The organism is Pseudoalteromonas sp. SWN29 (assembly GCF_015864465.1).
In the GTDB taxonomy this organism is placed as follows: Bacteria; Pseudomonadota; Gammaproteobacteria; order Enterobacterales; family Alteromonadaceae; genus Pseudoalteromonas.
Genome location: NZ_JADYXE010000024.1, coordinates 1 through 57,671, shown reverse-complemented (window position 1 = coordinate 57,671; position 57,671 = coordinate 1). Strand labels below are relative to the sequence as shown.

At 38.9% G+C, this 57,671-nt stretch carries 52 protein-coding genes (1 of these 52 running past the window's edge); 22 read left to right on the top strand and 30 right to left on the bottom strand.

Annotation, left to right across the window (positions count from 1 at the left end; all coding sequences use genetic code 11):
• Positions 1-936: the beginning of a 2Fe-2S iron-sulfur cluster-binding protein gene (locus tag I6F53_RS10965; RefSeq protein ID WP_197239561.1), read on the bottom strand. 1,215 nt of this gene lie to the left of the window's left edge; the window shows 936 of its 2,151 coding nt (coding positions 1-936); it begins with the start codon at positions 934-936; its stop codon lies beyond the left edge, outside the window.
• 404 nt (positions 937-1,340) lie between these two features.
• Here I6F53_RS10965 and nirB point away from each other — a divergent pair, with 404 nt between their 5' ends.
• The 6 genes from nirB (at position 1,341) to I6F53_RS10935 (ending at position 9,896) form a co-directional block, all read left to right on the top strand.
• Entirely contained in the window at positions 1,341-3,914 is a 2,574-nt protein-coding gene (nirB, locus tag I6F53_RS10960) for a nitrite reductase large subunit NirB (RefSeq protein ID WP_197239560.1), read from the top strand.
• On the top strand, positions 3,901-4,254 hold the full coding sequence (gene nirD, locus I6F53_RS10955) for a nitrite reductase small subunit NirD (RefSeq protein ID WP_002959861.1): 354 nt from the start codon (positions 3,901-3,903) through the stop codon (positions 4,252-4,254). Before nirB ends, nirD begins: the two co-directional genes overlap by 14 nt.
• Positions 4,255-4,263: 9 nt before the next feature.
• Positions 4,264-5,127 carry a uroporphyrinogen-III C-methyltransferase gene (cobA, locus tag I6F53_RS10950; protein ID WP_197239558.1) on the top strand — a complete coding sequence of 288 codons (864 nt, stop codon included), beginning with the start codon at positions 4,264-4,266 and terminating at the stop codon, positions 5,125-5,127.
• 274 nt (positions 5,128-5,401) lie between these two features.
• Positions 5,402-6,664, top strand: a complete 1,263-nt coding sequence (locus tag I6F53_RS10945) for a nitrate- and nitrite sensing domain-containing protein (RefSeq protein ID WP_197239557.1) — start codon at positions 5,402-5,404, stop codon at positions 6,662-6,664.
• 270 nt (positions 6,665-6,934) lie between these two features.
• A complete protein-coding gene (locus I6F53_RS10940; RefSeq protein WP_197239556.1) occupies positions 6,935-8,125 on the top strand; it encodes a sensor histidine kinase in 1,191 nt (396 codons plus the stop codon).
• 55 nt (positions 8,126-8,180) lie between these two features.
• Positions 8,181-9,896 (top strand): two-component system response regulator, encoded by a 1,716-nt coding sequence (locus I6F53_RS10935; RefSeq protein ID WP_197239554.1) that lies wholly within the window; start codon positions 8,181-8,183, stop codon positions 9,894-9,896.
• 76 nt (positions 9,897-9,972) lie between these two features.
• Here I6F53_RS10935 and I6F53_RS10930 read toward each other — a convergent pair whose 3' ends face one another.
• The 3 genes from I6F53_RS10930 to I6F53_RS10920 form a co-directional block, all read right to left on the bottom strand.
• Positions 9,973-10,422, bottom strand: coding sequence for a response regulator (locus I6F53_RS10930; protein ID WP_197239553.1), 450 nt, complete (start codon positions 10,420-10,422; stop codon positions 9,973-9,975).
• Positions 10,419-11,873: a sensor histidine kinase gene (locus I6F53_RS10925; protein ID WP_197239552.1), complete on the bottom strand. Its 1,455-nt coding sequence runs from the start codon at positions 11,871-11,873 to the stop codon at positions 10,419-10,421. The genes I6F53_RS10930 and I6F53_RS10925 overlap by 4 nt, the downstream gene beginning before the upstream one ends.
• Positions 11,874-12,224: 351 nt before the next feature.
• Complete coding sequence (locus I6F53_RS10920) at positions 12,225-12,662, bottom strand: PACE efflux transporter (RefSeq protein ID WP_197239551.1); 438 nt, start codon at positions 12,660-12,662, stop codon at positions 12,225-12,227.
• A 126-nt stretch (positions 12,663-12,788) separates the two neighbouring features.
• Between I6F53_RS10920 and I6F53_RS10915 the strand changes: the two genes are divergently transcribed.
• Complete coding sequence (locus I6F53_RS10915) at positions 12,789-13,694, top strand: LysR family transcriptional regulator (RefSeq protein ID WP_197239550.1); 906 nt, start codon at positions 12,789-12,791, stop codon at positions 13,692-13,694.
• Positions 13,695-13,710: 16 nt separating this feature from the next.
• Here I6F53_RS10915 and I6F53_RS10910 read toward each other — a convergent pair whose 3' ends face one another.
• The 14 genes from I6F53_RS10910 to I6F53_RS10845 form a co-directional block, all read right to left on the bottom strand.
• On the bottom strand, positions 13,711-14,355 hold the full coding sequence (locus I6F53_RS10910) for an MOSC domain-containing protein (RefSeq protein WP_197239549.1): 645 nt from the start codon (positions 14,353-14,355) through the stop codon (positions 13,711-13,713).
• A 71-nt stretch (positions 14,356-14,426) separates the two neighbouring features.
• A complete protein-coding gene (locus tag I6F53_RS10905) occupies positions 14,427-15,110 on the bottom strand; it encodes a hypothetical protein (RefSeq protein WP_197239548.1) in 684 nt (227 codons plus the stop codon).
• Between the two features lie 31 nt (positions 15,111-15,141).
• Positions 15,142-15,510, bottom strand: a complete 369-nt coding sequence (locus I6F53_RS10900; protein WP_166420737.1) for a hypothetical protein — start codon at positions 15,508-15,510, stop codon at positions 15,142-15,144.
• 25 nt (positions 15,511-15,535) lie between these two features.
• A complete protein-coding gene (moaE, locus tag I6F53_RS10895) occupies positions 15,536-15,994 on the bottom strand; it encodes a molybdopterin synthase catalytic subunit MoaE (RefSeq protein WP_182779952.1) in 459 nt (152 codons plus the stop codon).
• The gene (locus tag I6F53_RS10890) at positions 15,994-16,293 is read right to left on the bottom strand and encodes a MoaD/ThiS family protein (RefSeq protein ID WP_197140211.1); all 300 of its coding nucleotides are present in this window, start codon (positions 16,291-16,293) and stop codon (positions 15,994-15,996) included. Before I6F53_RS10890 ends, moaE begins: the two co-directional genes overlap by 1 nt.
• Entirely contained in the window at positions 16,271-16,741 is a 471-nt protein-coding gene (moaC, locus tag I6F53_RS10885) for a cyclic pyranopterin monophosphate synthase MoaC (RefSeq protein ID WP_024593775.1), read from the bottom strand. The genes I6F53_RS10890 and moaC overlap by 23 nt, the downstream gene beginning before the upstream one ends.
• A 1-nt stretch (position 16,742) precedes the next feature.
• Positions 16,743-17,282 carry a molybdenum cofactor biosynthesis protein B gene (moaB, locus tag I6F53_RS10880; protein ID WP_024609783.1) on the bottom strand — a complete coding sequence of 180 codons (540 nt, stop codon included), beginning with the start codon at positions 17,280-17,282 and terminating at the stop codon, positions 16,743-16,745.
• Positions 17,279-18,001 (bottom strand): molybdenum cofactor guanylyltransferase, encoded by a 723-nt coding sequence (locus I6F53_RS10875; protein ID WP_197140209.1) that lies wholly within the window; start codon positions 17,999-18,001, stop codon positions 17,279-17,281. The genes moaB and I6F53_RS10875 overlap by 4 nt, the downstream gene beginning before the upstream one ends.
• Position 18,002: 1 nt before the next feature.
• On the bottom strand, positions 18,003-18,974 hold the full coding sequence (gene moaA / locus I6F53_RS10870) for a GTP 3',8-cyclase MoaA (RefSeq protein ID WP_149602496.1): 972 nt from the start codon (positions 18,972-18,974) through the stop codon (positions 18,003-18,005).
• 16 nt (positions 18,975-18,990) lie between these two features.
• Positions 18,991-21,687, bottom strand: a complete 2,697-nt coding sequence (locus I6F53_RS10865; RefSeq protein ID WP_197239547.1) for a nitrate reductase — start codon at positions 21,685-21,687, stop codon at positions 18,991-18,993.
• A 26-nt stretch (positions 21,688-21,713) separates the two neighbouring features.
• Positions 21,714-23,237, bottom strand: coding sequence for an FAD-dependent oxidoreductase (locus tag I6F53_RS10860; RefSeq protein WP_197209030.1), 1,524 nt, complete (start codon positions 23,235-23,237; stop codon positions 21,714-21,716).
• Between the two features lie 227 nt (positions 23,238-23,464).
• Entirely contained in the window at positions 23,465-24,658 is a 1,194-nt protein-coding gene (locus I6F53_RS10855; protein WP_197209029.1) for an alginate export family protein, read from the bottom strand.
• A 9-nt stretch (positions 24,659-24,667) separates the two neighbouring features.
• Positions 24,668-26,425: a bifunctional protein-serine/threonine kinase/phosphatase gene (locus I6F53_RS10850; protein ID WP_101216445.1), complete on the bottom strand. Its 1,758-nt coding sequence runs from the start codon at positions 26,423-26,425 to the stop codon at positions 24,668-24,670.
• A 13-nt stretch (positions 26,426-26,438) separates the two neighbouring features.
• The gene (locus tag I6F53_RS10845) at positions 26,439-27,908 is read right to left on the bottom strand and encodes a NarK family nitrate/nitrite MFS transporter (RefSeq protein ID WP_007585259.1); all 1,470 of its coding nucleotides are present in this window, start codon (positions 27,906-27,908) and stop codon (positions 26,439-26,441) included.
• Between the two features lie 289 nt (positions 27,909-28,197).
• Between I6F53_RS10845 and moeB the strand changes: the two genes are divergently transcribed.
• Positions 28,198-28,956 (top strand): molybdopterin-synthase adenylyltransferase MoeB, encoded by a 759-nt coding sequence (gene moeB / locus I6F53_RS10840; protein ID WP_197150861.1) that lies wholly within the window; start codon positions 28,198-28,200, stop codon positions 28,954-28,956.
• On the opposite strand, the gene I6F53_RS10835 is transcribed toward moeB, so the two are convergent.
• From I6F53_RS10835 to modA, 3 genes are read right to left on the bottom strand one after another with little or no spacing between them, the layout of a single operon-like run.
• On the bottom strand, positions 28,957-29,985 hold the full coding sequence (locus I6F53_RS10835; RefSeq protein WP_165727750.1) for an ATP-binding cassette domain-containing protein: 1,029 nt from the start codon (positions 29,983-29,985) through the stop codon (positions 28,957-28,959).
• Between the two features lies 1 nt (position 29,986).
• The gene (gene modB / locus I6F53_RS10830) at positions 29,987-30,664 is read right to left on the bottom strand and encodes a molybdate ABC transporter permease subunit (RefSeq protein ID WP_121954690.1); all 678 of its coding nucleotides are present in this window, start codon (positions 30,662-30,664) and stop codon (positions 29,987-29,989) included.
• Positions 30,651-31,403, bottom strand: a complete 753-nt coding sequence (gene modA, locus I6F53_RS10825) for a molybdate ABC transporter substrate-binding protein (RefSeq protein WP_197239546.1) — start codon at positions 31,401-31,403, stop codon at positions 30,651-30,653. The genes modB and modA overlap by 14 nt, the downstream gene beginning before the upstream one ends.
• A gap of 45 nt (positions 31,404-31,448) precedes the next feature.
• On the opposite strand from modA, the gene moeA reads away from it, so the two are divergent.
• Complete coding sequence (gene moeA, locus I6F53_RS10820; RefSeq protein ID WP_197239545.1) at positions 31,449-32,666, top strand: molybdopterin molybdotransferase MoeA; 1,218 nt, start codon at positions 31,449-31,451, stop codon at positions 32,664-32,666.
• A 53-nt stretch (positions 32,667-32,719) separates the two neighbouring features.
• On the opposite strand, the gene I6F53_RS10815 is transcribed toward moeA, so the two are convergent.
• Together I6F53_RS10815 and I6F53_RS10810 are read right to left on the bottom strand one after the other, a co-directional pair.
• Positions 32,720-33,172: a DUF1311 domain-containing protein gene (locus tag I6F53_RS10815; protein ID WP_166420722.1), complete on the bottom strand. Its 453-nt coding sequence runs from the start codon at positions 33,170-33,172 to the stop codon at positions 32,720-32,722.
• A gap of 323 nt (positions 33,173-33,495) precedes the next feature.
• Positions 33,496-34,920: a sodium-dependent transporter gene (locus tag I6F53_RS10810; protein ID WP_010552537.1), complete on the bottom strand. Its 1,425-nt coding sequence runs from the start codon at positions 34,918-34,920 to the stop codon at positions 33,496-33,498.
• Between the two features lie 189 nt (positions 34,921-35,109).
• Here I6F53_RS10810 and I6F53_RS10805 point away from each other — a divergent pair, with 189 nt between their 5' ends.
• The 6 genes from I6F53_RS10805 to I6F53_RS10780 all read left to right on the top strand — a co-directional run bounded on the left by I6F53_RS10805 (position 35,110) and on the right by I6F53_RS10780 (position 39,429).
• Positions 35,110-35,412 carry a YciI family protein gene (locus I6F53_RS10805; protein WP_010552536.1) on the top strand — a complete coding sequence of 101 codons (303 nt, stop codon included), beginning with the start codon at positions 35,110-35,112 and terminating at the stop codon, positions 35,410-35,412.
• Between the two features lie 162 nt (positions 35,413-35,574).
• Positions 35,575-35,832 (top strand): PepSY domain-containing protein, encoded by a 258-nt coding sequence (locus I6F53_RS10800; RefSeq protein WP_002959808.1) that lies wholly within the window; start codon positions 35,575-35,577, stop codon positions 35,830-35,832.
• A gap of 3 nt (positions 35,833-35,835) precedes the next feature.
• Positions 35,836-36,510: a response regulator transcription factor gene (locus I6F53_RS10795; protein WP_007375447.1), complete on the top strand. Its 675-nt coding sequence runs from the start codon at positions 35,836-35,838 to the stop codon at positions 36,508-36,510.
• Positions 36,504-37,841, top strand: a complete 1,338-nt coding sequence (locus I6F53_RS10790; RefSeq protein WP_197239544.1) for an ATP-binding protein — start codon at positions 36,504-36,506, stop codon at positions 37,839-37,841. The genes I6F53_RS10795 and I6F53_RS10790 overlap by 7 nt, the downstream gene beginning before the upstream one ends.
• Positions 37,828-38,238, top strand: coding sequence for a hypothetical protein (locus I6F53_RS10785; RefSeq protein WP_197239542.1), 411 nt, complete (start codon positions 37,828-37,830; stop codon positions 38,236-38,238). The genes I6F53_RS10790 and I6F53_RS10785 overlap by 14 nt, the downstream gene beginning before the upstream one ends.
• Before the next feature lie 111 nt (positions 38,239-38,349).
• Positions 38,350-39,429: a flavin monoamine oxidase family protein gene (locus tag I6F53_RS10780; RefSeq protein WP_197239541.1), complete on the top strand. Its 1,080-nt coding sequence runs from the start codon at positions 38,350-38,352 to the stop codon at positions 39,427-39,429.
• 69 nt (positions 39,430-39,498) lie between these two features.
• On the opposite strand, the gene I6F53_RS10775 is transcribed toward I6F53_RS10780, so the two are convergent.
• Positions 39,499-40,536: an AI-2E family transporter gene (locus I6F53_RS10775; RefSeq protein WP_197239539.1), complete on the bottom strand. Its 1,038-nt coding sequence runs from the start codon at positions 40,534-40,536 to the stop codon at positions 39,499-39,501.
• A gap of 170 nt (positions 40,537-40,706) precedes the next feature.
• On the opposite strand from I6F53_RS10775, the gene I6F53_RS10770 reads away from it, so the two are divergent.
• On the top strand, positions 40,707-41,597 hold the full coding sequence (locus I6F53_RS10770; RefSeq protein WP_197239538.1) for a TIGR01777 family oxidoreductase: 891 nt from the start codon (positions 40,707-40,709) through the stop codon (positions 41,595-41,597).
• A 155-nt stretch (positions 41,598-41,752) separates the two neighbouring features.
• The gene (locus I6F53_RS10765; protein ID WP_197239536.1) at positions 41,753-42,916 is read left to right on the top strand and encodes a GGDEF domain-containing protein; all 1,164 of its coding nucleotides are present in this window, start codon (positions 41,753-41,755) and stop codon (positions 42,914-42,916) included.
• 395 nt (positions 42,917-43,311) lie between these two features.
• On the opposite strand, the gene I6F53_RS10760 is transcribed toward I6F53_RS10765, so the two are convergent.
• Together I6F53_RS10760 and I6F53_RS10755 are read right to left on the bottom strand one after the other, a co-directional pair.
• Entirely contained in the window at positions 43,312-43,980 is a 669-nt protein-coding gene (locus I6F53_RS10760) for a DUF2987 domain-containing protein (protein ID WP_197239535.1), read from the bottom strand.
• Positions 43,973-44,779: a glucosaminidase domain-containing protein gene (locus tag I6F53_RS10755; protein WP_197239534.1), complete on the bottom strand. Its 807-nt coding sequence runs from the start codon at positions 44,777-44,779 to the stop codon at positions 43,973-43,975. The genes I6F53_RS10760 and I6F53_RS10755 overlap by 8 nt, the downstream gene beginning before the upstream one ends.
• 248 nt (positions 44,780-45,027) lie before the next feature.
• On the opposite strand from I6F53_RS10755, the gene I6F53_RS10750 reads away from it, so the two are divergent.
• Positions 45,028-46,320, top strand: coding sequence for an anti-phage deoxyguanosine triphosphatase (locus I6F53_RS10750; protein ID WP_197239532.1), 1,293 nt, complete (start codon positions 45,028-45,030; stop codon positions 46,318-46,320).
• A gap of 92 nt (positions 46,321-46,412) precedes the next feature.
• Here the strand turns inward: I6F53_RS10750 and I6F53_RS10745 are convergent, their stop codons facing one another.
• Entirely contained in the window at positions 46,413-48,569 is a 2,157-nt protein-coding gene (locus tag I6F53_RS10745; RefSeq protein WP_197181337.1) for a prolyl oligopeptidase family serine peptidase, read from the bottom strand.
• Between the two features lie 164 nt (positions 48,570-48,733).
• On the opposite strand from I6F53_RS10745, the gene I6F53_RS10740 reads away from it, so the two are divergent.
• Positions 48,734-49,048, top strand: a complete 315-nt coding sequence (locus I6F53_RS10740) for a DUF962 domain-containing protein (RefSeq protein WP_197239531.1) — start codon at positions 48,734-48,736, stop codon at positions 49,046-49,048.
• A 506-nt stretch (positions 49,049-49,554) separates the two neighbouring features.
• Complete coding sequence (locus I6F53_RS10735) at positions 49,555-52,125, top strand: TonB-dependent receptor plug domain-containing protein (RefSeq protein ID WP_197239529.1); 2,571 nt, start codon at positions 49,555-49,557, stop codon at positions 52,123-52,125.
• 80 nt (positions 52,126-52,205) lie between these two features.
• Here the strand turns inward: I6F53_RS10735 and I6F53_RS10730 are convergent, their stop codons facing one another.
• The 3 genes from I6F53_RS10730 to I6F53_RS10720 form a co-directional block, all read right to left on the bottom strand.
• Entirely contained in the window at positions 52,206-53,264 is a 1,059-nt protein-coding gene (locus tag I6F53_RS10730) for a branched-chain amino acid aminotransferase (RefSeq protein WP_269435943.1), read from the bottom strand.
• Positions 53,265-53,407: 143 nt separating this feature from the next.
• Positions 53,408-54,460 carry a fatty acid desaturase family protein gene (locus I6F53_RS10725; protein WP_166421666.1) on the bottom strand — a complete coding sequence of 351 codons (1,053 nt, stop codon included), beginning with the start codon at positions 54,458-54,460 and terminating at the stop codon, positions 53,408-53,410.
• Positions 54,457-55,500: a flavin reductase family protein gene (locus tag I6F53_RS10720; protein ID WP_197239528.1), complete on the bottom strand. Its 1,044-nt coding sequence runs from the start codon at positions 55,498-55,500 to the stop codon at positions 54,457-54,459. Before I6F53_RS10720 ends, I6F53_RS10725 begins: the two co-directional genes overlap by 4 nt.
• 268 nt (positions 55,501-55,768) lie before the next feature.
• Here I6F53_RS10720 and I6F53_RS10715 point away from each other — a divergent pair, with 268 nt between their 5' ends.
• Positions 55,769-56,944, top strand: coding sequence for a PQQ-dependent sugar dehydrogenase (locus tag I6F53_RS10715; protein WP_197239526.1), 1,176 nt, complete (start codon positions 55,769-55,771; stop codon positions 56,942-56,944).
• A gap of 165 nt (positions 56,945-57,109) precedes the next feature.
• Complete coding sequence (locus I6F53_RS10710; protein ID WP_002959772.1) at positions 57,110-57,289, top strand: DUF6435 family protein; 180 nt, start codon at positions 57,110-57,112, stop codon at positions 57,287-57,289.
• Positions 57,290-57,671 lie beyond the last annotated feature (382 nt).

Below are 57,671 nucleotides of genomic sequence, written 5' to 3'. Positions count from 1 at the left end.
AGCATCAAATTTAGCAGTAAAAGGAAGTAAGTTTTTAAGCCACATTCCTTTAGTAACGGTAAATTTCCAGCCTCGGTCTGCACCAATAAAATCTTTAAGCTCTGGATGCCCGTCCCATAAAATTTCAACGCTGCCGGTAAGCATTAATACATTACCCGTGTCAAAATCAGGAAATAACAAACCTGCTTTTGGGTTTAATAAAAAGTTACCCATGGTATTAAAAAAATTGTTACCTGCGTAATCAGGAATCGTTAATGTATTACCTTCGCGCTTTACAAAACCTGGCATTCCCCCACGGTGAGAAACATCAACACCTTCAATTTTTGGATTGTTTTTTGTGGTTATAAAGCTTGAAACAAAAAATGTATCTGTGGTGTCAATTAACGCAACTGCTGCGTTATCAAGTGTATTAAATTCAACTTTTTGTACCGTATTACTTTTAAGTAAGGGATCTCTATTAAACGTTAAGTCGCGCGTTTGAATATACTGCGGACAATTACCAAAGGATTGATCAACACTAAAACTCACCTTATTATCGCTAATTACCTCACCTACACGCACATTTAAACGGTTACGCCTACGCGTGCTTAGCTCAATGCCTAATAAACCAATTGGCGAGCCGGCAATTTTTAACGTGTTATGTAGAGGGTCGTTTTTATCAACCGCATGGGTCATTAATAACGACGTAGGAGTTGGGGCGCTTAAAAAGCCTGACTGCCCCGAAACAATAGATACCCACACATCTGCGTTTTCATCAACACTGCCTGCAACCACAAACGGTAACTGCTCAAAAAATGCTTGATGCTGCTCTGGCATAAACGAGCGCACAGCACGTTTGCCAAATGTTGCCATTATTTCTCGTTTACCGAGTTTGTCTTGTATTGCCAGCTCGCCTTCATGAAAAGGTGAAGCATCTATTGAGTTTGTGTTAGTCATTTCGCTCGTAATTTGTGTGCGTATTTTATGGGTTAAATTTAACTCAATACACAATAAATGATAATGGGTGTTTTATTGACTGATAATGCACAAAATAATGACAATAGATGACAATACTTGCACCCTATTAGTGCCAGGCGCGCACCAACATATAACAAAACTGGTTTTATCCTCACTCTAAAAACACATTAAATTCCTTTTAAACAATAAGTTATAAAACTGGCTGTGTTTTTGCAAACATTTTATTAACAAGCCCGTTTTACTTACGGCAAAAATTTAGGTTGTGAGCACACTAGCTATTAGCAACCATCGGCAAAGAAGCCCGCACACAGTTATGCATAATGCGTATTTGTGGCGGGCTTTTTTGTTAATTGTATTTAAACCGTCACTTTAAGGAATGCCCTATGCAAACCTCGCAAAAAATACTCATTATTGGTAATGGTATGGTCGGACACCACTTTGTTGAGCAAATGCGCCAAAGCGATGCCAACGCAGACATTACTGTACTTTGCGGAGAAGCAAATCTTGCATACGATCGCGTGTACTTATCAAGTGTATTTGATGGCAAAACAGCTGCCGATTTAGCACTTACCACCCACGACAACTACAAAACACTCAATATTAATGTGCATACAAGCCAGTGGGTTGAAGGCATTGATAGAACTGCAAAGGTAGTTACCACGCTAACAGGTGAACAATACCCGTACGACAAACTTATACTTGCAACCGGTTCGTTTCCGTTTGTGCCGCCTATAAAAGGTAACGACCAACCCCATTGCTTGGTGTATCGCACATTAGAGGATTTAGAACAAATAAAAGCCAGTGCTGCAGTAAGTAAAAGCGGTGTTGTTATTGGTGGTGGTTTGTTGGGGCTTGAAGCCGCAAACGCGATTAAGCAACTAGGGCTTGATACCCACGTAGTTGAATTTGCGCCGCAGCTTATGGCTGTCCAGCTTGATGGACAAGGCGGTACGCTACTAAAAAATAAAATAGAAAAACTTGGCGTTACGGTACATACATCAAAAGCGACCAGCGAAATAGTAAAAGGTGAAACGAGCCGCTTTAGATTAAATTTTTCAGACGAAACATTTTTAGAAACAGACCTAATTTTATTCTCTGCCGGTATTCGCCCGTACGACCAACTCGGTAAAATTGCCGACTTAGAACTGGGTGAGCGCGGCGGTATTATTATTAATAACCAATGCCAAACATCTGATCCTGATATTTTAGCCATTGGCGAATGTGCCCTGTGGGACAAAAAACTATTTGGCTTAGTTGCACCGGGTTACAACATGGCACGCGTTGCAGCGAGCCAATTAAGTGGTGGCGAGCTTGAGTTTTTAGGTGCTGATATGAGCACAAAACTTAAGTTATTAGGCGTAGAAGTAGGCTCAATTGGCGACGCTCATGCCAAAACGCCAGACTGTAAAGAACTTATATACCAAGACGCTATTCGCGGCTGTTATAAAAAAATCATACTAAGTGAAAAAGGCGATAAATTACTGGGCGCTGTACTTGTTGGCGATACCAGCGATTACGATACTTTATTACAGTACATGCTTAACGACATGAACTTACCCGAAAATCCTGAGTGCTTAATTTTGCCAGACAGCGGTGGCGCGCCGTCGTTATCTGGCAGTGCCCTACCCGACACAGCCACTATTTGTTCGTGTCACAATGTGAGTAAAGGCGACATTGTAGGTGCAATTGATGGCGGCTCATGCGATTTAGCATCGGTAAAATCATGCACTAAAGCAGCAAGCGGTTGTGGCGGTTGTGCAGCGTTATTGAAATCTGTTGTTGATAACGAATTAGCGAGCCGTGGAGTTGAAGTTAACAACCATGTATGTGAGCACTTTGCGTATTCACGCCAAGAACTACTGCACATGGTAAAAGTAGAAAGCATTAAAAGCTTTGATGACTTACTAACTAAACACGGCAGCGGTCATGGCTGTGAAATATGTAAACCTGCCATTGGCTCTATTTTAGCCTCAACATGGAACGACTTCATTTTAGAACCCGCCCATGTTGGCCTGCAAGACACTAACGATACGTACCTAGCAAATATGCAAAAAGATGGTTCGTACTCTGTGGTACCGCGTATTGCTGGCGGCGAAATAACGCCCGACAAACTCATTGTAATTGGACAAGTAGCAAAAGATTTTAACCTGTACTGCAAAGTCACTGGCGGTCAGCGTATTGATTTATTTGGTGCACGCTTAGAAGAGCTTCCTGTTATTTGGGAGCGACTTATAGAAGCCGGATTTGAGACCGGTCATGCCTATGGTAAGTCTCTTAGAACAGTTAAATCGTGTGTGGGTAGTACGTGGTGTCGTTATGGTGTGCAAGACAGCGTTGGACACGCAATCGAAATTGAAAACCGCTACAAAGGATTACGTGCACCGCATAAATTTAAAATGGCGGTATCGGGTTGTACCCGCGAATGCGCCGAAGCACAAAGTAAAGATATTGGCATTATAGCTACCGAAAACGGCTGGAACTTATACGTGTGTGGTAATGGCGGTATGCGCCCTCGCCATGCTGATTTATTTGCGACCGATTTAGACACGCCAACACTGATTAAATACATTGACCGCGTGATTATGTTTTACATTAAAACAGCTGACAAATTACAACGTACGTCGGTATGGATGGAAAATCTTGAAGGCGGTTTAGACTACCTTAAAAGCGTAGTCATTGACGACAGCTTAGGCATTTGCGACGAGCTAGAAGCGCAAATGGAATTAATTACACAAACCTATGCATGTGAGTGGAAAAAAGCAATTGAAAGCCCAGATGCAGCCAAACGATTCCGCCAGTTTGTTAATAGCCCCGAAACCGACGACAACATTTTGTTTGTGCAAGAGCGTAACCAAATTCGCCCTGCAACAGAAGCCGAAAAACGTGAGCAACGTAATACACAAAACCGTATTCCAGTAATGGAAGTTGAAGAGGAGCAAGCTGATGTCTTGGCATAATATTGGAACAATCGATAACCTAGTGGCTAATAGCGGCGTGTGCGCATTAGTTAATAATCAGCAAGTTGCTATTTTTTATATTCCACAAAACCCAACGGCTGTGTTTGCTATTAGCAACTACGACCCTATTGGTAAAGCGAATGTATTATCGCGTGGCATTATTGGCTCTATCGATAATAAATTAGTGGTCGCATCGCCTTTATATAAGCAGCACTTTTGCCTAGAAACAGGTGAATGTTTAGAAGCAGAAGCAATACACTTACCGGTTTTTAATGCAAAAATTGAAGACGGCAGTGTATTTATAAGCTCTGAACCAAAAGTTACAACGGCTGTGGCTTAGGGGAATATTATGAGTGTACTGTCTTATTTTTCGGGTATTGAAAACGTGTGGCTAAATAAGCTTGTTAATAAACTAACAAGCTCAAATAGTCGCAGTGCTAAAAGCGGCAACGTTTATATAATTGGTGCGGGCCCAGGAGACGCAGAGCTAATTACGGTAAAAGCGCAGCGTTTAATTAATACCGCCGATGTTGTTTTATACGATTGGTTAGTAAGCGATGATTTATTAAAAACACTGCCTAAAAAAGCGCAGCGTGTATTTGTAGGTAAACGTGCGGGTAAGCATTCGATGACCCAAGCTAACATTTGCGAACTACTGGTTAAATACGCGCAACAGGGCTTAAACGTAGTGCGTTTAAAAGGCGGCGATCCGAGTATATTTGCACGTATTAACGAAGAAGCTGATGCACTTACCAAGCATAATATTAATTTTGCTATTGTGCCAGGTGTTACAACGGCTTGTGCTACTTCCGCTTATACGGGTATTCCGCTTACAGCAAGAGACGTAGCGCGCAGTGTTACGTTTTTAACGGCGCAGTTTGCCGATCCTAACAAGCAGCCTCATTGGAAAAATTACGCATTTATGCCTGGAAACAACAACCCCACTTTAGTGGTTTATATGGGGCTTTCGCGCTTACAAACGCTAAGCAACGGTTTACAATCAGTGGGCTGGCCAAGTAATACACCCATTGCACTAATCGAAAATGCCACTACTACTAAGCAAAAGGTAATTACCAGTACGCTTGAACTGATAGTAAATGAGCATGCTAAACACAACCTTCAAGGCCCTACCCTAATTATGATTGGTGAAGTGATAAATCATAAAATGGCAATTAGCCCTGAGTTATTAAACAGTATGAATGTTAACGCATGATACAAAATGAATAATGCACTTTTCGCGCTTACTACCTCCCCAGGAGTAGGCGCTTTTTTTGTTTTTAATTTAGGTTCAAGTTGTGTGCAATAACATGCTTTAATGCACCAAATAAGTTAAAAGTAATGGTAAGTTAAATTATAGAAACACAGTGACAAACAAAAATAACACTTTAAGCAATTGTATTAGCTTGATTTTAAATTCAATGATGAAATTTATTAATGATTGGAACAGTGGTTGCACTTTAAAAACAAAAAAGTGTGGAATAATATCAATGGCGACAAACAATCCTCTCACAAAACAGTTTTTATTAGCTGCTAAATATCAAGAAATACACGCGCTAAAGCAATTACAAAACAGTTGTTCCTCGCTCACTAAGTTAGGCGATTTTGTACATCAGTTACAAAAAGAACGCGCAATGAGTAATATATTTTTGGCCTCAAATCGAGAGCGATTTAAAACCCAATTACAAGAACAAATCCCTTTAAGCAACAGCGCACAAACTGCATTTTATGATTCTCTTAAACAAACATTTATAAACGACAACGCCGATACGGGCCATACTCGGTTATTTAATTTAATTACCTACAGCTTACAAGCACTCGATGCATTACCGGTATTGCGCAAGCAAATAGCACAACAAAACATTAGTGCAGTACATGCTACGCAGTCGTTCACGCAGTTAATTGCTAGTTTACTCAATATTATTTTAGAGGCAGCAGATGGCGCAAGCGATCCTAAAATAACGCGTTTGTTAGTCGCATTTTTCAATTTTATGCAAGGTAAAGAGTACGCAGGACAAGAGCGTGCCTGTGGTGCACAAGCATTTGCAGCAAGTAAATTTACCACTGAGCAAAAACAGCAGCTCGCGCACTTTGTACAAGAACAAAACCACAGCTTTGAATTTTTTAATGAATACGCCGATGAGCACCTTTTAAAATGCTTTGCCACACTAACAACGCATCAGGTTAATAATCAGGTGGAGCAACTTAGAAGTTTACTGCAAAAACTCGATGACGAGAATGCTCAACCGCTCTCACAACTGAGCGAAGTATGGTACGAAGTAACCACTACGCGCATAGATATAATGCACAAAATTGAGCAAAACATAGCAGATCAGTTAATTGATACCGCTGCAATGCAAATAGCCTGCGCTCAACGTAGCTTAAATACAAACAAGCAAGTGCTTAACAATATGGCAGAGCAACACATAGCCCCAACTTTTGGGCAATTAGCCATTAAGCAACCAGAGCCAGAAGTAAGCCAAAATATAGCGGCCGATAAGCTCAATAGTAATAAAAGTATGTACGATTTAATTATCGAGCAAAGCCAGCATATAAAACAAATAAACCAAGCGTTACTTGACGCTAAAAAAGTAATTAGTGAGCAAAAGGTAATTCACCAAGCCAAATATATACTTATTGAGCAGTTAAAGCTCACTGAAGAGCAAGCCCATAAACAGCTACAAAAACAAGCAATGGATACGCATAAAACCTTATTTAGCGTAGCGCAAACAATAGTACAAATGAGCGATTAAAAGTGGTGTTCTTATTGGTTTTGATAAGAACACCACCCCGCTTAGTGCTTATTTACTCAGTTATAAGTTGCTCGCCTAGCTTAAGCCTTCTCTGTATTTAAAAAAAAGATTCATAACCTACTGACTACAATAAGGTAAGGCTCTTATGTGGAGTCAATTTATAATGCAAATTATTCAACGCATTCAAAATAATCAACTACAATAAGTTAATCATTTGTTACATCTCATTTTGTTGAGGCGTATTTATTTAATAGTGTTGTAGGATTTTGAATGCCCAATGTAGAGAGTTATATCGCAGATATATCATTAATTGATGAGCAGCAATTAATTACGCCTGTTGATAATGGCATTCAAAAAAACTTAGAGAGTATTGCTGAGCTAATTTTAACTATTTTTGATGCCACCGCATTTTCTATTGTTGCTAACCTCCCTGAACGTATTATTGAGCTATATAAATCCGGTTCAAAAATAACAGTCGCTAAAGAGCAACTATCTGATGACATTTTTAATGAATCGATTATCGAACATGATCCTAAAATATTTAGAGTGGTATCACCTATTATTTTGCCCTCAAACCTTAAATTTGGGTGGTTTATATTTGACCGATCAAGTAATTCACTACTTACAGAAAAAGAAAAATCAATCTTAAATAGTTTACAAAAAAACTTTGTAAATCAGTTAGTCCAACGTAAAAATTCATTAGATAAATTAAACAGTGCTAAGTTTCACTCAACAATTTGCGAGCTAAAAAAAGACGAAACTGAAAAAGATCGCCTAATTAAAAAATTACAAAAAATGAGCGATGAACTTGATGAATTTACCAGTATTGCTTCACATGATCTCAAGTCACCATTAAATGCTATAAAACGTTTATTAGAGTGGGTTTATGATGATTGCAAAGATTTACTCCCGCAGGAGCACCAAGAAAACTTTCAGCTTGTACTCAGCCGTGCCAATAGAATGCAAACACTGCTCGAGGATTTACTAAACTACTCAAGAATAAATAGCTGCGATTCAACTCGTGCAAACATATCTTTAGAAAGTATTTACCATGATGTAGCACAAATTCTAGAAATTCCACAAACTGTAACTGTACATATAAATGCTAACAACAAACTGCTCGATATACCGCTACTCCCTTTTAAAACTGTTTTTCAACACCTTATAAGTAACGCAATAAAGCATAATAATAAAGAGCACCTGGTTATTGATATATCACTTCTACCCTCTGCTCATTATTACATTATTGAAATAAAAGATAATGGCCCAGGGATTGACCCTAAATATTTTTTACTCATATTTAAGTTATTTCAGACATTACAATCTCGAGATGACGTTGAAGGGAGCGGCATTGGACTCTGTATTGCTAATAAGCTCATTATTAATTATGGGGGCAAAATTGAAGTAGCCTCCGATGGAAAGCTTGGCAGTACATTTACTATTTTTTGGCCCAAAGTTTAACTATGAAATTATCAATTATAAACGAGCAAAATTTAGCTGCTTTTAGAAGGAACGTATGAATATCTTAATTGTTGATGATGACTTAGTTGATCGCAAATTAATTAAAAAAATGCTTACTTCAGATGGCTCTCACCATCATGATATAACCGAGGTAACGTGCGTTTGTGAAGGATTAAAAGCAATTGAAAACAACCACTTTGACATAATTTTACTCGATTATAATATGCCTAAAGAAGACGGCATTGAAATGCTAGTTGAAATGCGCTCAAAGCCTAAACTCGGTAACACCGCAATTATTATGATCAGCTCCTCAGAAAACTCAACCTTAGCTATTGAGTGTATAGAAGCAGGCGCTCAAGACTTTTTACCTAAAGGAGATATAACAGGAAGCAGTTTAAATAAAGCCCTTATATATGCCAAAAAACGTTTTGAAGCAGAACAACGTATGCACAACAGTTATCTTGCTGTAAAGCATATGGCTGAGAGGGATCAGCTTACGGGTTTATCTAACCGGTATCATTTTGAAGAAATACTAAAAGTAATGATAGCCAATAATAAACGTGCTAAAAACTGCGTTGCTTTACTTGCTTTAGATTTAGATAACTTCAAAAATATAAATGATACGCTTGGGCATAGTGTCGGCGACGAAATTTTAATACAAACCGTGCAAAGAATTAATAGCTGCCTAAGACAAAACGAAGGGTTTGCTCGATTAGGAGGTGATGAGTTTGCAGTTATAATAGGCGGAATTTGTAATATTAATCAAATAGGTATGATAGCAAATAGAATTTTAGCTGAAGTGTCTAAGCCCTTTTTACATGAAGGTAGAACTTTAAATTGTAGTGTTAGTATAGGAAGTGCTTTATACCCTAATGATGCGACTGAATCACATGAATTGCTCAAATGTGCTGATATTGCAATGTATCGATCTAAGCAAAGTGGTAAAAGCAGAATTAGCTTCTATAAAGAACAATATCAATATGAATTTAGCCGCCGCGTTGATATTCAAAATAGAATAAAAGAACACGTAGAAGAAGAAAACTTTAGATTATTTTATCAACCTGTTTACTGTGCAAAAACACAAATGATGACGGGGGTTGAAGCATTGATCCGTTGGCCAAATACAGAAGTTACTTACACCCCTGATGAATTTATTCCTATTGCTGAAGAGTGTCGCTTAATAGAGCCCCTTGGTAAATGGATAATTGCGACTGCATTAGAGCAATTATCTGCGTGGCAGCAAAGCTATGAAACGCCGTTAACTCTATCTATCAACATTTCACCTATACAACTACAAAAAGAAACTTTAGAAACATATTTATTAAAAACAGTCGAAAAATACAATTTAAAAACCAGTAGCATTATTCTTGAAATAACAGAGACCGCTTTTATGGAAAACAGTAAAGAAGTGATTGATATATTAACTTCTTTATCTGACAAAGGGTTTAGGATTGCCTTGGACGACTTTGGTATGGGCTACTCATCTATATCGCACCTAATATCCTACCCTATTGATATAGTGAAATTAGACAAAAGCATGCAGTCGTTAGATGGCGAAAATAATAAGCGATTAAAAGTAATCGAGAGCTTATCTTTGATGCTTAAAAAATTAGATTTTTCTGTAGTGGCAGAAGGTGTCGAAACTCAAACCCAGCATCAACTATGTAAAAAACTAAACATAGACTACCTGCAGGGTTTTCTATTTTCAAAACCAATACCCGCAGACGAAATTAATGTGTTACTAAATACCTACACAAAACAAATAAGTTAGTATATGAAATGGTAATATATCAGCTATATAGTGGAGCTTTAAAAATGAACTTTAGAATTTTTAAAGCTCATACAAATCAGCTATTTTCGTTTAAATGCTGCCCGATGACAGCCAATATTTTCTCTTTCAAATCTGCCGCTTGAAAGGTGCCTTTTACAAGGTAACCTTTAACAAAATCGTGTGACATTATTATCTTTTTTTCTTCTTCTCTTTCAGATGAGCTAAACATCATAACCACGCATGAGCTGATTTCTATCATCTTTCTTAGTTTAGAAAATTCCTCTAAAAATTGGATCCCATTAACTCTTGGCATATTAATGTCTAAAAATATAAGTATGGGAGGAAATCCATCAGGGTATGCTTTTCTGTTAGCTTCATAATTCTCTAAAAACTCTAATGCTTCTTGACCATCTTTTTTTTCAAAAATTGTAAGCTCTAATTCGGCTTCCTTTATTAGTCTTTTAAGAATGTAGCGATCTACTTCATTGTCATCGACAATTAATATTGGGGGTTTAATTTTTGTCATGTTAGCTTATCCATTGGTATTATTATTTTAAACGCTGTACCTTCAGCAGAACTTTGCAGCGATATTTCACCATTTAAATATTCAATATGTTTTTTAACCAGCGCCATACCTAAACCAGAGCCACTGCTCGTGTCTGCATGAAATCGTTTGAACATATCAAACACTTCACTTTGATGCTTTTGTGGTATTCCAATCCCGTTATCTGTAACAATAATAATAAAATTATCCTGTTCGTTAAAAATATCACAGTGAACAAAAGGTGCATCTTTATTTCTGTCGTAATATTTAAGCCCGTTAGATATCAAGTTTTCGATAATTTGAGCAAAACGTGCTTTTTCGGATTTTATTGGTACAGATAAATTAATAGTTGTTTTAAGCGTACAAGGGTTATCTTGCATGAGCCAAGTAAGTCGCTCTTTCATATCAACAATTAACTGGTTAAAGTCAATTATGTTTCTATCTTCATTACCAATTTCAGCTTTCGCTAACAGTAAGATATCAACAACAAGTGTTTCTAACTTTTCCATTTGTTGATAAATAATCAGCGCATTTTGACTCGCCTCCTCTGTGTCTCCCGCTTTTATATCTTCAATAACAAAATGAGCTAGAGATTTAGCCCCTGACAGGGGTGATTTTAGGTCATGAGATGCCCGGTAAGCAAACTGAGCAAGTTCATCATTTGCTTGCTGCAGAGAAGCCGTTTGGCTGTTTATAATTTCTTTGAGTTCAATACTGTTTTCAATATTTAAAAGATCATTTTTAATACGCTGCCTCGCCGCTATCACTAATGCTTTTAATTCACCCGACGTTTTTATTTCAAGTTCATCATCTAGATTAATATTGCTTTCGGGTTTACTAGATAAAAGCAGGGTTAGATTTCGAATAGAGCTGGATATAGTGCGAGAAAGATACGTTATAAAAATAATATTGAAAAAAGATATGATCAAAACAAGGGGTATTAGCGTCATCAGTATAAACGATACTGTTTTTCTGATTGGTTCTTCAAACAGCTCTGAACTTTTATTAAAGCTATTAAGTGACACATTTAGGTTTAGTAAAAAATCATCTCTGCTCAATTCACCCTTTTTATATTGATCAACTGACAATAAAGCTTTATCTGCAATTTTAATATCGTTTTGACAGATTGTTAGCGTTTGATCTGTGTTAATAGCTTTCATAATGGCGAGATTTAATGGGTTTATTTCGTCAATACACTCAATGGGTAGTTGTCTAATTAACAATATATCTGACTCGATAGTGTTTATATCAATGGGAATATCGTTTTCTATTTTTTTAACTGACTTGGTAAGTTGCTGAGCATATTTTAAGTGAAGAAAATTAAGTTGGTGAAACTTAGCCCCCTTTGCTATTTCAAAAGCTGAATAAATAGTAATACTTACTTCTGCTGCAGTTAAAATGACAATAAGCATCAACTTTCTGGAGATATTCATGTGCGACACCTATTTTTAGCTACTAATTATTATTTTTATGCATAACACTATATTAAATATAGTATTTATAACCTTAGGTATAGCAGATTTATTTTTTTTTACTAGGTAGCCTATAAATTTTGATTTTATTTATAGGATTTAATCACAGCATTAAAAATTGTAATATTCAAAGCTAAATAACAGTACATATTTAGCTTCACTCAATTTTTGATAAAAGCTTCTTTGTTATTTTTTTGCCACTACAAAGCAGACACAGTTAGTATAAATGCTTCTAAAAATGCTGGTGTATTGGCAAATACACCAGCAGCTAAATACAAAATTTTGTTAAGTCATGCATATTTAAAAAGTGTATTAACATGCAACATTTTTTGAATGAAAAATATAAGCTCGTGTGTGGTCGTACACTAGGTTAAAAGTAAAAGCGTAAAGGGTTATAAAAAAAGTTACGCCAATATCCATTATTAATGCTTCCCATAAGCCTACTTTTAAAATGATTGCCATCACGGGAATAGTAAAAACAAGTAACCCGCCTTGAAATAAAAGCACGTGAAAAATACGGAATAATACAGAACGTTGCTCTTTTGCACCGGTAGCTACTTTGTCAAAGCACCAGTTGAAAATAAAGTTCCAACACATAGCAATTGTCGCAACAATTACCATAGTGCCCGATAAAGCCCCAATTGCATGATCTGTAAATAGTGCTAAACCTAAAATTGATAACGATACGGCTAAAATCTCAAACAAAACTGCCTGAAATACTCGCTCTGTTGCCCCCATTTTATCTGTCATAATGTCCTCTTTTATCTATTAATATTTAAGTGTAGTGATAATGACAGGTTTATTTAGTTACAAAAGTTAGCAACTATCACCAATAGTGATAAGATGAGTATATAGTTCTAGATAAAGTAGAATAAAATGTACAGCTTAGAGCAACTAAAAATATTTGTAACCGTAGTAGAAACCGGCTCTTTTTCAGCAACCGGGCGAAAATTAAAGCGTGCGCAGTCGGGTATTAGCCAAGCTATTTCGAACCTTGAAATTGCAATAGATCAAACATTGTTTGACCGTAATAAAAACACCCCCACTTTAACAGAAAGTGGAAAAACCTTGCTACCTGTGGCTTATTCAATACTGCAACAACAAACTTATTTCGATCAAAAAGTTGAGTCTCTTGCTAAAAACAACGAGCAAGACGTAGTAATTGCGATTGACGAGAGTATAAGTAATCACGGAATTTTAAAAATAATAGCCCCACTTGCACAGCAGTACCCTATTACAAACTTTGAGCTAATATCAGCTACTACGTTTGATGTAGAAGAACTTATAAAAACAGGTAAAGCGCAAATAGGCATCATATATAGTGATGGTGAATTAAAGGTAGATATGGACTTTTTTTTGCTAGGCCAAGCTCGATTTTTAACGATTGCGTCACCGCAACATGCGCTTGCTAAACTTAATAAAGTAAATAGCAGTGACTTAAAAGCACATAGGCAATGTGCTCACCGTAGCCTCAATCAATCAGAGTTATGGTTTAGCTATGCTATAAGCGCTAAGGTTTGGTACGCCAATACTCATCAAACACTTATAGATTTGGTAACACAAAATGTGGGCTGGGCGTTGGTGCCTGAGTTGGCAATAAAACAACAACTTAAACAAGGTGACCTTGTTGCTCTTCCTGTAGTACATGAGCAAGGTGGTTGGCTAACGCCTTTAGGCTGTGTGGTATCAAGAAGTAAACCTACAGGCCCAGTTACTGAAAGTTTACTAACCCTTTTACAGCAACATTTTTTAAAAGAAGGTGATTGGAAAGCTAAAGTTTAACAGCACTCACACGGCGTTATATTGCGAGCTTCTTTTTAATCTTAATTTGCCACTCAAGCGCAAGCTCGGGTAGTTCAAGTGCTGCTAGTAATACGCTTTCATAACCTGGGTATTGTTTATCAAAAAACGCCTGAAACAACGTTTTTACTGAAATGTTATGCGTTGCTTTTTTCTCAATGGTCACCGCATCACCTGTTTTAGCAATGCCTTGCTCAAGCACTCTAAAGTAAACACCGGTGTGGTAATACTGAGTAAACAGTTTTAGGCTTTGTTTATTATCAAGCGCAATAGCCAATTTAAAACACGGCACACGCGGCTGGCTTACTTCAAGTAATGCAGTACCAATTCGAATATGGTCACCTATGTGTATATTCGTTTCATCAAGGTCAGAAATAGTGAAGTTTTCGCCAAATATGCCGCTACTTAAGTTCTCGTTTTCAAGAGCCTTCTGCCAGTACTCATAATGATTTTGCGAAAACGCATATACTGCTTTATCCGCCCCGCCGTGGTTAACTAAATCAGCTTGTTCGTCACCTATAACATTTAGCTTTTCAATCGCTACAGGCTCACTCGTTGGGGTTTTAAATATGCCGGTTTTAACCTCTTTGCCGTTATATATAATGGTTTTTATTTTAGAGATATTAGTAGAGATAATTTTCATATAAAACCTTTAATGAATACTTTAAATAGCCTAAAAATATATTACTACCTAAACCCTCCGTTTTATAGCGATTAGGAAGAGCTCAACACTAAATACAGCAGCACACTAACAGGTAAGCTCATAATAAATACATAGCCATAAAAAAAGGCGATGCCACCCGCTGAGGTATTATCTACGTCACTGCTTACAATAGCGCCACCTATAGGAATAAGTAGAAATATATTAATAAGTGTACATAAAATAAATGCATCCCCAAATGCAGGAATAACTGACGCAGCAACGCACAAAGCTAGCACGAGCATATTACTCAATCCATCTTTTATTTTTCGTTTTCTTTCAATGACCTTTATAATTAAAGCACTAAAAATCAACCTCAGAAAATAAAGTGAAGGCCAAAATTTTTCATAACCGTTTTCAACTATAAAGTGACCAACTAACCAGTCGAAAAAACCTGCTATCAAAAGAAATGAAACTATTGACGTTAGGATAGCGCTAGTATTTATTTTTCTAGCTATTACATACCTAAAATTTAGCAACAATGATAAAACAAGTGACACTACAGTAACAATAAACAGTAAAACGAATGCATTCCAAAAACCTTCTGCGGATAGATATGCAAGACTTGGCGTAACACCTAACGCAAATTGATTAATTGGCTTATTTTCTGATGAATATTTTGCTTTGGCATACAAAGCAAAGTAAATACAGAACGGTTGTAAAAAAATAGCTAATAGTAAGAGAGTGTAAATTTTCATCATTCATCCTTGATGACAAACTGAACAATTTTTATAAGTCGCTAATATATAATAAAGTTAAAATTAGAAACACTACAAAAATGGGAGTAAGTATATAAAAAAGAATATTTGATATGATTTTGTATTTTTCTCTGAAGCTAAGCAAGCTATTGTACTGCGCCCTAAAAAATGGAAAAGTAAAAAAAGATCTAAAAATAAACCATAATACTAAGCTGCAGTGCAATTTTATTTCAAACCAAAACTGTTCAGGCTCAATATTTATAGAGTGACCAGCAGTGCTTTTTCCACCTATCGACCAGCCTGTTATGAGCTCTAACATAATAGCTAAAATTAATAGAGCCGCTACCCAAAGTGCAGCGGACTCTAATGACTCTCTTTTTGAGATAAATTTTGAACGCATCTTTATTCACACATTACATTTATGGCTACTTTTGCCACTTGCCCAGCGCTTGTTTGTCACTTTGTTTAAATTCAACCCAATTAGATGAGTCTTTAAAGTGTTCTTTTTTCCAAAACGTGGCGTGGTTTTTTAAATAATCCATTATAAATTGTGCGCCTTCGAACGCGGCTTGTCGATGGCGGCTGGTCACGCCTACAAATACAATTTGCTCGCCAAGTGCTAAGTAACCAACGCGATGAATAATGCATATTCTCGCCAGTTGCCAGCGAGTTTGTGCTTGCTCTGCAATAGATTGAAGAAGTTGCTCGGTCATACCAGGGTAGTGCTCAAGCTCAAGTGCAATAACGTTATCGCCACTGCTGAACTCTCTTACCAATCCTGTAAAGGTGACAACAGCGCCATCGCTTTTATTATTACTACAAAGCGTATTGTGCTCGTCACCTACATTAAAATCATCGGTTTGTACTTGAATATGTATGCTCATTAGCCACCTGTAACCGGCGGGAAAAAGGCAAGCTCATCCCCTGCTTTCACTATTTCGTTGCTTGATGACATAGTTTGGTTAAGCGCTGCAAGTAGCTCACGCTCTTCAAGCCACGGTTGCCAATGCGGGTATTGGCTAACTAATCTTAATTTAAGCTCTGAAATACTAAGCGGCTGCGTAATCTCAAGGCTTAATTTACTGCACTTTAACCGCTCTTTTAGTTGCCCAAAAAACAATAACTCTACTTTTCCGGCGCTAGATATAGCATCGTTTGGATTAATCGCGTTGCCAACTGCCATTTTTGCCCCCAGCTTTTTGAGTAACGCGCATGCCGCTAATTTCCATTAGTGGGTCGGCTGCTTTACACATATCAAACAAAGTAAGCGCAGCAACAGATACCGCCGTTAGCGCTTCCATTTCGACCCCGGTTTTACCGGCAAGTTTGCAGTAGCTGGTTATTTTAATTTGGCTGTTTGCTTCATCAAGTTCAAAATCAACAGCGACTTTAGTAAGTGCAAGCGGATGACAAAGCGGAATTAAATCGGCGCACTTTTTAGCGCCTTGAATACCCGCAATACGTGCCACTCCTAACACATCGCCTTTTTTGTTTTGATTAAGCATTACTTGCTCAAAGGCAAGCTTACTCATGCTAATAAAAGCTTCAGCTGAGGCATCGCGCAGGGTTACGTCTTTGAGCGATACATCAACCATATTCGCTTGGCCGTTTTCGTCAACGTGGCTTAACATACTATTGCTCACGCGATTCACACTTTTTACCAATGGTAATGTGCGGTGCAAAGTTACACGGTTTATGCATTGAGTTAAGTTGATCTTTTATAATGCCTGTCCACGCTGTTTTACATGCGCCTGTAGAGCCTGGCATACAAAAAATAACCGTGTTGTTAGCAAGTCCTGCCAGTGCACGTGATTGAATAGTTGAGTTACCAATTTCACCGTACGATATATGTCTAAATAACTCGCCAAAGCCGTCTACGCTTTTATCAAACAGCGGCGCAAATGCCTCAGGTGTTGAATCACGTTCGGTAAATCCTGTACCACCAGTCACTAAAATAGCGTGAATGGTGTCGTCGGCTATCCACTGCGATGCAATAGCGCGCATTTGGTAAACATCATCTTTTACAATTTCTTTATCCGCTAAGTGATGACCCGCCTCAGTTAGCGCTTTAATTAAGTAATGACCAGAAGTATCGGTAATCGCATCGCGCGTGTCGCTTACTGTAAGTACGGCAATGTTTAAAGGTATTTGTGTATCGCTTGTGTGGCTCATAATGTTCTTCTCAATTGGTTAATGCTTAGGTCAAAATGCTCATTTACAGCTTTAAATTGCGCCGGTGTATTGGTGTTTATTAATGCATGCGCTTTATTACATAAAAGCGTTTGCACACCAATGCTTTGGGTAAACTGTTTTATTGATTTATGACTGTTTGCGTTTGTGAGTATGTGTTTTAAATGATTTTTTACACTGCTTGTATTACGAATATACAGCGGTAGCGGTTCATTTTCAAAGTGCCAAGCATGTATTTGTGACTGATTTAATTGATTGCTCACACTTTGTACGTTATTTGACTGAGAAGCCAGCACTATTGTGCTTAACAAACTCCTCGTAAGTAGAGGCATATCTACCGCAGTAATAAGTAAATCGTGCTCGGTGGCTATTAATGTTGAGTAAATTCCGCCAAGGGGTCCACTATTTGGGTATATATCTTTAACGTACTTTTCTGAGGGATAATCACTCGGTGAATAATGGTTCAATGACTTGACTGGATTTGTAACGTTGCGGCTTACCAATATGTTTTTAGCGCCTACCTCTTTTAATAAATCACACGCATTTTGCAATAGCGTTTTATTTTTTAAAACTAAATCGGCTTTGTCTGTGCCCATTCTTGATGACTTACCACCAGCAAGCACAACACCTGTAAAATCTCGCTTAACTTTTATATTAGCTTTTATATTAGCTTTTATATGAGTATTCACATCAGCTCCCATATTAGCCGCCTAACATGGCTAAGTGAGTTGTCGCACCTGTTAGACGCTTATCTAGCTCATGGCTTATTTCTTTATTGCCCATAGCGGCTCGAATTGCCTTTACGGTCGCTGCAGTATCATCCTCGTTTAGCAGTTCGCGTAAATCTATACCTTGCTCGGCAAACAAGCATAAGTGTAATTTACCCAGCGCCGACACCCTTAAGCGATTACAGCTTTTACAAAAGTCTTTACTGTACGGCATTATTAAACCAATACGACCATCGTAATCAGGATGACAAAATTCCTCAGCGGGTCCGTTTAATTTACCCCTAACTACTTGTAACCAACCTTGGTCGAGTAATTGGGCTTTAACCGTTTGCCCACTTAAGTGGTTTTCTTCAAAAAAGGTGGCGCCGTCACCGGTTTCCATTAATTCTATAAAGCGTACCGTAACTTTGTGGTGCTTTACCCACGCTAAAAAATCCTTCAATTGGTTTTTATTAAACTGCTTCGCAAGCACTGCATTTATTTTTATGTCTTTTATGCCCAGCTCTACCGCGCGTTCAATCCCTTTTAAAATAAGGTTAAGTTTGTCGTGCCCTGTTATGAGTTTAAACATACTCGGATTTAAACTATCAATACTGACATTAAGCGCATCAAGCCCTGCTTCAGCAAATTCATCAATTTTCTTTAATAAATTAAATCCGTTTGTAGTAATAGCTACTTTTTCTATGCCGGGCGTGTTTTTACAAAGCTTTATAATATCGGTTACGTCGTTTCGCAAGCATGGTTCGCCACCTGTAATACGCACTTTTTTAGTACCAAGCTCTGCAAACGCATTTACTAACGTGCTAATTTCGTTTTTATTTAAAAAATTACGCGGCGTATCGCACTGATACCCGTTTGGTAAACAATAACTACAACTAAAATTACATACATCGGTTATTGAGAGGCGCAAATAGTTAAACTGCCGACCAAATTGATCATTAAGCATATGCTTCCTTTTTTCTTTACATTACAACCGCAACATCAATGCTGCTAGATCCTGCTTTGTAATGTTGTTTTATTAATTGGCTTAATTGTGTTTTACACGAACCGCAATTCGTTCCACATTTAAGTTCAGAACCCAATTGCTCGACTGTGTTTGCACCGTTTTTAATGGCGTTTATAATTGGCTGCTCTCTTACTTTAAAGCAGCTACACACTTGCGCACCTTGGGTAAATTCTTCATCGGGAGTTGCATAGAGCAGTGACTGTAATTGGGTAAAAGTCAGTAACGGCTCTGCAAATAGGTGATTTATCCATTCGAGTGATATTTCTTTTTGCTCGTTAGAAATAACACCAACAAACGCTAATTGATCGTTTTGAATACATTGCACGTGCATGGCTTTTGCCGTACTCATAGCCGACCACTGCCCTTGTAGACCAGTTAAGGTTTGGCAGTAATACAGTAAATCACTTTGTGGCTCATTAAGCGCTAATTGATAATTAAAGCAATTACTTGCATTAACTTTGAGCCAAAAATCACTATTTACAATAAGCTCGTTTTTAGAAAACAGCTGCATATATTGCACAAAGGGTGCTTTAACTATATTAACAGCGCCGTGTTTGCACTCAGCCTGACCAGATAGAGGGTCAACTACCGATTGATACAACCCACTTACTGTTGCTGATGATGCAAATTGCTTGTTCCAATGAATAGGCATAAAGCATTCACCTTTTCGCACGGCATCGGTTACTTTTGCATGCGCGGTAACCTGCCCAGTTTGGGCAATCGCACTTATTAAATCGTTTTGTTTAATTGCTAATTTACTGGCATCAAGCGGATTAATTTCAATGTACGGGCGTGTAATATGCGATGAAAGCGCAGTGCTTTTACCCGTGCGGCTCATGGTATGCCATTGGTCTCGTATACGCCCTGAGTTCATTACAAACGGATAATCGCTTGATGTTTTTTGTACCGGTAATTGTGGCGTTATGGGTATAAAGCGCGCTTTTTTATCAGCGGTGCTAAATTGGTTATCTGTAAAAACCTGACCATTTTTATAAGGCTGATTTTTAACAACAGGCCACATAATGGGTTTTAAATTATCATACTGATTTTGTGTGAGCCCAACTAAACCAGAGAGATTTAATAATCGGCTGCCGTTATTTTCAAAGTCGGTTAATTGTGCCCATTCTTCAAAAATGCCACTTGGGTCTGTAAAATCAAACCCTTCAAAGCCCATTTTTTTAGCGACTTCGCACATAATTTGCCAATCGTTTTTAGCTCCCGAATAAGGTGCTAATAAAGGGCGCTGCCTTGATATTCTGCGCTCTGAGTTAGTTACTGTACCGTTTTTTTCGCCCCATCCGGTTGATGGAAAAGCAACATTGGCAAACTTTAACGTATCACTTTTTGCAATACAGTCAGATACAACCACCAGCTCGCAGTTCTCTAATGCTTTTTTAATTGCGGCGTTGTTGGGCAAGCTCACCATTGGGTTTGTTGCCATTATCCACACTGCTTTTATTTTGCCTGCGGCTATTTGATCAAACATATCGATGGCATTGCTGCCTGCTTTTTTAGCAATAGTTGGCGAGAGCCAAAAACGTTGCACAAGTGATTGATGCTCTGCGTTTTCAATATCTAAATGCGCCGCTAACTGATTAGCCAAACCACCTACTTCGCGCCCGCCCATCGCATTGGGTTGCCCAGTAATCGAAAACGGACCGCTACCTGGCTTAAGTAATTTACCTGAGGCTAAATGCGCATTAATAATGGCGTTGCATTTATCTACACCCGAACTTGACTGATTTATACCCATTGAATAAAAGCTAATCGCACTTGGGCTGTTAGCAAATAGCGCGTAAAACTCAGTGACTTGCTCAATTGCTATATCGCAAAAGTCGCTAACTGCCTCACAGCTCCATTTTGTTGCCTCTTGCAGTGCGCTTTCAAAGCCGTTTGTGTGCTGAGCAATAAATTGCGTGTCGAGGTGGTTATACTCATTTAAATAATTAAGCAAACCGTTATAAAGCGCAGCGTCACTACCTGGTTTTATATTTAAAAATGTGTCGGCAAGCTCAGCGGTGTCGGTTTTACGCGGATCAATAACCACCACTTTCATATTTGGGTTAAGTTGCTTTGCACGCTCCATTCGCTGATACAAAACAGGATGAGTCCATGCGGCATTAGAGCCAATTAAAATAAGTAACTCAGTTTGCTCTAAATCCTCGTAGGTACACGGCACTACGTCTTCACCAAAAGCGCGTTTATAACCAGCCACAGCAGATGACATACACAGGCGCGAATTTGTATCAATATTGCCTGAGCCTATGTAGCCTTTCATTAATTTATTAGCGATGTAGTAATCTTCAGTAAGTAACTGCCCCGATACATAAAAAGCCACCGCATCGGGTCCGTGCTTTTGTATTATGTCGTTAAATTTATTGGCAACGTGGTCGGTTGCTTCATCCCACGTAACGGATTGGTTATTAATAAGAGGCGACGTTAAGCGATTATCACTGCCTGTTGTGTCAAGCAAATGCGTGCCTTTTACACATAAACGACCAAAGTTTGCGGGATGCTCTCGCATGCCTTCAAGCTTGGTTGGCACATTATTAAAAAGTGAAATATCAACACCACACCCTACACCACAGTAAGCACATGTTGTTTGTTTTAAACTCGTTTTATTTATAGTTGGTGACGTGTTTGCGGTTGCCATACTGCTCTCTTTTAGTGTGCTTTAATTTATGCGGGCTGTTTTACAGGCTCATTAAGGGTAACTACGTTAATAGTGTTACTTGCTTTAGCGAGTGCGCTGCTTATTACGTTTTGAACGAGTTTTTCACAACCACCACAGCCTGTACTGGCTTTGGTGCTTTGCTGCACACTTGCCAAATCTATGCAGCCTTTAGCGACTGTTTGTTCAATGGTGTGTTTAGTTACTTTATGACAAGCGCAAATAATGGCGTCATCAGGCAAGTCATCGGCGCTTAGCTCTGCTATGTCGCCAGCAAGGGGCATAATGAGCGCTTCTGGGGCGGTGGTAAGTTCAATGTCGTTTAAATGATATTGCAGTAAATTATCGTAATCGCTGGTATCGCCAACAAGCACGGCGCCAATCAGCTTATTACTTTGTGAATTAGTGACTACTTTTTTATAAATACCATTGGGTTGATCTTCAAAATAATAGCTTATTGCACCTTCGCTGCGTGCATGTGCATCGCCAATAGAGCCTACTTCAACACCCATTAATTTAAGCTTGGTGCTCATATCGGCACCACTGAACTCATCGGCTTTATTGTCTAAGCCATTACTTTGCAAGGAACCTTGCTGGGTCTGTTGTAAAATATGCCCAACTGCAATTTTAGCCATGGCGTAACCGGGTGCCACTAAGCCAAAAATAAAATTATTCCACAGTGCACATTCACCAATTGCGTATATGTTTTTATCGCTCGTTTGGCAGTGGTTATTAATTACAATACCGCCGCGCTCGCCTAACTCTAAATTAAACTCGCGGGCTAAATTATCATAAGGGCGAATACCTGCTGAGAATACAATCATATCGGTTTCAAGGGTTTTGCCGCCTTTAAAACACATTTTGTAACGGCAACTTTCACCTTCTACTATTTCCTCAGTCGCCACTGACGTATGTACAGTAACGCCCAAATCTGTAATTTTGTTTTTTAGTAACCGACCGCCCCCCGCATCAACTTGTACACCCATAAGTTGCGGTGCAAATTCTATTACGTGAGTCTGTAAACCCAATTGCTTTAATGCGTTTGCAGCCTCAAGACCCAGTAAACCGCCACCAATTACCACGCCTACTTTACTACCGTGGGCTGAGTTTTTTATTGCGTGTAAATCGTTAATGGTTCGATAAACAAGGCAATGCTCACGATCTTTACCCGGTATAGGAGGTACAAATGGAAATGAACCTGTAGCAAGCACAAGCTTGTCGTATTCAAACGACTCCCCTTTAGCGGTCGTTACAGTTTGCGCATCACGATTTATGTCAACCACTTTAGAATGAGTATGAAAGCGTACTTGCCAATCGTCATAGGTTTTATTGCATGTAAGTGCGAGGTCGTCTGCGGTTTTGCCTTTAAAAAAAGAGGATAGTTGCACGCGGTCATACGCTAAACGGTCTTCACCGCTCAATACGGTAATTTCAAATTGCTCATCAGCTTGATTTTGAGAAACCAGCTGCTGCACAAAATGGTGCCCCACCATTCCGTTTCCTACCACTACAACACGCTGCTTGCTTAGCATTTACTCACCTTAAAATGATATCTACTTTAGTAATTGACTAAAATTGAAATCGAATGATTTGTTATAGGATTGTTATAGCAATATGTAAGCCAAATATATAAGCATTTAAAATCAGCAAGTTGCCTAAATTGGTGCAGGGGTGAAAAGCATAAAGCTCAACAAGATGGTGCAATTGCACCATCTTGTGTCGCTATAAATTACAAGTGAATATTAGAAGATAAAGAGGATTAAAATTTAGCGCTCATCCATACCCACAATTTTTGAGTATCGACTTTATTAGCAGCGGTATCGCCCGCTGAGTAATCAGCGTATTTAACACCCACTGCGTATTGTTTATTAATAGGTTTAACGTATTGTACGTTTAGTTCAGTACCTAAATCGTCAACCCCATTTGATTGCTCATTAGCATCAAAACTGTGATAAGCCACCAGCCATTTTCCGTCAAACGCTTTACCATTTAAGCTTATGTAAGTGTCGTCCAAGCCTTGTGCGGGTGTATTTAAAAATGTATCTGCCCAACCATTAAATTTATGTAACGTGGCAAGCGGTGTTTCAAACCCGTAATCGCCATTATCAGAGCCAAGTGACTCTATGCCAACTTTTAATGTTACTGTTTTTATACCCAAACCATTTAAATCAACAGCGCCTTCAAGTGCATAGTAATCGGCATCAAAATCACTCACGCTTGTTGAGGCAGACTGCGTTGCATACTCCGCTTTGTAATAAAATTTTATGTCGTTTAGGGTTTTATTACCGTTAAAAGAGACGCCATAAGTGTCTAAACTGTCGTCTTGTAGTGCATCGTCACTTAATAAGTAACTGTATAAAACCACTTTACCGTAGTCTGTTTTAAAGCTTGCATTAATAAGATGATCGGACGATTTAATGTCTTTATCGTCAGCAAATATGCGGTTACGCTTATTTAAATAACTGTATTGTAAATCTATGTTATTAAATGCGTAATTAATGGTTGCTGCATCAAAGGTTTGTCTGTCTTGGCGCCAACCTACGTGCCCAACAAAACGCTGCCCATCAAGGGCTATTACTTGGCGTCCTACTTTTAGCGATAGACCATCGCGGGCATATTTAACAAAACCTTGGTCTATCTCAGTGCTTTCTGGGTCTGCAATAACAGAATAATTAGTGTTTTTCCCCACCGTATTGTTGTAATCATCTACGCCCAATAGGCTGCGAGTGTCTTCTACTTCAATAACGGCTGAAAAACCATTAACCTCATCTGTTTGATGCATTAAGCGAGTTCTAAGTGTTAAGCCGCTTGCATCTTTTAAAGCATTATCTTGATCAACGCTTTCAAAACGCAGTCTAAAATCAAGATCAGTTTGCGAAGCTTGGCTTATTGAAGGCGCAGTGAAGCAACCCAGTATAAAAATAATAGGTAAGCTGTTCTTATAGTTAAGCATTTTGGTTCTCTAAGTTTTAATTATTAATACACATACCAAAGCAATAAATAAACACAGCGAAATACATTTCCACACCATAACTGGATCGCGTTTCATTATTGAACTTTTATTAGCGGTACTTTCTAAATAAGGATTAGGTTTGTTGATATCGTTTATAAACTCAGAAAAAGCTTGGTATCTGAGCTCTGGTTTAGGGGCAAGCGCCTTCATAAGGGCTTGATCTAACCAAAACGGAATATCGGCTCTGTATTTACGAATACTTGTGTAGTGCCAATGGCTGTAATCTTTTGGCGCTACGTGGTTAAGTGGCAGTGGTTTATAAGGCAATTTTGAGCACAATAACTCGTATGCAATAACGCCAAGTGAAAACAAATCACTTTTAAAATCGGCGTGCATAGTAATAAGTGTTTCGGGTGCGGTGTAGTCGGCAGTGCCTTGCGGGCAATCATCCGCAATTTGTTTAACCGACTCGTCCATAGCCGCAACACTTACGGTGCCGTAATCAATGAGCGTTACTTTACCGTGCGCATCTATCATTACGTTATCAAGTTTTAAATCGCGATGCACCATATCGAGTCGCTGAAACGCCCTTAGTGCATGTACTATTTGTTCAATAATACTGCGTACTTGGGTTATTTCTGGGTGCGGGACGTCGTGCTTCCAATCACTGAGTGTTTGCCCGTCCATGTACTCACAAATATGATACAAAAAACGACTTTGCGATTGCGTACTCAGTACTTTCATCACATTTAAATGGTTTATGCGTTGCCCTACCCAGCCTTCTCTTATAAAGCCTTGAAGATAGTGCACATCGTCTTCAAAATTAACCGAAGGTGCTTTTAAAACCACTGGCGGTATATCGGGCGCTTGTTGCACTAAATAAATATGCGAGCGACTACTGGCATGCAATTTACGGATAACCGTGTAGTCATCAATTTTTTGTCCAACATTAAGCGCAGGTGGAATTTTTCGTCGTGTTAGCGAATGATAAAGCTCATCTAACTTTTGCTCGGCAATATTTTCTACTTTTACAAGCAAACAACTTACGTTGTCGTCACTACCTCGCGCTAATGCAAGTTCGGTAATTGCTTTAGCTGCATTTTCTAAATTAGTGTGATCTAAATTAACGTGTTCATTAATTAATTTAGCTATATCACTACTTGGGAGCACATCGTGTACACCATCGCAGGTTAATATATAAATATCGTCTGCTTTTAGGTCAACTTCGTATACATCTATTTCTTGATGAAGTTGTGCGCCAAGTGCACGTGTTAGCGTATCATTTACTTTGTGATCCCGTGTTATTGCCTCTATTTTATTTCCTCGTAGGCGGGTAATACGCGTATCACCTAAGTGAAATATATAACCCGTTGCCGACTTTAAAATAAGTGCTGTAAAAGTGGTCATCCAATCGGCTTGGCGTTGACCAAGGTGATTGTAATTAACTGATTGCGAATAAAGCCACTGATTTAAACTTGCTAACACCTTCGACACTGACTTTTTAACCGCCCAACTTTCGGGGGTATTTAAATACTCATTTATAAAATGAGTAACCGAAAGTTGAGACGCTTGTTTCGCATTTTTTGCTGATGAACACCCATCGGCTAAGCAGGCAATAACGCCTTTAGACTCTTTTTCTTGCGCTTTGGTATTAAGAGCAGCAAACGCATCTTGGTTTTCTGCTTTTAACCCTTTAGCACTGTGCCCGCCAAATGAAACGTTGAGTTCATTTTTTAGCGCTTTAGCGTGGAGTGTTTCATCAAACATAGTCAATAATGCCTTAAGTCACTGAAATAAGTTCAACGGTGCCGTCTTCATTTACTTCGGTAATATGGCCATCAGGTTCTTTCATAAAAAACAGTGCGCCCAAGCCAAGTAATGCACTACCCGCAATAATGAAAAAGAAGGTTTGATAATCAACAAGTGACAATGCCGTTAAGTAAACTACTGCACCAACATTACCGTATGCGCCTGTCATACCTGCAATTTGCCCTGTTAAACGACGCTTAATTAGTGGTACTGCGGCAAATACAGCGCCTTCACCAGCTTGCACAAAGAACGAACATGCCATAGCAGCTACTACAGCAAGCCATAAAGGCCACGATGCATCAACCAAGCCCATTACAAAATAACCAACAGCAAGACCCATCGTAAGTACAATAAGTGTTATACGACGACCTAATTTATCTGAAATCCAACCGCCACCAGGGCGAGATGCTAAGTTCATGAATGCATAAGCAGAGGCTAGAATACCGGCATACACCATATCAAGCGCAAACACATCCATAAAAAACAGCGGCAACATAGAGACAACCGCAAGCTCAGAACCAAAAGTTGTAAAATATAAAATATTTAAAACAGCCACTTGCTTAAACTCATAACGATGCGACTCAGGTACTGGCTCTTTAAAAATATGACCATTTACGTCAAAGGTTTTATACACTTCGTAAATATAAAGTAGGACTAAAAAAGCATACACAGCAAGTACAAAATTAGCCGAAATTAGGTTAGCTCCAGTTGGCGAAAGCTTCCAAGTAAGTAGTGCTAATGCGCCGTACATAGGGATTTTCATAATAAGCAGTAATACAAAGTCGCCTTTACTGGTAACTTCCATTGCGCCTACTTTTTTAGGTTTAAAGTAAGTACCGCCTTTTGGCGTATCGGTTACATTTAAATACCAAATAACACCAAATATAACGCTTAATACACCGGTTAAACCTACTGCATAACGCCAACCGTCTTCGCCACCAAACATTAGTGCAATAATTGGTAGTAACATAGCCGCTGCTGCAGAGCCAAAATTACCCCAACCGCCATAAATGCCTTCAGCTATACCCAACTCATTAGCAGGAAACCATTCACTCACCATACGAATGCCCACAACAAAGCCAGCACCAATAAAGCCTAAAGCAAAACGCGCTATTGCGGCTTGCTCAAATGTGGTTGCCATAGCAAACATAAAACATGGAATACTACAGCTAATAAGTAGTGCCGCATAAACAATACGGGGACCAAATTTATCGGTTAGCATACCCACCACAACACGCGCTGGAATAGTTAACGCTACATTTAAAATTAGTAATGTTTTAACTTGTGCCATGGTGATCCCAAGTGAACCCGCTATGGCACCTAATAAAGGAGCATGGTTAAACCATACAAAAAATGACACAAAAAAGACCATCCAACTCAGATGCAATACTTTCATTTTTCCGCTAAACGATATTAGGTTAAACCCAGAACTCGGTTGCATGTTTATTTTCCTCGTAAACGTATTATTGTTTTATTAATGCCCCACCCTTTTATATGAGTAGCAGCCCAATGTTTGTTAAATTTAAGTTAACCCGATATAGCAATTACTGAGCCACTAATTAAAAACCATAAATTTCATATGGTTACATGCAACAGTTGTTTTTATACGTTATAGTTGCACTATATGAGTGAAGGGCTCTGGGTTGTTAGAGTGCAAATAAAAAGCGTTACTACTTGCTCTTGGATTTAACAACTTGGTATTGTTCAAAAAAAGTATGAGAAGTTTGAAAATGCAAAAAACACCATTAACTTACCAGCAGCAACTGCGCTATTCTCGGCACATTATGCTGCCGCAGCTTGATATAGACGGACAAGAGCGACTATGGCAATCGCATGCTTTAATTATTGGTGTGGGTGGGCTTGGGTGTGCGGTAGGTCAATACTTAGCGGCATCTGGCGTTGGGACGCTTACCTTAGTTGATAACGATGAAATAGACGTGACCAACCTGCAAAGACAAATACTGTATAAAGAAAGTGATATTGGTAGTTCAAAATGCAGTGCTGCTAAAAAACAGCTTAACGCGCTTAATAGTGAAATAGACATAAACACCATTGAGGCATTTTTTGATGCAAGTACCTCTACAGAACAATTATTTAATAACATTGATATAGTGATTGATTGCTCAGATAACCTAGCAACGCGCAATGCACTTAATAGCGCCTGTTTTAAAGCTAAAGTTCCGCTAGTGTCAGGCTCTGCAATACGTATGGAAGGACAAGTCGCGTGTTTTACTATGGATGAAAACAGCCATTGTTATGGCTGTTTATCGCAATTTTTTAGTGAACAAACACAAAGCTGCTCAGAATCCGGCGTGCTTTCCCCAATTGTGGGGCTAATAGGCAGTATTCAGGCTACTGAAGCGCTAAAAATGCTTGCTGGTTTACCCAGCGGCTTAAGCGAGCACTTACTGCTGGTGGATGGTTTAAGCATGGAGTTTAATCGTTTTAAAATAGCTAAAAACAGTCAATGTGCGGTGTGCAGCATTTAGTTATTCTAGATTACTGATTGTTGTATAAAACACATCGCCCACTTTAAAGTCGTTTTTGTCCCACACTCGTCTTGAAGCCAAGCAATACAAAGTTTGCCCATCTACATTAAGCGTTAACTGCCACTTATTATTAATAAGCTCAGCCTGAGTTAATACCGACCTTAAAACATTACTGTGCGTTGTTTGCTCAGGTTTTAACGCACTAAACGACATTTGCTCACTTTCTATAATTAGCTTATTACTGCTATCTACAAGTTCAGGAAGCACAAAAAGCGGCTGCTCACTTTGCTGTAATTGCAATTGATATAGCCCGTAGTTTTCATCAAATTTAACCACATCGTAATTAATTAAGCTCAGCGGTGTTTGCCTATCGTTTGCATAAATAGCTTTTGCAACGTGCGCACTCGCACCTTGGTTTATCACCTTACCTTTATCAAGCTGAATAAGGGTATCGCAGCAAAATAGCAGCTCTTTTAATGAGTGACTTACTATTATAAATTTAATATTAAACTTAACTGCAAACTCGCTAAGTTTAGTGAGCGTTTTAAAACGCAATGACCAATCAAGTGCACTAAAAGGCTCATCAAGCATTATAAATTTTTGACCTGCTAACAGCGTACGCGCAAATACTACACGTTGGCGTTCGCCACCCGATAAGCTTTGTACGTCACGGTTTAGTAAGTCTTGTAATTCAAGTGTTTTAACAACGTATTCTATCGTTAAGCTGGTTTGCTTATTCCCGCAGTGTTTTTGTGTAAACGCTAAATTACCTGCCACATCTAAATGAGGAAACAACGGGCACGATTGCAACTGAAGCGTAATACCGCGTTTATCGCTTGGTAACTCATGCACTGCCTGATTGTTTACATAAACACTTTTTGCAGGCTCTAAACCGCTAATACAACGCAGTAATGTTGACTTACCCGAGCCAGAAGGCCCGTAAACACCCAATACATTAAACGACTCAAGCTCAAGGTTTATATCTAAATCAAAATTATTGAGTGCTTTAAAAAGGCTTAACTTAATCATGTTATTGCTTAACCCCTACAATGCTTTTATTAAACTTAAATAACAGCACTAAACAGGCAAACGAAATAGCCAGTAAAATAAGTGAAAGCTGATGCGCCGCCGTATAATTTAACGATTCAACATGGTCATAAAGCGCAATAGACACCACCTGTGTTTGCCCCTGAATATTGCCGCCAATCATTAATACCAAACCAAACTCACCCAATGTGTGCGCAAAGCCTAAAGCAAATGCGCTACCAATACTGGGTTTTAAAAGCGGAATAATTAAATACACAAAGCGTTTAAACGGGCTTAACCCAAGCGCAATGGCTGCTTCGTTATAGGTTTGATTAATATGCTTAAACCCAGCCACAAGAGGCTGCATTACAAAAGGCAGCGAATAAAAAAGCGAGCCAATAACCACGCCCTGAAAACTAAACGCAAGCTGAGTACCCGTTAGCCAAAACCAAAACTGCCCAAAAGCGTGATCAGGCGAAAACAAAACAAGTAAGTAAAACCCTAATAACGTAGGCGGCAGCACTAAAGGCATTGCAATTAATGCCTCTAAAAATGGTTTAAATTTACCGTTATAGCCAGCGAGCTTGTAAGCCAGTGGAATACAAAAAACAAGAAGGAGCACTGCGGTTATAAAGGCAAGTTTTATAGTTAACCACAGCGCGGTTAAATCACTTTGAAGCATTGTTGTCCTTTATTCTGTAACCTAATTCAATTAACTGTTGCTGCGTAGCCTGCGTCATTAAAAATTGCATAAATTGCTTAGCGCTAGCATGCTTTTTAGTCGAGCTAATAATAACGCCTTGTTGAATTATATCGGGATATTGATTGGTAGGCAGCACGGTGTAATCTAAATATTTTTGATCTTGCGTGTTACTGTAAGCTGCCTTTAGTGATGAAACAGCCACCAGCCCTACTCCTACATTACCGCTTTCAACAAACTGAAAAGCATGCGTAATATTATTACCGTACACATAATTTACTGGCTTTTTAAAATGGTTATTAGCGTAGTGCTCTGAGGCACGCCCGTATGGTGAAAAGCGCGGATTAGCAATGGCTACTTTATCATTTACTTTTTCAGCTTTTGGTTGCCACAAAGCAAGTTCGCCTAACGCGTAAGTGATTAAACTACTTTGCTCGGCATAGCCTTCTTTAATAAGTGATTGCGGTCGAAAATCGTCAGCCGATAAAAACACATCAAATGGCGCGCCATGCACTATTTGCGAATATAAAACACCGCTAGAAGCGGCTGATATTTTCACGTCAACATTAGGTAATGGGGATTTTTTTAGTAGGGTTTGCAATACAGTTTTAAAATTACTCGCTACGGCTACTTGCAGCGTTTCTTTTGCGTTTACGCCGCACGAAAGCATGCATGCGATAAGCAAAAAATAACCCAACCATGTATTGTAAAGCTTTGACATTATAAGTATTGTTTCAAAATAAAATGATTTAAGTAAGCAATATATATGAACGATGTTTGCAATGCACCCGGTTTATTGCCAATTGAAACTGCAATACAAAATATACTTGGCTCAATAACGCCAGTTAAAGACGTTGAAACCATCACTATAATGCAAAGCGTTGATCGCGTTTTAGCAAGCGATGTTAAATCAACTATAAACGTACCAGCGCATAACAACTCCGCAATGGATGGCTATGCGCTATGTATTTCAGATAAAAGCTTAACCTATACACAAGTAGGTAGCGTGTTTGCGGGGCAAGTTTTTGAAAAAACGCTTACCCCAGGGCAATGCGTAAGAATAATGACCGGCGCAGCCATTGCACCCGGAGCTAACGGGGTTGTAATGCAAGAAAACGCCTCGGTTGATGGCGATAAAATTACGTTTACTGCGCAACCTGAGCTAAATGAAAACGTGCGTTTTGCTGGTGAAGACATTGCAATTGACGATGTTATTTTAAAAGCAGGCGATAAATTAAAAGCCGTTGATGTGGGGCTACTTGCATCTTTAGGAATTGCCAATATAGACGTGGTAAGAACCCTAAAAATAGCCGTGCTTTCTACAGGCGATGAGCTAATAGAACCTGGTCAGCCTCTTAAGCAAGGCGCTATTTTTGAAAGTAACCGCGCTGTTATTATTAGTGCGCTGCAACAAAAAAATATAGACGTGCTTGATTTAGGAATTATCCCTGATGACAAAGAACTCATCACTAATGCATTTTTAAAAGCGAATGAACTTGCCGATGCTGTAATAAGCTCAGGCGGTGTATCGGTTGGTGAAGCCGACTTTACTAAAGAAGTGCTCAACGAAATTGGCGAAATTCACTTTTGGAAAATAGCCATGAAACCAGGCAAACCTTTTGCCTTTGGTAAACTAAGTAACAGTTACTTTTTTGGCTTGCCAGGTAACCCTGTGTCGGCTGCTGTTACGTTTAATCAGTTAGTAGAGCCTGCACTGCAAAAGTTGTCGGGGCTTGGTGAAGTAAACCCTAAAATGCGATTTAACGCGGTTACTACATCCGTTATTAAAAAGCGCCCTGGCAGAGCCGACTTTCAGCGAGGTACTGCAACAATTAACGAGCAAGGTGACTTGATGGTTGCCCCGTTTAATAAACAGGGCTCGGGTGTACTTTCGTCGCTTAGTAAAGCTAACTGCTTAATTGTAGTGCCAGCACAAAGCGGCAATATCGAAAAAGGCGCAACAGTAAGTATTGAGTTGCTATAAGCCTAAAATGCTACAGCTAACTGTATAATTTAGCTGTAGCACTGCTGCAAACCTTAAAATATTTTTATATTTAATGTTTGAATTAAACAATTTAACTTTTCGCTACGCCCTACAAACTCTTCTTTGCTCAATTTATTAACACACTTTAGCGCATTTTTAGTCGCAAAGTATCTATCATAACTTAGGCTTCTTTCGCATTTAACACTATACGTTGAGGGCCAAGAGCCACCAGCACCTGTTGCTACTCCAACAACATTACATGTAGCATCTATATACTGCTCCCATGCTGATATTTGCGCTTTAACTGCATCAACTTGGTAATCATCAGTTAGTTGCGCGTAAATTTCATCCATCATTTTACTGATTTTAGTTTTGTATCTATTACCCTCTAAATTATAAATATTCCCAGTGTGCATTGCACCGCCTTCTGGCCAACCATCAGCGCTTTGTGCAAATGCGCCAAATGATGAAATAGCAAAAGCAAACCCAATAATAATTTTATTCATTTTAAATCTCTTTAATACCAATCTGCTTATATATGGGGTCTATTTAACGTTAAGAAAATTACGCTAGAACTAGGCAAAAATTTTTGTATCTAGTTGTTCTCGGCAATTGCTCCCTGCATTGCTCTACCTCCTGCATCCATGCAGTCGTAAATAAAAAATTTTTAACGACGTTATAGTGAAATTTAATTCGTTAAATTGATCAAAGATTTATGCAGGTTGGTATAATAGTTAGACCAGATACCTGTAAAAAACGCCTATAAAAAATGCCGCTAAGCTTAGCTGAGCGGCATTATATTATTCAATAAGCTTTTAAAGAGGTCTATTTAAAAACCAAATATTTTTAAATCAAAAAACTTAGTCGCCACTGTATTTATAAATATCACAGCTAGAATGACAGGAATAAACGTTGAAAGTGAAAAGTTAACGTACTTTTCCATCAAGCTTCCCGCATAATTAGGCGAACCTAAGCTTAGCTCTTGTGTTAAGCGTGCTTTTTTCCAGCGGTACATTACAAACAAACACACCATTAAGCCATTAAGCGGTAAAATTGTGTCGTAAAATACATCAACAATAATATCAAAAAAGCTCTTATTAACGCCGCCATAACTGGTGAACGAAGTAAGGCTGTCAATCATACCAAACGACATTGTACATAAAATAGTAAGTACACCGGTTGAAAGTGTAAGGATGCCCAATGCTTTTTTACGGCTAATACCTTTACGGTCACTTAGTGTTGCTGTCGGTACTTCTACTATTGAAACAAGTGAAGTAATCGCTGCAAAAAATACTAATAAGAAGAATGAGAACGCAACAATAGACGCACCTACATAACCAATATCATTTTGCAGTGCTAATAATATTTTAGGTAGGTATACAAAAATCATTGATACAGACGAGTCAGAAAGTGCTGATGGGTCTGTGTTTGGATCAAAGCTAAATATAGCGGGCAACACCATTAGGCCCGCTACAAACGCAACGAGTGAGTCTGTAATAGCGACCATTTTAGCGCTACTTACAATGTCATCCTTTTTAGAAATGTACGACGCGTAAGTCATTAATATACCCATACCCAGCGATAGCGAGAAAAACGCTTGGCTTAATGCGCCATTAAGTACACTTGCACTCATCTTAGAAAAATCAGGAATAATGTAGTATTTAACACCGGCCATTGCGTTATCAAGCGTTAATACATAAGTAACTAAGGCAAGTAGCATGAAAAGTAAGGCTGGCATTAAAAATTTAGCGGCTTTTTCTATGCCTTGTTTAACGCCCCCTAATAAAATTAAGTTAACAATAATAACCACAACGGCCATATAACCAAACACAGTGTAACTATTAATAAAAACACCAAAGTGGCCAGGATCTGCAAGTAAATCTAAATTACCGAGGCCTGTTTGCGTTAAGTAACCAAAAATCCAAACCGTAATTACCATATAAAACACAGCAATCATAAATGGTGTAAGCACCGCTAAAAAACCTGCTAGCTTCCATTTTTTATCGTTATTAGATAATAGCTTGTACGAACCAAGTGGATCTTTTTGAGCGTTACGACCCATTGCCATTTCAGCCATCATGACTGGTAAGCAAATGAACACAACAAATAAAGCGTAAATTAATAAGAATGCGCCACCACCATTTTTGGTAGCAGAAACCGGAAAACCAACTAAATTACCAATACCAACAGCCGAACCTGCCGCTGCCATTATGAATCCGAGACGGGAACTAAATCGTTCTCTATTTTCGCTCATGCATAAAACCTTTTTATTATTTTGTATATTTCAGCGACTCTACCAGTGTTACACAGAGATTTTCAAGCAATTACAGCTTAAAAATAAAATCGAAGTGTAAACCTGTGTAAATACGCTTTTAATTCACCAATTTTCAACGCTGTGGTAGTATTGCGTTAATCAAATTTAACAATTTTTATGAGATTCCTTATGTTGTACATGATTCACTCAACAGACGTTGAAAACAGCTTAGAGCTTAGAAAAGCAGCACGCCCGGCACATTTAGCACGCCTTAGTGAGCTTGATTCACAAAACCGTTTATTAACTGCGGGTCCGTTTCCGGCAGTCGATAGTGAAGATCCTCAAGAAGCAGGTTTTACCGGTTCATTAGTTGTTGCTGAGTTTGAGTCAATAGAAGCAGCTCGAGAGTGGGCAGCAGCTGACCCTTACGTTGCCGCTGGCATCTATGAAAATACAATTGTTAAACCTTTCAAAAAAGTGTTCCCTGCTTAAAAGTGTATTAAACCCTAAGAGCGTGTGTTGCACTGTAATTCAGGGTTTGTTCACAAGATTTTAATTAAAATTACTGAGATAAAAGCGAATTTAGCGTTTTTACTTGAATTTTAGTAACTTAGTTAATTAAACTAAGTGGGTCTGGTCTAGGAGTTTTCCATTATGCGCGTATTATTAAGCCTCGGTTTTATTGCTTGTGTTAGCTTAGCTAACTTTGCTCAAGCAGCGACGGCCACCCAAGCATCTCATGCTGAGGTGGACAAAAAGAAAGCCGTAATACTTGCAAAGAAAACAATAGGCGGTAAGACCTTAAAAATTACCGAAAAAACAGATTTTTATACCGTACGAATACTCAAATCTGACGGCCACGTCGTTGATTTACATATAAATAAAAAAACCGGCGAAGTGAAAAAGGATTAACAAATGCGAATTTTAGTTATTGAAGACGATTTACATTTAGCAGATAACCTACGTAATGCTTTAGAAAAAGAACGTTACAGCGTGGATTTATGTCACGATGGTGAAGCAGGTCTTTTCCACATTACAGAATACCCGCTTGATATGGCCGTAGTTGATTTAGGTTTACCTAAAATAGACGGTATTGAGCTAATCAATAAAGCACGAGCACAAGGCATTACTATCCCTATTTTAATCTTAACAGCGCGCGATCGCTGGCAGGATAAAGTAGAAGGTTTAGATGCAGGTGCAGATGACTACCTTACAAAACCATTTCATGTTGAAGAACTTATTGCACGTTGTAATGCATTAATTCGTCGCAGTGCTGGTAAAGCAAATCCAGAAATGACTGCGGGTCCAATTAAAATTCATACACGTTCACAACAAGTATGGGTTGATGATAAAGAACTTAGCCTTACAGCTTACGAATATAAAGTACTTGAATACTTAATGGTAAATCCGCAAAAAGTAATTTCTAAATCAGAACTTACTGAGCATATTTACGACCAAGATTTCGATCTTGATTCAAACGTAATTGAAGTATTTGTACTGCGCTTGCGTAAAAAGCTTGACCCTGAAGGCGTACTAAACCCAGTAGAAACACTACGTGGGCGTGGTTACAGGCTTAAAAGCCAGTGGTAATACCGCAAATATCGTTAAAAATAAGGCAAGGATTTATCCTTGTCTTTGTTTTATTAGTCGCACTCCCTATATTATTTTATTCAATTGGCAAAGCGTATTACGCTTCACTTGTTGATGCGACAGAAAAAACCCTCGAAGCACAGCTTTACTCGCTAATATCTGAAGTCGACTTTACTGAGCATGGTATTATTATGCCCAGCACTATTTTAGCGCCTGAGTTAAACAGATTAAATTCAGATACCTACGCAATGATTTATCGTGACGACGATCCTATTTGGAATTCAGAATCAGCTGTAAATTTAAACTATGTACCACAGCAAATAGAAGCCAAAGCAGGTGCCGCCGACTTCAGGCGCGTGGAGTATAATAATACCGCGTACTGGCAACTTAGCCTTACCGTAATTTTAAACAACATAGATCAATCAGAACAAGCCCGCTTTATATTAGTTAAACGTAACGACGCGCTACTTCGTTTAATGGATGGCTTTAAGCAAACCCTTGTAGATTGGATGTTTATCATGGGGATTGCAATTGCAGGCCTAATGGCGATTGGTTTCATTTGGAGCGCTCGCCCACTTCAACGACTCGATAAAGAAATAAAAGCGATTGAATCGGGTGATATTCAAGAAATTAAAGGCCTCTACCCTGTAGAACTACAAACCATAAAAGCAGACCTAAACTTATTGTTAGAGTCGCAACAGCGCCAAAAGGAACGCTACAGAGCCTCATTAAGCGACCTTGCTCATGCACTTAAAACACCGCTTGCGGTATTAAAATCAAGTCCATTGGCAAACGATGCCGATGCACAAGAACAACTCGACCGCATTAATGTGATGATCGAGCACCAATTAAAACGTGCTGCAACAGGTGCATCAGACACGTGGAAAAAACAAACGCCTATTAAACCAGTACTCGATTCAATACTCAGTGCTATGGCCAAAGTATATCGTGATAAAGATATTATTTTTACCTGCTTTGTCACCGAAAAAGATTACTTTTTAGGTGACCAAACAGATTTAATGGAATTGCTTGGTAACTTGATTGATAACGCCTGTAAAGCGTGTCGCTCACAAGTAGAAATACAAGTAATACAAAGTAAAACTTTGTGTATTGGAATTAGCGATGATGGCCCCGGCGTGCCAGAGGATAAACGTGAATCTTTACTTACACGTGGTACTCGCCTCGATACATACGAAAGCGGACACGGCGTAGGCATGGCGATTGTATCTGACTTAGTTAAGTCGTATAACGGGACACTTACCATTACCGATGCTGATAACTTAGCCGGCGCTCAATTTATCTTAGAGTTTAATTACAATGACAAAAAGTAACTATTTATTAAAACTAACTGCCATTGTGCTATTAACTACAAGCCAGTACAGCTTTGCAGATGAGGCATGTACTTTAGCTGCTAAAGCAACAACCGATGAAGCTAAGCGGTATATTCAATGCCTAGATGCCCAAATTGATAAAGCAAAGCAAGTACAAGGAAGTTGGATATTAAAGCGTAAATTTGAGCTAACAAAATCAGAAGAAAGCACAGGAAACACTCAGGTACTGCCATTATTCCTGCGCAGTATTAAAAATAACGAAAAGTACCTAGAAAGTGCCTGCCAATGGCGCTACTTAATAAAACTTCCTAATGCGACATCAGCAGCAATTAGCTATAAACTCTGTGAAATTGAGCTTATAAATCAATTTACAGAATCACTAAAACACCCATTTTAACTAAACCAATTAGCTAAGTTGTTTTGCACATCCTCAGCTCTGCTTGACAAAATACTCATATCAAAACAAACTATCTACTAGTAGATTGCTAAATAACTAATAGGTAATAAAATGACTAATCCAGTAATTATTATAGGTGGCGGGCTTGCTGGCTTATACAGTGCATACAAGTTGCAACTACTTAATATTCCTTATTTATTACTAGAAGCTAAATCGCAATTAGGCGGCAGAATTTTAGCCGCACCATCACAAATAAATAGCGATGTTAGTTTTGATTTGGGTCCTACGTGGATATTCCCCCACCAGCCAAAAATTCAAACTTTAGTAAAGTCACTCCACTTAAGTATATTTGAGCAATACAACAAAGGTGATGTGTTATATCAAGCACCTAACGCCAAGCAGCCTCAACAAATTGCAGGTGCTGGAGATATGCAGTTATTTAGGCTTAAGCACGGCATGAATACCTTAATAACGGCCTTGTATGAGCAACTTAATCCAGATTCAGTGCTGGTAGATCACAGCGTCACTGAGCTTAAAAAAGGTGATAATAACTGGCAAATTACGGTTAATCACTTGGGTAATATAAAACACTTTACTACTGAAAAACTAATTTCAGCAATTCCTGCTCGTATGATTACAACACACTTAACACCTGAACTATGGGCGACTCCAACGCTCATAAACCGCCTTAGTAGTGTACCTACATGGATGGCAGGACAAGCCAAATTTATAGCTACTTTTGAACATGCATTTTGGCGTGATAAAAACTTATCAGGGCAATGCTTTAGTCGCGTAGGCCCAATGGTCGAAATTCACGATGCCAGTGCTGAAGATGGCAATTACGCCGCATTATTTGGTTTTATTGGAGTGCCCTACTTATCACGAAGCCAAGTAACTAAAGAGCAATTAATTCAAGCCTGTGCAAAGCAGCTTAGCTACTTTTATGGTAAGGATGCTGAAAAGGCAACGGGGTACTTTATTAAAGACTGGGCAGAGGATAAATTTGTAGCTAATAGAGACGATCAAACTCAGCCTTCACAACACCCAGAATTTGATTTTTCAGGCTTAGATGAGCAATTAAATAACTTGAACATTCATTTTGTAGCGAGTGAGTTTGCAAAACAAGAAGCAGGATATTTAGAAGGCGCAATAAACGCGGTGGATGACGCTATTAAATTGTTTGTTAATTAATAGCCCTGTATTTACTGATAACTTAACCATCAAGGGCTTTAATTTTACAGCCCTTGATAGTTATAGATGTTAGTTATTTTTAGCAACGTCTTCGCCACTGCCCAGTAAAGTGGCAACCCACTTACCTTCTGCGCTGGCTTCTAGGCCTATTTTTACAATCATCGTTAATGGCACAGATAAGAGCATACCCACAGTGCCTAGTAACCAACCCCAAAATATTAATGATAAAAATACCACCAGCGTTGAAAGGCCCAGCCCTTTGCCCAAAAACTTAGGCTCTACAATATTACCCATTACCGTATTTATTGTTAAATAACCTGCCGCAACAAGCCCTGCAACTAATGGTCCTTGAGTAATAAGCGCAAGTAATACAGCCGGTACAGCTGCAATAATTGACCCAATATTAGGAATGTAATTGAACATAAATGCCAATACGCCCCACAGCACAAAGTAGTCTACGTCTAAAATCCATAAGTAAAACGCAGCAATAATACCCGTACCTAAACTTACTAGTGTTTTAATTGCCAGATATGAATTAATAGACTCTAAAAAGCGGTCAATTTGCTTCATTTTGCTATCAGGGTCCTCAAGTGCCATGTGTATTTTTTTGCTCAGCATTGGCCCTTCAAACAACATAAAAATAACGGTTAAAATAATTAAAAACATGTTTGCCATTACGCCACCTAAACCGGTGAGCATATTAGTGGCTACATCAACCATTTTACCTGGGTCAAACATATTGATTAACTGTTCTTTATTAATCAGTATGTTGTATTGAGATGCTAAATCTACCAGCCATACAAATTCTTCTTTGAGTTGTGTTTTATACTCAGGAAGTTGCTGCGAAAAATCATTTATAGATTGCCCTACAAGCCCGCCAAGGCTTACACCTAAGCCAACTATAATAAGCACCACCAACATAACTGCAATGCCTTTGGGGATCCGGTAACGCCCGAAAAATTTGATAAGCGGATTACAAATAATGGCTATAAACGCCGCCAAAATAAACGGAATAATAATGACACTCGCTGCTTTTATTCCCGCGAGTACGACTACCAAGGAAGCAAAAACGATTAAGCTTTTATTTACTCCAGTTAAACTTGCCAATTTATTAATCCTTTTATTAACTATATCGCTTTAGTGTAAGGCAAAAGGTAATTAAATGAAATAATTACGAAGTGATCATAAAAGCCTATCTCACGTATAAATTTGCAAAGCTGTTTGCTAGCGAGTATGTTTTTTAATCACTTGCTACTATTTTATTGTAAGGATTAATAATGCATATATTTGTTACTGGCGCGACTGGGTTAATTGGTAAGCACTTATGCCCTTTTTTACTTCATCACAATAGCGTTACTGTGCTTAGCCGTAATCCGAGTAAAGCAAACACATTATTGGGCCATAAAGTAAAAGCCGTAAGCGATATTACTGAGGTAGATTTTAATACCGTTGATATTGTTATTAACCTTGCTGGCGAGCCTATTGTAAATAAGCGTTGGGGCGACAAACAAAAACAAATAATACGCGATAGCCGTATCGATACTACAAAGCAAATTAGTGCAGCAATTAAAGCCTGCAGCACCCCTCCACATACTGTTATATCCGGCAGCGCAGTTGGCTTTTATGGCCGACAAAATAGTAACCCTATTGATGAAACTTTTGAAAACCCACACGACGAATTTAGCCACCAGCTTTGTAAAGACTGGGAAAACGCAGCGCTACTCGCACAATCAGAACACACCAGAGTGTGCCTTTTGCGAACGGGTATTGTGTTAGCTAAAAAAGGGGGAGCATTAAGTAAAATGCTACCTGCTTTTAAATTGTGTTTAGGCGGCCCAATTGGTAACGGCGAGCAAGGTATGTCCTGGATACACATCGACGATATGATTCAGCTAATACTCTTTATTATTAAGCACCCTGAAATATCTGGCCCTGTTAACGCAACTGCGCCAAATCCTGTGAGCAATGCTCAATTTAGTAAAAGCTTAGGTGAGGCGCTATCGCGACCTGCATTTATTCCTATGCCAACCGCTGTACTTAAACTATTAATGGGTGAAATGTCAGACTTACTAACAACGGGACAATTTGTAGTCCCTAAAAAGGCACTCGTTCATAATTATCGTTTTCATCATCCTGATATTAAATCAGCTTTAGAGAGTTTGGTTTAGCGGGCGTTAATAATTGTTAAGTTAAAATTCCTTCCAAATTAAGCACATGGGTAAACCACTACTTTTTACCCATATTGACCTTTAAACATTAATACATAATAATTAGCAAGTTTTCCGCCCCGGCTATTCCTACCTTTAATAAAAGAGAACCTTAAATGCTACACCTGCCTACAATTATAAGTCTCTCATTTATTCTTAACGTATTAATAGGATTGTTTTTTTTATCCGTACACAACTTTAAAAAGCAAACATCATTTTTATTATTTGGCTTAGCATGTATTACCTTTGCATTTGCCGAGTTATTAGCTTGTTTAAAATTAGTGATTGACTTCCCCTTTATTACGCACTATTTGGCAGATCTTTTTATATTACTAAGTCCATTTTTAATTATTGTTGGATTACATAAATACAAACACAGCAAACCATTAAACTTAGTCCCTCTGTATTATTTGCTCGGCTTTACAGCGCTGACCTTACTGCCCATATATCCTTATTCAGCAGGGCAAATGCTAACAAGTTTTGTTATTTCGGGCTTGTATCTTTACTCAGCTTACATTATTAAAAGTATGAGCTTTGTAGCAACGTTGCAGAAAAAAGCGCTTGTTGTGTGCTTTTTAATTCATACTCTTTTAATGCTCACACAAACAACATTACTCGCAATTCCTTACCTCAGTGCTAATTCAGTTAATTACCTTGAATCATTAGAATTTATTTTAAGTAGCCATTTAATTTTAGCTACTTGCAGCGCACTAATATTGCCGTACCTGTTGGCATCAAATACTGAACATACACTCTCAAGCCTAGCTAACACCGACACACTCAGCCAGTTACTCAACCGCCGTGGCTTTTTTACAAAGAGTAAAGAAGCACTAAGTAACGCTAAAAATGCAAACAAAAATGTATCTGTTATTCTGCTCGATATTGATTTTTTCAAACGTGTAAACGATCAATTTGGCCACGAAACCGGCGATCAGGCAATTAAATGGATATCTCAACATATTAAAGAACAGTTTTTAAGTGTAGGTATTAGTGCCAGAATTGGCGGAGAAGAGTTTGCTATTTTATTGCCAGACTACAGCCTAAGTGCAGCAAAAAATGATGCTGAACAGCTAAGAAAGAATATAAGTACCCAGTCTTTTTATCATGACGGTCAACACATTAGCCTCTCGGTAAGCGCTGGAGTAAGTAATGCACTTAATGGTGAAGCCACAATAAAAGAGCTACTTGCCCAAGCAGATAAACGCCTTTATTTTGCCAAAGAAACAGGCCGAGACAAAGTAGTCACCTTTGATGAGAAAAGCTTATTAATGCAAAACTGAAGGCTGGGGCATGTTGATCTTTGGTGGTTTAATTTTCAGCAGACTATTTTGTATTTAGGCAAAGCTGGGCCTATGTAGTGTAGTTGTTCCTCATAAATAGCCGGTAACGCGGCATAAATGCCAAACATTCTCTGCCCTTTAAGTTCTTTCTAGGGACGATTAACTCTTTATTGCCTATACGGGATGGCATAGGTAAGTAAGAGGTGTGAGCAGGACGTAGGAGCCGTTACCGAGCCATGAGGTTACAAACCTCGCGCCGCGATTAAATAGTCCCTAAATTGAACAAATTTCAATCCACAAAGATCAATACTCCCTAAACATTGAGTGCTAAATTTGGTACAAAAAAAGCGGCTACATGCCGCTTTTTATATTTAAGCTACTTAGCTAAACGCTGATTACTTAACAATCCAAGGCGTTACTTTAATAACGTTCGATATATCGCCAAGCACTCCGCTATCATCTTCCCAGCTATCTTCAACTGCAAAATAACACACTGACTTTTCACACGTTATGCTTTTATCATCAAATTGCATTGGGCTTTTAAATGTAACTGCTACGCCCTTTTGCTCTGGTAATAAAAACCACATTAATTTACTTACAAAAAAGCCCGACAAATCAGTTAACAACTCATCAAGTTCTTCGTTAATGGTATATAACGACTGCTTTGAAAACGCTAAACCATCAAGTTCGTTTGCTTCTATTTGTAACTTTAATTGGCAATCGTGCACAGGATTGAGCGGCTCTACTACAATAACCGCTTTATCGGTATCAAGCTGCTTATCGAACGGCAATAGTAATTGTGCTTTATCGGTAAAGTTAAGTGGATACTCGTTTCTTTCAGTTAAAATAGTGCCGCTTTTAATCGCACACGTTTCATTAGTACCAATATCACTAATGTAAAAGTTAACGCGGGCATATTGAAAATCGCCTTTATTAACCACTTTTAAGCGATCGTAAAAGCCGTCATACGACATTACAAACTCTCTCGCATTTACATTAAATGCAGTTATGCTCAGTAGCAGTAACGACACTGCGTTAGTACAATTTAAAATCCGTTTATTCATCAAAGTAGGCTCTATTTTGGTTAATCATGGTGTTTAGCTCTTCTATATACGCTTCACCGCGCTCAGAGTAAGACATTAAACCTTGTGTAAGTTCAGTCGCTAATATTGGCTTTTGCTCAAGACGTAAGTTTTCACGTATCGCGCGAAAATCTTTATAAGCCGGATGCGTATTTATGTTTTTAAAGTAAGAGTTTATAGCAGCTCTTACTGATTTAAACGCAGCAACTTCGTGTGCAGCCCCGCTATTACGGCGTTTTGGTACCATGCCACAACCTTTTGTGTAACACCACTGACCAAAAAAGTTAAGGCCAATACGTGCAAAACGTGATGTGCCCCACGCAGATTCATTTGCAGCTTGCATAAGCGCTAGTTCTTTAGGAATTATATCAACACGGCGCAGTGCTTGTGTAAGTATTAGGGTATTAATTGTGGTTGGTAAGCCGTACGACTTCAAAATCACTGCAATATCTTTACTTTGCTTTTTTTCTAAAGGTAATTCATTTTGTAACATCATGCGTGCTATTTCGAGCTTAGCGCGCTGCTGTAGTATTTTTTTATTTTCGGCTTCAACGTGCGGACGAATAAAGCTAAAAAATGCATGTTTTTTTTCTTTCACATCACTAAATTCTGAAAACTTTGGTAATTTTACATTATGTAGTGGTTTCTCTTTTTTCTTCACTTTTGTTGTTTGCTCTGACGTTTGCTCATCCTGATCAACGTCGTCACTTTGCATAAACGGATACGCAAGTGCCCATACGAAAAACACGGTTAGTAAAAGTTTAAAAATCGTTTTTAACATGTATTCTCTCTTTGAAACAACAACTATGCATGGTTTATACACAAGCATACGAAGGCGCATTATACCTAAGCCACTTTATAAACGCGAATAACTGGGGTTTGATGACCTTTTACGGTTGAGTTTTCAGCAGTGTATTTGAATTTTAGATAAAACAGAGCCTATATAGTGCATTTGTTCATTCGCAATTTATAAGTCCATGGGTATACTGAGCAAAGTTTAATAATATTAACTATGTGTGAGTAAGCAGTATGGATAAACAATGGCAAAGCCGAATAATAGAGCAATATAAACATCGTCCTAACGATAATCGCTCGCCGTGGCAGGTCGATCGTTCGCGTATTATTCATGCCGCTGCATTTAGGCGTTTGCAAGCAAAAACCCAAATTATGGGTATTGGCCTAAACGACTTTTATCGCACTCGCCTTACCCACTCTTTAGAAGTATCGCAAATTGGTACTGGCATATTGCGCCACTTAAAAGCGCAACATAGCGACTTTACGCACTTTCCATCAACCGGACTGCTAGAAACACTGTGTTTGGCGCACGATATTGGCCATCCACCCTTTGGCCATGGTGGTGAAATAGCGCTAAATTACATGATGCGCGATCACGGTGGTTTTGAAGGTAACGCACAAACACTGCGCATAGTTGCAAAACTTGAGCCCTACAGTAACGGGCACGGTATGAACCTAACTCGTCGTACTTTATTAGGTTTTATAAAATACCCCGCGTTTATTAATACGCTTTGGCATACCATTCCCAACGATACAACCGGTCGTGCATTTATAAAAGCAGATGATTGGCGACCTGCCAAAGGGTTGTACAACGACGATGCAGCCATATTCAATTGGATAGTAGAACCACTAAGTCAAAACGATAAAACATTGTTAGGTAAACATGCCGCTATTGATAAGTACCGCGCTAAAACAACGTATAAATCGCTCGACAGCGCCATAATGGAACACGCCGACGATATAGCGTATGCGGTACACGACTTAGAAGATGCCATTGCAACCCATGTACTTACATTAGACGATTGGCAAACTCATGCTCTACCTCATTTAAAAGCGCTTAACTTTGACTGGTTAAACACCATGCTTGAATCGCTCACTCTGCGTTTGTTTTCAAAAAATGACTTTGAGCGAAAAGATGCCATAGGTGAGCTGGTTAATACCTTTATTATTCATATACATTTGGATATTCAAAATGATGCCTTTGAATGCCCTATTTTAAAGTACACCGCTAAATTAGATGCCCAATACGACAGTGTATTGCAAATACTTAAGCATTTTGTGTTTCAACGTTTAATACGCGACCCCGAAATGCAACAAATTGAGTTTAAAGGCCAAAATTTACTAATAGAGTTATTTACAGCATTTGCGAGCGATCCGCTGCGTTTATTGCCCGAAACCACACAAGCACAATACATAGAAGCCGAAAAACAAAATCAAGGGATGCGTATAATTTGCGATTATTTAAGCGGAATGACCGACGAATACGCCTATAAAACATATCAACGATTGTTTTCACCTATGCAGTAGCTAACTAGCAAACATTAAAAAGGCCGAGTAAATTTAATTTACTCGGCCTTTTTTCTTTAACTATGTAATTTTAAATAGTTAGTTAAATGTTTTTATAATGACTCTACGCCCATGTTATATAAGGTAAAACCAAATATATCAGCGTACTGCTCAATCGTTTTACTCGTTGGTGTACCTGCGCCATGCCCCGCATTAGTTTCTATGCGAATAAGCGTTGGATTATTACCTGTTTGCTTTGCTTGAAGCTCAGCTGCAAACTTAAACGAATGTGAAGGGACAACGCGGTCATCATGATCGCCAGTTGTGATCATAGTAGCTGGATACTCAACACCTGCTTTTACATTATGAAGTGGTGAATAACCTTTAATGTATTCAAACATTTCTTTGCTTTGCTCACTGGTACCGTAGTCGTATGCCCAACCAGCGCCCGCAGTGAATGTATGGTAGCGTAGCATATCAAGTACGCCTACAGCAGGTAGAGCCACCTGAAATAAGTCTGGGCGCTGCGTCATCACTGCACCAACTAACAAGCCACCATTAGATCCACCGCGAAGTGCTAAGCGCTTTTTAGACGTGTACTTTTTATCTTTTAAATACTCAGCAGCCGCAATAAAGTCGTCAAACACATTTTGCTTTTGCAATTTAGTGCCGGCATTGTGCCAGTCTTTACCGTACTCACCACCACCGCGAATATTAGCAACGGCGTACACACCACCTTGCTCAAGCCATACTGCATTAACGGGGCTAAAGCTTGGCGTTAAACTAATATTAAAACCACCGTAACCGTATAAAATAGTAGGGTTTGAACCATCAAGCTTAATGCCTGTTTTATAGGTAATTACCATCGGTATTTTAGTACCGTCTTTTGAGGTGTAAAACACTTGCTCAGACGTGTAATCATCGCTATTAAAATCAATAGCCGACTTACGATAAACACCCGATTCACCCGTAGCTACATCAAACGTATAAGTAGTACCTGGTGTTTTGTAGTTAGTGAACGAATAATAAAGCGTTGTTTGATCTTTTTTACCGCCAAAACCACGTGCAGTACCCACGCCTGGTAATGTAATTTCGCGAATTAGCTCACCTTTTTTGTTGTACTGTTTTACCTGCGAAATCGCATCAACCATGTAGTTGGCAAAAAAGGTATCGCCACCTTTTGTAAGGTTTAGTACGTTTTTGGTTTCAGGAATTAAATCTTCCCAATTTTCAGGGCTTGGGTTACTTGCATCAACCGTCACTACTTTTTTGTTTGGTGCATTGAGGTTAGTAACTAAAAACAGCTTGCTGCCTTCGTTATCAATAACTGATGTATCTGAATCAGTATTTCCAACAACCGTTACAAACTCACTGTTTTCTTTTGTTAGATCTTTTATAAACAGCTTATTGCCTGAGGTAGACGTACTTGCCGAAATAAGTAGGTAGTGGCCGTCATGGGTTACATCAGCGCCTACATAGCGATGTTTTTGCTCATCAGTTTCACCAAATACAACACTATCAGCAGACTGTGCAGTACCTAGCTTATGGTAATACGCTTTATGCTGATCTGTTTTAGCCGAAAGTTCACTCCCTTTAGGTTTTTCGTAACTTGAATAATAAAAACCTTCGTTGCCAAGCCACTCTATGCCACTAAATTTAACGTCAACAAGCGCTTCTTCAACTTGCTCTTTGGTATGTACATCAATAACAATAATTTTACGCCAGTCGCTACCACCTTCAGATATTTGATACGCGAGTAATGACCCATCTTTTGAAAACGATAAACCCGACATAGACGTCGTGCCATCGTCACTAAACTTGTTTGGATCTAAAAATACTTCAACGTCGCCGCCATCTTTACTGCGGTACAAAACATATTGATTTTGCAGGCCATCGTTTTTATAAAAATAGGTGTAATCGCCTTCAGTAAAAGGAGCGCCTATTTTTTCGTAGTTCATTAGTTTTTCAAGGCGCTGCTTTAACTTATCGCGATAAGGTATTTGTTCTAAATAAGAAAACGTTAAATTGTTTTGCGTTTTAACCCAATCGGCAGTTTCGCTGCTCATGTCATCTTCAAGCCAACGATATGGGTCGCTAACCGCTTCTTCAAAGTAGGTGTCTACGATATCGCCTTTTTTTGTTTCTGGGTATATAACTGCGTTAACTTGCTTCATTGGTGCTTTTACTTCTTCTTGAGTTACCGTATTAGTTGGCTCTGAACAGCCGCTAAGCGCTACAATTACAGCACATGCTAGAGTGTGTTTAAACATCCTGAGTTCCATTCTTATTTATTAATAGTGCACCTAAGTTATTAACTTTTAGCCCTTTTGTCTATTTAGATGCGTTAAGCACCATTTATCGCTGTAAACAAATGTAAACTTACGCTTTAATAGCACGACCCTCATTAAAATAAAAAACAATAAAAGAGCACACAATGCAAAATACAAACCCCACATTTAAAAGCTTTAAAACCTTCTACCCGTACTATTTAAAAGAGCATCGCAACGTTACTTGCCGCCGCTTACATTTTATAGGAAGTACACTTGTTCTTGCTGTAATCGCAATAGCATTAATAAAACAACAATACAGTCTATTGTGGCTATTACCTTTTATTGGATATGGGTTTGCGTGGGTCGGGCATTTCTTTTTTGAAAAAAAACGCCCAGCTACTTTTAAACACCCTTTTTACAGTTTGTGGGGAGATTGGGTAATGTTTAAAGATATGCTTGTTGGAAAAATTAAATTTTAACACTATTTTTAGCACTCTTTTTTTATACCAATTACTTATAAAAACAAAATTGCTTCATGCTTTAAAGTATAGGTTCTAATAAGTAGTACATAATTTATAGTACACCCATTAAATGTTAATTTAGTTAACATTTAATGGGTGTACTTGTATTTTACATTTTAAAAAATATTTATAGCTCAACAGCTATTTATTGCCAGCCCAATAAAAATGGTTCCTACCCATAATTAATTTAAACCATCCATCTCATCTTACCAGTTAATTAAACGTTAAATTTAACTTTTAAATATAATTCATTATCCATCAATTACTTAGCAATTACCTCCGCTATATAACTAAAACAATGATCATTATAAAAAACAACCAAATGTAATTATAAAAACCCTTAAATTAATTGAATGTTATTCAATTGACTGACTTTGTTAATTAAGTATATGTTCAAGGTAACAAAGAGGTTTAATCTTTTTGTACAAAACTAAAATAATTCAATGGGTATGGGGAAATACAGCATGAATAGAAAACCGTTATTTAAATTACAGCAATCGGTACCACAAATATTACTCGCAATGAGCGCGTCTGCTGCACTACTTGGTTCGCTCTGCGTAAATGCTGCAGAGCAAGACACTAAAGCAGAAGAAAACATCGAACAAATAAGCGTAATTGGCTCTCGCCGATTAGGCCGTACAGTAGAAGACAGCGCAGTACCCATCGATATAATTGGTGCAGATGCACTTAAAAACTCAGGCTTTACTGAAACGAATGCCCTGCTTAGCAGTTTATTACCAAGCTTTAACTTCCCGCAAGCATCCCTTACCGACGGTAGCGACCATGTACGCCCCGCTCAGCTTCGTGGCTTGGCACCCGATCACACCTTAGTGCTTGTTAATGGCAAACGCCGCCACAGCAATGCATTAATTAACTTAAATGGCTCTACAGGTCGTGGTTCATCATCGGTTGACTTAAATGCGATTCCAGCAAATGCTATCGACCGCATTGAAGTATTACGTGATGGTGCAGCAGCCCAGTATGGTTCTGACGCTATAGCCGGTGTTATTAATATTGTGCTTAAAAGTGCCAGCAGCGGTGGCTCAGTGGCGGCTATATATGGCGCTAACGTAACCGAAATGGACGGTGTGCCACAGCTAAAATCAGTATCTGAAGGCAGTGATGGTAATTTAGCCTTTACCGAAGGGGGCAATCGTTCATTAACCGACGGTCAAACTTTAACGCTACAAGGTAATATGGGTTTTGAACTGGGTGAAAATGGCTTTTTAAACATTTCGACCGAATACCGCGACCGCCACTCTACAAACCGTTCAGACTACGACCAACGCGAAAACTACGCTCGATTAGAGGATGGCTCACTCGACCCTCGTGAACTCACAGTAAACCGTTACAATCATAACTTTGGTAATGGTGATGTAGAAGATTTCTCTGTTTTTTATAACTCAGCTCTACAACTCACTAACGATGCTGAACTCTATTCATTTGGTTCTTATTCTAAACGTGAAGGTGAAGGCGGTGGCTTTTATCGCCGTGCAAGCGACAGCCGAAATATAGAAGAAATTTACCCGGATGGCTTTTTACCTGTTATCACATCAGATATAAACGACTTTTCATTAGCGCTTGGCGTTAAAGGTTTTGTAAGTGAATGGAATTACGATGTATCGGCCGTATATGGTCAAGATGCGTTTGAGTTTGGTGTTACCAATAGCTTAAATACCTCATACGGCCCTTCTAGCCAAACAAGCTTTGATGCAGGAACACTTACCTACGATCAACTTACTTTAAACGTTGATTTTAGCCGCGAGGTAGACGTCAGCTTTTTAGAAAGCTCTGTAAACGTAGCCGTAGGTGCTGAGTATCGCCGCGAAGGATACCAAATAGATGCCGGCGAAGAAGCGTCATATGCACAAGGCACATTTGGCCCAGGAGGCGAAGTAACTGACCCAGTTGATGGCCCATTTGGCGCAGCGGGCGCACAAGTATTCCCGGGGTTTACACCTGAATCTGAGGGCGACAACAGCCGCCACAATGTTAGCTTTTACATAGATTTAGAAACTTACCTCACAGATGATTGGAACATAGCTGTTGCCGCGCGTTACGAGGATTACTCTGATTTTGGCGATACGCTCAATGGTAAAATTGCAACGCGATACTCGCTCACTGAAGATTTAGCCATTCGTGCATCGGCATCGACAGGTTTTAGAGCACCTTCTTTGCAGCAGCAATACTTTACCTCAGTGGCCACTGTATTTGTTGATGGCGAACCAACCGAAACAGGTACGTTTGCACCAGGCAGTGATGTAGCAAAAGCACTAGGCTCTCCAGGTCTTGATGCAGAGGAAGCAACAAACTACGGCGTTGGTTTTACATGGTCTACCGACTTTAACTTCAGCTTATCGGTTGATTACTACCAAATATTAATTGATGACCGCATTGTGTTATCAAACAACTTATCGGGCGCTGCAATTGCCGATTTACTTCAAGGCACTGGCGCTAACCAAGGTCGTTTCTTCTTAAACGCAATTGACAGTAAAACACGTGGTGTAGATGTGGTTGCCTCTTATAATGTGGCAACCGATGGTTACGGCGATATAGCCTTTAACTTAGGTTATAACTACGGTAAAAATGAAGTAACCAATATCATCGACCCACCAGCAGAGCTACAAGGTGCAGGGTTTGATCAAGACAACTTGTTTTCAGGCACTGAGTTGCGCCGTTTTGAAGTAAGCACACCCCGTAATAAGTACAACTTAAGCGCAACGTGGACTAACGACGATATACGTACAACGCTTAGAACAACCCGTTACGGTGAAACTCAAGATCCATCATCAACCGCAGAGCTTAATGAAGTACTAAAACCAAAATGGATAACCGACCTAGACGTCGCCTACTCGCTTACTGAAAACGTATCGCTGAGCGTAGGTGCTAATAACATTTTTGATGTTTACCCAGATGCAACCCGTGAAAATGTTGACGATTTAACAACGTTCTCACGTTTATTTGCTTACTCTAGCTTCTCACCATATGGATTTAACGGACGCTACGTATACGGCAAGATTGAAATGAAATTCTAATTAGCGAAATTGTAAAACTACGTAAAAAGCCACTTAATTAAAGTTAATTAGGTGGCTTTTTAAATGGGTTAAATTAAAAACTAAATTTTAGTTAACCAACCGTGTTTATCTTCACTTTTACCCCATTGAATATCGTTCAATGCTTGGCGAAGGCGCGCAGTCGTTGGGCCTGGCTCGCCAGTACCTACTTTGTATTCTTTATCGTTATGAATAAACGTACCCACAGCAGTTAGTACAGCCGCAGTGCCCGAAAGCGCCGCTTCAGTACCTGGTTTAGCAGCACGTTCTAGTAGCTCGGTCACTGTAAAGTTACGCTCGCTTACCGTCATACCTAAATCTTTTGCAATGGTTAAAATACTGTTGCGTGTAACGCCGTGTAAAAAGGTGCTATCGAGTGCTTTAGTAATAATCTCGTTGCCATCAATAAGTATAAAGTTAGCAGCACCGGTTTCTTGTACGTCGCCACCTGGGCAAAACAAAATTTGATCAGCTTGATACTTAATACGTGCAGCACTAATAGGTGCTAGTGCACTGGCGTAGTTACCACCACTTTTTACCATTCCCATGTGCGGGGCACAGCGCATGCCATCTTCTTCAAGCAATACACGCAGTGCAGTTGCACCACCGGCAAAGTAATCACCTACTGGCGATAGTAACGTGTATAAAAGCGAGCTCATTGATGGCGCTGCCGCCTTACCAATTGCAGCCTCAGTACCAATGTGTGTTGGGCGAATATACATAGAACCCGGCGGTAATGGCGTTTCATCTGCGTATTCACGCATAATATCGATAATCATCGTTTTTAGCATATCGCTGTCAAAACTCGGTAAGCTTAATAGCGCTGAGCTTTGTTGCATGCGTGCAATGTTTGCATCCATTCTAAAAAGATAAACAGAACCATCTTCATGGCGAAAGGCTTTTAAGCCTTCAAAACATGTACTTGAATAATGAAGAACGTGCGCACCAGCATGAAGTTCAAGTTTATCGGAAGGGACAATTGAGCTTTCGCTCCATTTATTATCAGAAAAACGAGCTTGAATCATCTGCGGCATAAACACGGTACCAAATGCGGCCATTTTAATCTCTCTTGTGTGGTCTATTTTCCTCCATTGTATGACAATCACCCGCCATTTAACCATAGCTAAAGTAAGGCTTTTTTAATTAACTATGAGAAATTTTTGCATGTGCTGTTTACTAATCAACCGTATTGAGTGCAATAAACAAAAAAATCGGTCAGTGTAGTTACACAGACCGATTTTTTCATTCGTTAATTAAAACATGTTTATTTAAACGAATATTTAATAATACGTTTTAACACCGACGTATACTGTCTAAAAAATCCACCCGTATGATAATCAACACCGTGTTTTTTCAAAACAGCTTGTACTTGAGGCGCTACTTCTTGATAGCGCGAAGATGGCATATCAGGAAATAAATGATGCTCTATTTGGCAGCTCAAATGCCCTGTTAAAACATGAAACCAATGTGGCCCTTTAATATTAGACGAACCCAGTACTTGGCGGTAATACCACTGCCCTTGGGTTTCGTTTACGCAGTCTTCTTGTTTAAAAGTTTGCGTTTCTTCAGTAAAGTGACCACAAAATATTATGGTTGATGTCCATAAATTACGGATTAAGTTTGCCACTAAATTACCGGCCAATACCCATAAAAATAAAGGCCCTGCAAGTAACGGAAATATCGCATAATCTTTAATTAATTGGCGAGCGCCTTTACTAAAAAAGCGCTGCTTTAATGTAGAGTGTGATACAAGCCCTTCGCGGTTTTCTTTCTTTTTACCAATAAAAACACGCTCTGCAGCCAACTCGTGATACGACACGCCCCACTGAAATAACACACTTAAATTAATATACGTAAAAAACTGCCATACATTTTTAAAACGCCATTTAAAATCATCGCTTAAACGCAACAAGCCATAACCAAAATCTCTGTCTTTACCAATAATATTAGTATACGTATGGTGTTCAAAATTATGAACGCGGTGCCAACTTTGCCCGTCGCACGCTATGTCCCACTCATAATGCTGTGAGTTAAGTTGCTTGTCGTTCATCCAATCGTATTGACCATGCATTACATTGTGGCCAATTTCCATATTGTCTAAAATTTTAGCAAGCGCTAATAACAACACGCCTGCAACCCATAATAATGGTTGAATAAAACCAAGCATTAGCAAAATTCGCCCGCTCCATTCACACACTCGCTGTTTGCGCACAACAGAGCGAATATAGTCAGCATCTTGTTGGCCAACTTTGCCAAGGGTATCCATTTTAATGGCATCTAGCTCGCTTGCGAGCATGTCATAGTTAATGTTTTTCATAATTGTAACTCCAAATCACTAACAGGTTGGCTTACGCAAAGTTGGATTAACTGCTCGCCGTTGTCACTCAATTCACCTGTTTTTAAATTACGTACCACGCCTGACTTTTTAATACATTGGCATTGATGACAAATACCAATACCGCAACCGCGTTTAACCGGCAATTGTTTTGCTTCAAACTGAGGTAGTAAAACATCGTTACCCGATACAACATGGGCACTGGCGTTAATTTTTACATTAAATTGGCTATCGTCGTTTAAGCTAGGCAGCGCTAAACCAAAGGCTTCTTGGTAATAATTTAGCTTATGCGTTTTAGCAAAATCGCTCACTGTCTGCATAAATGCTGCAGGGCCACAGCAGTAAATATCTGGGTTTTCCCACGGCTTAATATTGCTGGTTATATCGCTTGCTTGCTCGCGCGTTAATAATAAAAACGAAAAATGCTCAAATTGCGCTGCCAACTCACTTAGCTCATCAACACATTGATGCTCAGTAGCTTTTGCGTAATACACTAACGACACTTTTTGCGTAGTTTGGCTTAAATAATCATCAAGCATAGCCAGCATAGGTGTTATACCCGAGCCGCCTGCAATAAAAGTGGCTGGCGTGTGTGTGTTTTTAAATACAAAATCGCCATTTGGCGCAGAAATATTGCACCACAAACCCGCTTTTAATGCGCTGCTGAGTAAGCCAGTAAAGCGCCCTTGCGTATTCGTTTTAATTAGTAAGCGCACTAACCCAGTATTTTTAAATTGCTGAGCGCTTGAAGCCACGGTAAAAACGCGTGTTAATAATCGCCCATTAATTTCAAGCGTTAAACTTATATGCTGCCCTGACGTATGCGCCTGCCAATGTTTGCTTGGCTTAAGTTGCACACTTAAAAAGCCGCCATCAAGCACAGCTGTATTAACTACTTGCGCTCTAAACTGCCCTGCACGCCACGCAGGTTTAAACACCTGCATTATTGGCTCTATGTAGCCTGCAAAACTTTGATGGTGTAAAAACCATTTTGAAAATTGGTTTAGTACTTGAGTAATCATGATTAAATCTCTATCAAATCTTAATTATTTTGAACTTACACGTGTACGCTCAAACTTCAGCGCACAAGTGTACGCTGAAATTTTTAGTTTTCAACCCTAATAGAGTAATTATTCAATTTTTTATTAGCGCTAATTACTAAAACAATTTTCTGTTAAAAGGCCATCGTATAAAAATAGAAGTGTGTGTTTTTCATTCAAATCAACGCTTAACAAATTTATTTATGCCATGTTAAGGTTATGTAAGATTGGATTAATTTTGGAAGCCATAATGATAAATTTAATGTCACATAACACACTCCCTAAACTAATAAGTGCAGGCTTAGCCGTTGCTATATTTGCTATTAACGCACCCGCACATGCACAAAGCGATTACATAAAAAACTATAAAGAACTCGATACTTTATCGCTTAACGTTAACGCAGTAACAGCGGCAGAAGGTGTGGTTATACCTTGGGCTATTGAGCCTTTAGCTAATGGTGATTTACTAATATCTGAGCGCAGCGGAACGTTATTTTTATTACCTAAAAATACAACTACGTTAGCTAAGGTTTCAGGGCTGCCCAACATTGACGCTAATGGACAAGGTGGATTGCTTGATTTATCACTACACACCGATAGTAAGCAAAACCAATGGCTATACTTTAGTTACTCACGTACTGAGGGCAAAGGAAGCGGAAGTAACACCGCCTTAATGCGCGCCAAGTTAAGTAGCGATCATACGCAGTTGTCTGATCAGCAATTGCTATACAAAGGCGAGCATAATAGTACCAAAGGCCAGCACTACGGCAGCCGTATTGTGTTTGATAATGAAGGTTATGTTTATTTTTCAATTGGCGATCGCGGCTCGCGCGACATAAACCCGCAAGATCTCACTCGTGATGGCGGTAAAATTTATCGCTTACACGAAGATGGTAGTATCCCAAGCGAGAATCCGTTTGTTAAACAAAAAGATGCAAAACATGCGGTATGGTCTTATGGGCACCGTAACCCACAAGGCATGTGGTTTGATAATCAAAATAATATTTTATGGTCTCACGAACACGGGCCACGCGGCGGCGATGAACTTAACATAATAAAAAAAGGCGCTAACTACGGATGGCCTTTAGTAAGTTATGGCGTTAACTACAGCGGTACCAAGTTTACCGACCTTAAAGAAAAAGACGGCATGCAATCGCCCGTATTACATTGGACCCCTTCAATTGCCCCTTCCGATATGTTGTATGTAACGAGTGATAAATACCCAAAGCTTAAAGGTAAGCTATTACTAGCATCAATGAAATTTGCTTTTATTAGCGCACTGGAACTCTCAAAGGGTAAGGTTGTTAAGCAATATAAAATACTCGATGGAATTGGCAGAGTACGTAGTTTAGCCCAAGGCAGTGATGGTTTTATTTATTTAGGTATTGATGGACAAGGTATTAAACGCCTAGAGCCAAAAACGTAAACATTAGCACTAGCACTAGCACTAGCACACAGTACGTTAATAATTACACCGTGTTTACTTTGCGCTTTTAAAGCGCAAAGTAAACATTTTCACCAAACAAAGAACTATTAAGCCCATTAATGCGTACACTAACTACATATAATTTAATAAATTAAGAGAATACTAATGTTTTCATTTTTAAAGCCTGACCCAATAAAAAAACTACGTAAAGAATACGACGTAAAACTAGAGCAAGGCATGCAGGCACAAAGAAAAGGCGACATTAAAAGCTTTGCCATGTTAAGTGCAGAAGCCGAAAAAATCTGGAGTGAAATAGAAACCCTAGAGGCTAAAAAAGCCAAGTAAATTCGTATTAAACGTGTCTGCCCTGTTTTAAAAGTAGGTAGACGCGTTTAGTAAATAATTAATGACCTCGTTTTTACAGCTTCCACCATCCCTAAACCACCTTTTATAATATGCTTACACAAACAAGCGTGCTTAAAGCGGTTACTTGCATTATTGCCACCGTTTTTAGTGAATATTAAATGATTTAAAATAGGGTTTGGTTTTCATTTTAAACATTTAATTGCTGCATTTATGTACCGCGCTGGCGATTTTCCTCATAAGTCAAAAAATGAGGACGTTTTCCTCTTTTCTGTATATTATTAAAACTGACATTGATCAGACCAATATCAAAAATTTCTATTTAATTTAAGCGCTTAAACCTCCTTAATTTGATAAAATAACA

What these genes read in the sequence shown, in the direction of transcription:
- I6F53_RS10860 (WP_197209030.1), bottom strand. Translation starts at nt 23,237, where the DNA reads ATGCTAAGCAAGCAGCGTGTTGTAGTGGTAGGAAACGGAATGGTGGGG.
- I6F53_RS10755 (WP_197239534.1), bottom strand. Translation starts at nt 44,779, where the DNA reads ATGTTAAAAACGATTTTTAAACTTTTACTAACCGTGTTTTTCGTATGG.
- I6F53_RS10745 (WP_197181337.1), bottom strand. Translation starts at nt 48,569, where the DNA reads ATGTTTAAACACACTCTAGCATGTGCTGTAATTGTAGCGCTTAGCGGC.
- modA (WP_197239546.1), bottom strand. Translation starts at nt 31,403, where the DNA reads ATGTCAAAGCTTTACAATACATGGTTGGGTTATTTTTTGCTTATCGCA.
- I6F53_RS10855 (WP_197209029.1), bottom strand. Translation starts at nt 24,658, where the DNA reads ATGCTTAACTATAAGAACAGCTTACCTATTATTTTTATACTGGGTTGC.
- moeB (WP_197150861.1), top strand. Translation starts at nt 28,198, where the DNA reads ATGCAAAAAACACCATTAACTTACCAGCAGCAACTGCGCTATTCTCGG.
- I6F53_RS10800 (WP_002959808.1), top strand. Translation starts at nt 35,575, where the DNA reads ATGCGCGTATTATTAAGCCTCGGTTTTATTGCTTGTGTTAGCTTAGCT.
- I6F53_RS10785 (WP_197239542.1), top strand. Translation starts at nt 37,828, where the DNA reads ATGACAAAAAGTAACTATTTATTAAAACTAACTGCCATTGTGCTATTA.
- moaA (WP_149602496.1), bottom strand. Translation starts at nt 18,974, where the DNA reads ATGCTTAATGATCAATTTGGTCGGCAGTTTAACTATTTGCGCCTCTCA.
- nirB (WP_197239560.1), top strand. Translation starts at nt 1,341, where the DNA reads ATGCAAACCTCGCAAAAAATACTCATTATTGGTAATGGTATGGTCGGA.
- I6F53_RS10810 (WP_010552537.1), bottom strand. Translation starts at nt 34,920, where the DNA reads ATGAGCGAAAATAGAGAACGATTTAGTTCCCGTCTCGGATTCATAATG.
- cobA (WP_197239558.1), top strand. Translation starts at nt 4,264, where the DNA reads ATGAGTGTACTGTCTTATTTTTCGGGTATTGAAAACGTGTGGCTAAAT.
- I6F53_RS10730 (WP_269435943.1), bottom strand. Translation starts at nt 53,264, where the DNA reads ATGGTTAAATGGCGGGTGATTGTCATACAATGGAGGAAAATAGACCAC.
- I6F53_RS10920 (WP_197239551.1), bottom strand. Translation starts at nt 12,662, where the DNA reads ATGACAGATAAAATGGGGGCAACAGAGCGAGTATTTCAGGCAGTTTTG.
- I6F53_RS10900 (WP_166420737.1), bottom strand. Translation starts at nt 15,510, where the DNA reads ATGCGTTCAAAATTTATCTCAAAAAGAGAGTCATTAGAGTCCGCTGCA.
- I6F53_RS10925 (WP_197239552.1), bottom strand. Translation starts at nt 11,873, where the DNA reads ATGAATATCTCCAGAAAGTTGATGCTTATTGTCATTTTAACTGCAGCA.
- I6F53_RS10720 (WP_197239528.1), bottom strand. Translation starts at nt 55,500, where the DNA reads ATGATTACTCAAGTACTAAACCAATTTTCAAAATGGTTTTTACACCAT.
- I6F53_RS10770 (WP_197239538.1), top strand. Translation starts at nt 40,707, where the DNA reads ATGCATATATTTGTTACTGGCGCGACTGGGTTAATTGGTAAGCACTTA.
- I6F53_RS10865 (WP_197239547.1), bottom strand. Translation starts at nt 21,687, where the DNA reads ATGGCAACCGCAAACACGTCACCAACTATAAATAAAACGAGTTTAAAA.
- I6F53_RS10910 (WP_197239549.1), bottom strand. Translation starts at nt 14,355, where the DNA reads ATGAAAATTATCTCTACTAATATCTCTAAAATAAAAACCATTATATAT.
- I6F53_RS10890 (WP_197140211.1), bottom strand. Translation starts at nt 16,293, where the DNA reads ATGGCAGTTGGCAACGCGATTAATCCAAACGATGCTATATCTAGCGCC.
- I6F53_RS10780 (WP_197239541.1), top strand. Translation starts at nt 38,350, where the DNA reads ATGACTAATCCAGTAATTATTATAGGTGGCGGGCTTGCTGGCTTATAC.
- I6F53_RS10760 (WP_197239535.1), bottom strand. Translation starts at nt 43,980, where the DNA reads ATGAATAAACGGATTTTAAATTGTACTAACGCAGTGTCGTTACTGCTA.
- moaE (WP_182779952.1), bottom strand. Translation starts at nt 15,994, where the DNA reads ATGAGCATACATATTCAAGTACAAACCGATGATTTTAATGTAGGTGAC.
- I6F53_RS10935 (WP_197239554.1), top strand. Translation starts at nt 8,181, where the DNA reads ATGAATATCTTAATTGTTGATGATGACTTAGTTGATCGCAAATTAATT.
- I6F53_RS10725 (WP_166421666.1), bottom strand. Translation starts at nt 54,460, where the DNA reads ATGAAAAACATTAACTATGACATGCTCGCAAGCGAGCTAGATGCCATT.
- nirD (WP_002959861.1), top strand. Translation starts at nt 3,901, where the DNA reads ATGTCTTGGCATAATATTGGAACAATCGATAACCTAGTGGCTAATAGC.
- I6F53_RS10735 (WP_197239529.1), top strand. Translation starts at nt 49,555, where the DNA reads ATGAATAGAAAACCGTTATTTAAATTACAGCAATCGGTACCACAAATA.
- I6F53_RS10805 (WP_010552536.1), top strand. Translation starts at nt 35,110, where the DNA reads ATGTTGTACATGATTCACTCAACAGACGTTGAAAACAGCTTAGAGCTT.
- modB (WP_121954690.1), bottom strand. Translation starts at nt 30,664, where the DNA reads ATGCTTCAAAGTGATTTAACCGCGCTGTGGTTAACTATAAAACTTGCC.
- I6F53_RS10845 (WP_007585259.1), bottom strand. Translation starts at nt 27,908, where the DNA reads ATGCAACCGAGTTCTGGGTTTAACCTAATATCGTTTAGCGGAAAAATG.
- I6F53_RS10850 (WP_101216445.1), bottom strand. Translation starts at nt 26,425, where the DNA reads ATGTTTGATGAAACACTCCACGCTAAAGCGCTAAAAAATGAACTCAAC.
- I6F53_RS10750 (WP_197239532.1), top strand. Translation starts at nt 45,028, where the DNA reads ATGGATAAACAATGGCAAAGCCGAATAATAGAGCAATATAAACATCGT.
- I6F53_RS10740 (WP_197239531.1), top strand. Translation starts at nt 48,734, where the DNA reads ATGCAAAATACAAACCCCACATTTAAAAGCTTTAAAACCTTCTACCCG.
- I6F53_RS10835 (WP_165727750.1), bottom strand. Translation starts at nt 29,985, where the DNA reads ATGATTAAGTTAAGCCTTTTTAAAGCACTCAATAATTTTGATTTAGAT.
- moaC (WP_024593775.1), bottom strand. Translation starts at nt 16,741, where the DNA reads ATGTTAAGCCACGTTGACGAAAACGGCCAAGCGAATATGGTTGATGTA.
- I6F53_RS10945 (WP_197239557.1), top strand. Translation starts at nt 5,402, where the DNA reads ATGGCGACAAACAATCCTCTCACAAAACAGTTTTTATTAGCTGCTAAA.
- I6F53_RS10710 (WP_002959772.1), top strand. Translation starts at nt 57,110, where the DNA reads ATGTTTTCATTTTTAAAGCCTGACCCAATAAAAAAACTACGTAAAGAA.
- I6F53_RS10875 (WP_197140209.1), bottom strand. Translation starts at nt 18,001, where the DNA reads ATGGGAGCTGATGTGAATACTCATATAAAAGCTAATATAAAAGCTAAT.
- I6F53_RS10715 (WP_197239526.1), top strand. Translation starts at nt 55,769, where the DNA reads ATGATAAATTTAATGTCACATAACACACTCCCTAAACTAATAAGTGCA.
- I6F53_RS10940 (WP_197239556.1), top strand. Translation starts at nt 6,935, where the DNA reads ATGCCCAATGTAGAGAGTTATATCGCAGATATATCATTAATTGATGAG.
- I6F53_RS10795 (WP_007375447.1), top strand. Translation starts at nt 35,836, where the DNA reads ATGCGAATTTTAGTTATTGAAGACGATTTACATTTAGCAGATAACCTA.
- I6F53_RS10930 (WP_197239553.1), bottom strand. Translation starts at nt 10,422, where the DNA reads ATGACAAAAATTAAACCCCCAATATTAATTGTCGATGACAATGAAGTA.
- I6F53_RS10915 (WP_197239550.1), top strand. Translation starts at nt 12,789, where the DNA reads ATGTACAGCTTAGAGCAACTAAAAATATTTGTAACCGTAGTAGAAACC.
- I6F53_RS10905 (WP_197239548.1), bottom strand. Translation starts at nt 15,110, where the DNA reads ATGAAAATTTACACTCTCTTACTATTAGCTATTTTTTTACAACCGTTC.
- I6F53_RS10815 (WP_166420722.1), bottom strand. Translation starts at nt 33,172, where the DNA reads ATGAATAAAATTATTATTGGGTTTGCTTTTGCTATTTCATCATTTGGC.
- I6F53_RS10765 (WP_197239536.1), top strand. Translation starts at nt 41,753, where the DNA reads ATGCTACACCTGCCTACAATTATAAGTCTCTCATTTATTCTTAACGTA.
- moeA (WP_197239545.1), top strand. Translation starts at nt 31,449, where the DNA reads ATGAACGATGTTTGCAATGCACCCGGTTTATTGCCAATTGAAACTGCA.
- moaB (WP_024609783.1), bottom strand. Translation starts at nt 17,282, where the DNA reads ATGAGCCACACAAGCGATACACAAATACCTTTAAACATTGCCGTACTT.